The organism is Methylobacterium sp. NEAU K (genome assembly GCF_030700285.1).
In the GTDB taxonomy this organism is placed as follows: domain Bacteria; phylum Pseudomonadota; class Alphaproteobacteria; order Rhizobiales; family Beijerinckiaceae; genus Methylobacterium.
On record NZ_JAUYZJ010000007.1, the window covers coordinates 1 to 57,426 of the forward strand.

Consider the following 57,426-nt stretch of genomic DNA (forward strand, 5'->3'; position numbering starts at 1 on the left):
GTCGTCGTGCCTCCCAGCCTGACGCGCCAGGCGCCGCCACGTGAACAGTTGCGAGGCGCTCAGTCCGTGTCGGCGTGCCACCGCGCTGATCGAGGTGCCCGGCCCATCACTCTCGACGACGATGGCGGCCTTTTCCTCATCCGACCACGTCCGCCGCCGGCCGGCCCCGGTGAACAGCTCCAGGCGCCGGATCGGCTCCGACATAGCCATACGCCCTGACATCGACATGTGACGGAGCTCCCATTCCGCTCCGTATGTCGCCTTCACACCGCCTGCCGGAAGGTGCCGCCCAGACAGCGCTTACGATATCCGTTCCTCAGGCTACGTCATCCACACGCTCGAAGCAGCACTGTGGGCGGTGAGCGAAACGACCAGCTTCCGGGATGCGGTCCTCCTGGCGGTCAATCTCGCGGACGATGCTGATACTGTAGGCGCAGTGACCGGGCAGATTGCAGGAGCGGCTTATGGCGTATCGGCTATCCCTGAAGAATGGTTCAAGCGGTTAGCCTGGAACGCACGCTTGGCCGAAGTTGCAGAACAGCTATTCGGAGCAAGCATCAAGCCGTGACGATTTCGAAATCTATGCCCGAGTGATCGTAAGTTGCCTCCCATTCACCGCCATCTTCGAAGCGGAAGCCGAAGCAGAGGGCCCAATCAAGCCAGTCTGTCTGATCCTGCCATTCATAGAACTCGGCCGTAGATGCGAACACCCGGTCGAACGTCATTTCAAACTGCGCATAGGCCGAGATGATGGGGATCGGACCATTCTCGAAGCTCACGGACGACAACTCGATAACTTGAGCCTGGATCGCGCCTCTCGAGTTCAGCAAGCCGCTCTCGTAATGCTCAGGCTCCGGTTCGATCCAGGCGTAGAGCAAGGGTTCGATAGCACGCCTGACGAAGGCCCACTGATCCTGAAGCCACGATGTTCGCATTCCCCGATCTTTCCATAGTTCCTCGCACTGGATGAGAGCGGGAGGGAGGACAGACAAGGGATCCCCAGAAAGGTCCGGTGAACCGTTCTTAAGGCTGACCATGACAGTGTGAGCATGCATTCAAAAATGTAGCACAGAATCGTCGTGTCGGCGATTGAAAAAATGAACCGACGCTGTTCCCCAATGACTTTCACTATCACCGAAGGAAAAGCCTAGGGTCTGAACCCAATCAAGCTGACCACATAAAGAGCGTTTGGGGTGGAAAGCTGCCGCTCGAACGTTCAAGATGATAGGGTTCAGACCCTAGTGCTCCGTGCCCGAGAAGCTGCCGAGGCAATGGAAGCCGAGCCAGACTTCAAAGGATTGGCCCGCTGCCAGGATCTTGGAGGCGGCCAAAGCTTCGGCGTCGTCGACGGCGTAGATTGATCCAATATCGATCCACTCGCCGTGCTCGTTGAGCAGGACGATCGTATACCGCAGGGGTATGAACGACGGCGGCGGGGTGGGTAGATCGCCCTTGTCGTCTGACATGCTGCTGGCCTCGGCAGTTGACGCTACCGCCGGCCCCCCGGGGGAGGAAAGTCGACCGAGACGCCAGCGGTAGCGGCTGTCACCCCGAATGACAGCGTGGCGACGCTGGGCCAAAGATACGAAAGGGTCTTTGCGTTGGATCAATCAGCCGGGAACGATGAAGGGGACGCGAGCCGCTCCATTTCTTATTGGCAGACCTCCATGCACCAGGGTCGTATACGAGCCTTCTCAGGATCAAGCAGACTAGATTTTGACCCTAGAATGGCAGGGCGGCCAATATTCTACCACCCTGCCCTTTAAGCTTAACGTCCTGAGGGGGCGCCGGAGGTATCTTTCTTGAAACCTGCCGCGTTCGGAGGACCTTTCATCTTCCCGTCTTGGCTTGCTGTGTTGTCGGGCGTCTGAGAACCGGCAGTGCCTGTGGTCTCAGCCTTCCCGAAGCCTGCGGCGTTAGGCGACCCCTGCATACGAGGCGTGTTCCCAGATCCGCCAGCAGTTCCAGAGTTTTCGGCTGCCCAACTGCCCGTTCCCATCGACAACAAGCCGACAGCCGCGATCAAAGCGATCTTCCTCATGACAGACTCCCTAAGGCGTTCCACGATCACTTCTGGTGAGTGACCCTCGGATCAACGCCCATCGCTTGACGCCTGTTCACTGCTGCCGGACAGAGCGTTTGAATCATCCCCGTCATCTGCGAGGGGCCGGCTTATCGGACATCAGGCAGGCCCTCGCTCGCCCATGGGGATGGCTATCGGACGGTGATTGAGTTCCTGATGGCATCATAATCGGCACGCTTGAGGACACGTCGCGTTAGAGTTCATCAGGCGACGTGTAGGGGCGCAACTCGATAATCCTCTTACCGATCATACCAGCACCCAAGGCGTCTAGCTGTTCCACGGTAGCTGAGTTCAAGGCGACGCTCCCACCGGCCGTTGTGGATGCGTCACTGGCGTTTCCGCATCGTTCGTGACCGTTCGTCGTTGCTACCGACGATCCTGCGGTCCAGGGCCGAAACCCTCAGAACAAGCCGAGCAGTAAGCATCCTAGAACTGTCAAGATTACTGCGCTAGCGATCAGAGTCCCTTTGGTGTCATTGAAAAATGGATTGCGTCCCGGAGTTATCAAACTCATGGCAACCTCCCGTTTTGGTGCTGAGAGTGCGCCTAACCCCGATAGGAGTCACTGAAAAAACCAAGGCTCGCTGCTGCAAAAACTACATCGCAACGTGGGTTTAGGGCGAATGAGGCTCACCGCGATTGAAGCGTGACCATTTCCAAAAAGTCGCCGAGACTGACGGTTTCCATAACTGTTGTGAGGCTGAGGAGACGATGGCATACCAGGGAAAGGAAAAGGGCACCCCATAAGAGGTGCCCTCCCCGATGGTTTAGGCCGCTTTAAGTTCTTCTCGGCACTTCTCGCAAAGATCATCAGTCAGATATACTTCCAAGTTATTATAGTCCGCATTGGTCTCGGTTTGATAAATAGCTAGGAGACATTGACAGGACTTGATCGCGCGCATCATAGTCATACGGTGTTCTGTGAGGACTCTACCATCGCCGCCAATCATGCTGCTAAGTCTATTCAAGAGGTCTTCAAGTTCGAATGACAAGATCTTATAAAAATGGGCCTTGTCACCTTCACTAATCAGAGCCTGGTAGTGTGCTTCATCTATACCCCGAAGCAACATCTTACGCAGAACATAGCTATTATCGCTACTTGTCCCACCGTGCGCAGAAAGAAAATCCTTGAAGATATAATCGTTGTCATCATTAAACATTTTCTTCGTGCCTTTATTTGGATTTAAAAAAATATAGGCGGACCAAAATAGTCCTATGTATGATCTGAAATATTTGTCCGCCCACTTGTTATCTGATGTTAAATGTAAAACATTTCTAGCGGCGTTTCATGTATCTGTCCTTGTCTCTGAGTCGGTCTTGTGGGGAGCGACTTTCATTTGCCGCTTGTGTAAGTGTTATCTCTCGCTCCCATAGGTCTACATTCGCCCTTTTGAGGGTTTGGTCGAGAACGAAGAGGGCATCGTTACTCCCACCGAGCTTCCCTGTTTCGATATTATAAGAGTTGATGACTTGGCGATATCGGTTCATCGCGGCATCGATAATCTGGTTGTGATCCCGAAGCTGTGCTGCTACTTCATTTACTGTTATTGCACCTGGTCCTGTGTCGACGTCAAATCTGGTCGGAATGGCGTTTTCGATCCAGGTTTGAACGTTTAAAGGCTTTCTATTCTTGATATAATGATAATAGAATCCCTTTCCCTCTTTTGGTTGGCAAGGTAGGTAAAAGGCATTGACGATATTAGGCTTGTTGTCGATACCGTGAAGCTTGCGCTCGCCCTTCGGTCGGTTACTCTTTGCGTCATAGAATCCAGAGTTCTCGATTCTTTGGACGATCTGATGCCATAGGAACTTATAAACTGTTGGCCTCATCACGTCGTCGGTCAGAAATACAACCCTATATCTTGGTAAATCGGGCGTATGGTTGTATGAACTATAGACGATCATTTCTTGATTGGGGAATATGCGGCTGAGTTTGAGATGAGTCAGTTTTCCATTCTCGATATCAAGATAGACGTGACGTCCATATAATGCGTTCTCTTCAGCCCTCTGTGTGTCGATTTCTTGGACCGGAACACATAGAGCAGGCATAATGAGGTTGTTACTGTCTTTGCCTGCAATGGACATTCTGTGCAATCCGTTCAGATATTTGCCGAAATCCTCGTTGTTCATAGTTAGTGGAAATGACATACCTTCGAACTTGTTATTGACTATAGACCCTTGATATGTTGTCACGTTTTCCCTTATATATGAATAAGAGATTTCGTGACAAGACATGTGGTATCCGGCTTCCAAGATGCGTTGACTGCCCAAATCATACTTCTCAACCAGTTGTTCCTGTTCATGTTGTAACTTCTCTCTACTGGCTCTTTTCCGTTCGTTTGCGTTGGCATGTTTCTGTTTCGGTCCTGGCTTGTTTTTCGTTCTATAGTCTACATTTAACGAATGAACCCGAGACCCTGGAAAGAGCCGTGACTGCCACTCGGCATTCTGCCGGTCAGGCAGAACCACGATCTTTCTATTACTGTTATTTGGATCGCGGATCGATATGCGGCCGATCGTCTGATACGTGTTGTGGTAATCATGTGCTATCTTCTGTTCATTCCAGCTTATTCCAGTAAAATCTTCAAAAAATCGCGCATCATGTGGGTTTGGATTGAATGCTGTTAATACAACGACATTGTCATGATGCTGAAAATCGTTTCGTCCATGAGATGCGTGTGGAAGTTTGTGAGTTCCCGCCACGCTCCCAAATGGACTATCATCTTCGAAATCTTTGTTATCGAGCCAACAGAAACTTTTCCCAGATAAAAGTTCGATCGCAGCATTAGTTATGACATCCCGTATGTTTTGGTCTTGTTCTTGTGCATAGAGGGACCAGTTTGTCTCCGATCCATAGTAAAAATCGATTAGGTCCCCGTTTGTATGTTCTCGATACCGGAGCTGCGACAAGATTTCCTCATCGTCTTCAAATCGAACTCCGCATCGTTTAAACCATCGGAATAGCAGTGTTTCATGCGCCCGTGCTCCCAACATCCTAACTGTTTGGAAGCCTGCGAACGTTTCAGGCCGTAAGAGAGAGAACATTCGGAGGAAAGGTTCATCAACGTCGCCCCTCCGCAATGCTTCGTATTGTTCTAGATTGACGAATGTGCGGTAGTTCTTGTTCAATATGCTCCTGGCGAACGGTTGAAGGATGGCATCGATCGCATCACCTCTCCTGTTCTCGGCAATAGTTCTCAGCGTAGATCGATCGCGAACATGAATCTCGCCGTATGATGAGCCTTGTGGATCTACCGTGATGGCATCCGTCAGGCGATTATGGTTACACGGGATCTGTTCGCTGTGAGACTTGAAACCTTTAGGTATCTCGTCGCAAACCAGATGGTATCGCTCGGGTTTGACAAGGAATGGAAGGTTTTCAAAAGCTGATGCGGTAGTAAGAATGAGATGTGGTCTGTCTAGAGGCTGTTTTAAATGCTCAGAGAGACGATAAACGACCTTTCCGGGCCAAGTATCGCTGTTTATTATCTCGATATTTATATTCGGGTCTAGCAAGCGAACTTGAGCGGCTGTTTGGCTTATGACTTCTCTTGTAGGCTGGATGACGATGAATGTTGCTCCATCATCAATCTCTCTTATTACTGTTTTGGCAATAGTTCTCGTTTTGCCGGACCCTATTGGAGCCTCGCTAGTCAATATATTCTGCATGTGAAAGTTAGTTACCTATAAAAACGCGTGAAAATACCGCCCGTTTGAAGGCGGTCATATCTAACGGGAATGTGGGTTGATCGGAACTGGCGCAACAGAAATCACTGTCACACCACAGATTACATAGTCTCTTAGATCAGAAACTATGATACGATTTATACACGACTTTTCACCGAGTTGCAATAGTCAGATTATAAAGCAATAAATGACAAACACACAATATTTCTTTCGTCACACTGTGATTATACAGTGGAAACCGTTTTTGTCAATACGCTGTTGTTAACATATTACCGTTGTTGCATATTTGTAATCCGTTTTTGTTTTCATTTTCAGTGTCAGACGGAAACTAGACCTGTTCTGACCTCGCCTCTCAACAACTGTTATACGCTCTTAGCCTTGATCCAACCGTAGATTGCGGCGAGACAACCCAAATGCGCCATCTCACCGCATATCACAGTTATTTAAATGGAGCAGACAGTCGCGCAAGTTTTCCTGCAGCTTCCGTGCCGGTGTGAGATACGTTGGTTGTATTGTATCAAATGTTACATTTCGATCATTCTTCATTGCGTGCGTGATATCGGTTATTATTACTTGAAATCATTGGTTTCGATACTAAAGTCCATTGATGGATTACTTTAAAAGAAATGGCATTTGCGTCGCATTTTTTTCAGCAAACGATACCCCTAGGTCCCGTTGACGATTGCACAGGACTCTTACACAATACGGTGCCATTGTTGTCCTTTGATATCTCGTATAAGTGGAAATGCCAGAGTTCAATCCTCTCTCGCAGCACCATCTTTATCCTAAAAGAGCAAAGACTTAGCGCTGGGCTAGCGAAAGCCGGCGGTAACGTATTGCGGCCGTGGAACCACTGCGGGAACACGCGACGGGAATGCCGCGCTACGCCGCGCCAGCTGCCAAGAAGCGCTGACGCCCCTCGGCAGCCGCCGCTTCGATCTCCTCTTCCGGCGTAGCCCCTGCGGGACGGCCCGGCCGATCCACGCGGCGTCGGTTCCGCCACGCGTCCGGTATGCCTCGCCGGCTTGGAGCATCCGGGGGATGTCCCTGTGACGCGTGCCTCGTGACCGTTCCTTTCGCAGGATCGAGGGCTCTGCCGAGCCGCTAACGATCCGGAGGCCTGGCTACTCCGCCGCTTCGCGGTAGGCGGGACGTTCGGAGGCATCGGTCGCCGGCACCGCGCTGGCTGGCGGCAGTCCCCACCCCTTCACGAGCCCGTAGACGGCGGGGATGACGACGAGGGTCAGCACGGTCGAGGACACCATCCCGCCGATCATCGGCACCGCGATGCGCTGCATGACCTCGGAGCCCGCCCCCGTGCTCCAGAGGATCGGGACGAGGCCGGCCATGATGGCGGTGACGGTCATCATCTTCGGGCGCACCCGCTCGACCGCCCCGACCATGATGGCCCCGCCGAGGTCCGCGCGGGTCAGAGAACGCCCTTCGCGGGCGCACGCGACCCGCACCTCGTCGAGGGCGTGGTCGAGATAGACCAGCATGATCACGCCCGTCTCGGCGGCAACGCCGGCCAGCGCGATGAAGCCGACCGCCACCGCGACCGACAGGTTGAAGTCCATCCACCAGAGCAGCCAGACGCCCCCCACGAGGGCGAACGGCAGCGACAGCATGACGATGAGAGTCTCGGTCAGCCGCCGGAAGTTGAGGTAGAGGAGCAGGAACACGACGAGCAACGTCAGCGGCACCACGACCTGCAGGCGCGCCTCGGCCCGCTCCAGGTACTCGTACTGCCCACTCCACTGCAGGGTCGTGCCCTGCGGCAGCTTCACCGCGTCGGTGACGGCCCTGCGCGCCTCGGCCACGTAGCCGCCGAGATCCCGCCCCGAAATGTCGACGAAGATGTAGACCGCGAGCTGGCCGTTCTCGGTGCGGATCGAGGTCGGGCCTCGGGTCAGGTCGACCTTGGCGACCTCGCGCAGCGGCACCGTGCCGCCGCCCGGCAGCGGCACCTGGACCTCGTCCGCGATGGCCCGCGGATTCGAGCGATATGCCCGCGGGTAGCGGATGTTCACGGTATATCGCTCCCGGCCCTCGACGGTGTTGGTGACGGCCTGGCCGCCGAGCGCCGAGGCGACGACGTCCTGCACGTCGCCGACGGTCAGCCCGTAGCGTCCGAGCGCCTCCCGGTCCGGCGTGATATCGAGGAAATAGCCGCCGATGACCCGCTCGGCGTAGGCGCTGGACGTGCCGGCCACGTTCCGGAGCACCGCCTCGACCTGGCGGGCGACCCCTTCCATCTCCTTGAGGTCGGTGCCGAGCACCTTCACGCCGACCGGGGTGCGGATGCCGGTCGAGAGCATGTCGATGCGGGCGCGGATCGGCTGCGTCCAGGCGTTCGACACGCCCGGGAATTGCAGCGCCTTGTCCATCTCCGCCTTGAGGCTCGCCAGCGTCACGTCCGGGCGCCACTCCGCCTGCGGCTTCAGGGCGATCACAGTCTCGAACATCTCGATTGGCGCCGGATCGGTCGCCGTGTTGGCGCGGCCCGCCTTGCCGTAGACCGAGGCCACCTCCGGGAAGGACTTGATGATCCGGTCCTGGGTCGCCAGCAGCTCGCCCGCCTTGGTCACCGAGATGCCCGGCAGCGTCGTCGGCATGTAGAGGAGCGTCCCCTCGTTCAGGTCCGGCATGAACTCCGATCCGAGTTGGCGGGCCGGCCACGCGGTCGCCGCCAGCACGCCCAGAGCGAGCAGGACGGTGAGGATCCGGGCGCGCAGCACGCCGGCGATGAGCGGCCGGTAGACCCAGATGAGGAGCCGGTTCAGCGGGTTGCGGTGCTCGGGGATGATCCGCCCGCGCACGAACAGCACCATCAGGGCGGGCACCAGCGTCACCGACAGGAGCGCCGCCGCCGCCATGGCGAAGGTCTTGGTGTAGGCCAGCGGCCCGAACAGCCGGCCCTCCTGGCTTTCCAGGGTGAAGATCGGCAGGAACGAGACCGTGATGACCAGGAGCGAGAAGAACAGCGAGGGGCCGACCTCGGCCGCCGCCTCGACCAGGACCTCGACCCGCGGCTTGCCCGACGGCGCCCGCTCCAGGTGCTTGTGGGCGTTCTCGATCATTACGATGGCGGCGTCCACCATGGCGCCGACCGCGATGGCGATGCCGCCGAGCGACATGATGTTGGCCCCGAGCCCGAGGCCGCGCATGGCGGCCAGCGCCATGAGGATGCCGACCGGCAGCATCAGGATGGCCACGAGGGCGCTGCGCACGTGCAGCAGGAACACGACGCAGACCAGGGAGACCACGACGCTCTCCTCGGCCAGCGTGTGCCGTAAGGTCTCGATCGCCGCGTCGATGAGCTGCGAACGGTCGTAGACCGGCAGGATCTCGGTACCGGCCGGCAGGCTCTTCGCTACCTCGGCGAGCTTCGCCTTCACGCCCTCGATCACGGTCAGCGCATTGGCGCCGAAGCGCTGCAGGACGATGCCGCCGGCGACCTCGCCCTCGCCGTTCATCTCTGTGATGCCGCGGCGCTCGTCTGGCCCAAGCTCGACCCGAGCCACATCGCGGACCCGCAGCGGCGTGCCGCCGGAGGTCTTCAGGACGATGTTCTCGATGTCGGCCACGCTCCGCAGGTAGCCGCGGCCACGGACCATGAACTCGAATTCAGACAGCTCGACGGTGCGGCCGCCGACGTCGGCGTTGCTCGCTCGGATGGCGTCGCGCAGCTTGTTGAGGGAGATGCCCTGCGCCCGCAGCCGGTTCGGTTCGACCACCACGTTGTACTGCTTCACGAAGCCGCCGACGCCCGCGACCTCGGCCACCCCCTCGGCGCGCGAGGCGCCGAAGCGAACAACCCAGTCCTGGATCGAGCGGAGCTCGGCCAGCGTCCGTTCCTTGGCGACGACGACGTACTGGTAGACCCAGCCCACGCCCGTCGCGTCCGGTCCGAGGGTCGGCGTCACCCCGGCCGGTAGGCGGTTCGCCGCGCCGTTGAGATACTCCAGCACCCGGGAGCGCCCCCAGTACGGGTCGGTGCCGTCCTCGAAGATGACGTAGACGAAAGAGACCCCGAAGAAGGAGTAGCCCCGCACCACCTTGGCCTTCGGCACCGTCAGCATGGCGGTGGTGAGCGGGTAGGTGACCTGGTCCTCGACGACCTGTGGCGCCTGGCCCGGATACTCGGTGTAGACGATGGCCTGTACGTCCGAGAGGTCGGGGATGGCGTCGAGGGGCAGCGTGCGCAGCGCCAAGCCTCCGGCAGCCACGGCGAGCGCGGTCCCGACGAACACCAGGACGAGGTTCCGGGCGGACCAGCCGATGAGGCGCGCGATCATGGCGTCGCCCCCGCGCTGAAGGCCTGTCGCTCGTCGGCCTTCGGGGCGGCCATGCCCTGGAGCGCCGCCTTCAGGTTACTCTCGGCGTCGATGAGGAAATTCGCCGCCGTCACCACCGTGTCGCCGGCGGTCACGCCTTCGCGGATCTCGGTGTAGCCCTCGCCCTGGACGCCGACCCTGACGGTGCGCGGCTCGAAGCGGCCTCCGCCGCGGTCGAGCAGCACCACCTGGCGCTCGCCGGTGTCGATGACCGCGTCGTCCGGCACGGCGACCACGGGAGTCGGCTGCGCCGTCGCGATCTCGACGTCGGCGTACATGTCCGGCAGCAGGGCGCCGTCCGGGTTCGCCACCTCGATGCGCACCCGCGTGGCACGGGTCTCCGGGTTCACCTGCGGGTAGATGACCGCGACCTTGGCCGAGAAGGTCCGACGAGGCAGGGAGCGCACCCGCAGGACCGCGGGCTGCCCGACCCCCACGCTGCCGAGGTCGCGCTCGGGCACGTCGGCCAGCACCCATAGGGTCGAGATGTCGCCGATCCGGAACAGGGTGTCGCCGGCCGCGGCCTTCATGCCCTCGACGACCGCGCGCTGCAGGACCACACCGTCCCGCGGCGAGGACCAGGTGATGGCCATCGGGACCTTCCGGGTGCGCTCCATCTCGTCGATGACCGCCTCGGAGACGTTCAGGTTCTGCAGCCGGCGCCGCGCGCCGTCGAAGCCGGGGTTGGCGATGAGCTGGGCGGCGGCGGCGTTGATCTCGGGCGAGTAGACGTAGACCAGCGGCTGACCCTTGCGGACGCGGTCGCCGGTCGTGACGTTCTCGACGTGGTCGACGTAGGCGTCCGAGCGGGTCGCCACCACGGTGACGCGCCGCTCGTCGAGGGTGACGGTGCCAGGCACCCGCACGGTGCGTCCGACGACGCGACGCTCGACCTTCTCGGTGCGTACCCCGGTGCGCTGGACCTTGCCGGGCGAGATGGTGACGGTGTTCCCATCCTCGCCCTCACCTTCGTAGACGGGGATGTAGTCCATCCCCATGGAGTCCTTCTTGGGCGCCGGCGCCGTGTCCGGCAGACCCATGGGATTGCGGTAGTACAGGATGCGCCGCTCGCCGGAGGCGGGCTCGGGCAACCGGGCAGCCGTGCCGTCGCCTCCCCTGCCAACGCCCCCCCGGCCGCCCTCGCTCAGGCCGTTTCCGGCCATGTCATGACCGGCCATCTCGTGACCCGGCCTGTCTGCGGGCATGGCCTCGCCCTCGGCGGCCTCGCCGTCGAAGCGGACGTCCTCGCCGGCATGGACGGCCTGGAATTCCCATCCATCCTCCGTGACCATCGGCGAGAGCGAGTAGACCGGCTTCCCGCTCGGGTCCCGGTAGTAGACGACCGGGCCTGACGGAGCGGCGACTCTCGCCGGCACCGGCCCATCAGCGGAGGGCAGCAGGTGCGCGAACCCGTCACGCGCCCGCTCCACGAGCGCGGCCGGCAGGCCGGAGGCCACCCGGCCGGCGAGAACCGACACCGCGGGGCCGTCGTGCCCGACCCAATACCCGGCTCCCCCGGCCGTGAGCGCGGCGAGGGCTCCGGCGAGCCATGCGGACCGGCTCATTTCGCGGCCTGGACGATCAGCTTGTCCTCGACCGTGCCGGTCTCGCCCTGGACCTTCGCGGCCAGCGACAGGCGCCAGCGGCCCTGCATCCCGAGATGGGCCTTGAAGCGGTAGATGCCAGGTTCGGTCGAAGGGACCTGCTCGACCTTGGTGGCCATCTCCTCCATGGCGTCGGGGGCCATGTCGAGGCGCTTGGCGAAGATCACGGCGTCGGTCACCGCCTTGCCGGTGCGTTTGTCGACGAGGCGGACAGCGAGGACCGCATCTCCGACCTTCGCCTCCTGCTGGACGAGCTGGAACTGGTAGTCCTTGACGTCGGCGTGGGCCGGCAGGACCGGATTCGACAAGGCAGCGCCGAGCATCGCGGCCGCGGAGGCGCGCGCAAGTGGATTGCTGGTCACGGGTTTCGTCTCCTGAACTCGATGGGAAGGACAGCGCTGGCGCGCTTCACCGTGCCGGCGCTTGGGGCGCCGGCGTCATCGATTCAGGCTCGGGGAGGCTCGGGTAGCGGGGGGCTGCGCAGACTGCCGAGGGCCGCTGCGGTGGGCCAAGTCGGCGATGTCCGGGTCGCGCCCGGCACTGGAACGGTCACCGACGCAGGCAGGAGCGAGGCGACGGAGGCGAGGCAAAGCGCCATCAGCGGGCAACCCTTGCCGCAATCTGGCTTGGAGACCCTCTCGTGCGGGCAGCAGGGCATGTCATCCATGGCCATGCTGCTTCCATCGACGCTCATGGTCATGTCCATGTCGGACATGGCGTGGTGATGGGCGTGCACCGACGGCGCCGCGGAGGCATGCATGCCCGCGGTCGCCGCGGGAGCGGCGACCGGTGTCAGGGCGAAGCTGAGGACCGCCAGGAGCGGTAACAGTCGCCGTAGGGCGAGCCAGAGGGTCACGAATTCAGGATGCCAAATTCCGGGAGGGGACGAAAGTCCATCCCGCCCCATTTCGAATTGCTGGATTGCGAGGTTGGTTGCACGCCCCCGTCAGGCTTGTTCGGCCGGGTAGCCGGCGTCGCGGATGGCCTGAGCGATCCGGTCGGCAGGCTCCGCGCTGCCGGACACCGTCACGAGCTTGGTCTCCAGGTCAACACCGACCCGAGCGTTTGGCTCGACGCCCTGGACGGCGCGGGTCACCGACTTGGCGCAGCCGCCGCAGCTCATCTTCGACACCGTGAAGCGGTACATGATGCTCTCCCTTGATGGTGTCCCCCGCAGATGGGGCTTCCCATCATGGTAAGGTCAAGGGTGCAGGGGTGCGTCATCCCTGCCATGTCGATACGGCCCCAGCAGGACTCGGCCGCCCTTCGGTCCAGCGTTCGGGCCGGAGGCACCAACAGTGTCGAGACGCGGCTCGAGTCTGAGGAGACCACCGCGAAGCTGCGGTCGCGCACCCAGCGTAAGGTTTGGTGACGGCGGCCCGCGTGGGGCAAACCCGCGTGAGATTCGGGGCAGAGTCTCCCGGGCGCTTGATCGACATCAAGGTGGGATCATCCGGGCCGGGTCAGATTAAGGTCTGCTGCGCCACCGGCCGACCGCATCGCCGACGGCAGCGGTCGTGATGAAGTACTCCACCTATAGCTCAGGAGGCCCCCATGACGCTGGCAACACTGATGCACGTGACGGCACTCACCACCCTCCTCGCTGCCGGTTCGCTGTCCAGCGCGCGCGCCCAGACATCGACGGGCCCGATGAGCCCGCCGGACCAGAGCGCCCAGCCCAATCAGTCAGGGATGATGGGGCGAGGCATGATGAGCGGCATGGGAGGGATGGGCCAGGGCGGCAGGCATGGAATGATGGGCCACATGATGGACGGGATGAACAGGGGCATGACGGATGGCGGGCTGAGAATGCGGATGATGTTCGCTATTGCCGACACGGATGGAGACGGGTCCCTCTCTTTCGAGGAGGTGACGGCCATTCATAAGCGTATCTTCAATGCGGTCGACGCCAACAAGGATGGAAAAGTAACCCCTGACGAGATTCGGAAATTCTTTGAAGAACCATAATGAAGCCTCGCATCGACCCTGCAAAGGATGCGCGGGAGCAGGACGAGCCGGAGGCGCGTCGTCTTCAGCCCGGCTCGGCCGTGGGCCAGCGCTGATGCAGGTCGTCGCTGACATTGGCTTTGGGCGTGCCCGCCCGGACCGGCGCCTTCCGGGGACGGAGGTTCGGGATCGAAGCGGAGGGTACGCGTCCTCGAAGTCGTCCGGGTCGGAGGCCCGCCGGAGATTGGTCGCCGCCGCGATGGACACTCGGCCCAGTGAGCCGAGCACCACGAGCGTGACCGGCATACCTGTCTTCGCGCCGCGCCGCTCGGCTAGATGGTAGGGTAGCAGTTCCTCGCCTACTATCCTCGAAACACCGGCACCGGGACCACGCTCGCGCGTGAGCCGCCGCCCATGGCACCGACATGCTCAAGCGTCTCCTCCCCGTGCTGCTGGCTGTCGCCGGCGGCTTTCTCGTCGCGACATGGTGGCCTGCCGCACCCGACGCGTTGCGGACCTTACTGGCAGGCTCCCGGCACGAGCCCGCGACCGCTCGCCCGGACGTGACGCCGGCGGCCGTTCCGGAGCCGGAAAAGTCCGGGCTGGTTCGCCTCACTGACGATCAGATCGCGAAGGCCAGGATCCGCGTGTCCCCCGCCAGCGAGGGGCGCCTCTCGCGCCACCTGCACGTGCCGGGCACCATCATCCCGAGCGCCAACGGCACCGCCCGGATTGCGGTGAAGACGACCGGCACTGTGGTCGAGCTGCGCAAGGGGCTCGGTGACAAGGTCGCCAAGGGCGAGGTGGTCGCCCTGCTCGACAGCCGCGAGATCGCCGATGCCAAGGGCGAGTACCTGGCGGCGCGGGTGTCGGCCGCGTTGCAGAAGACCCTCTACGAGCGCGACAAGGAGCTCTGGGATAAGCGCGTCTCGTCCGAGCAGCAGTACCTACGCTCGCAGGCGAGCTACCAGGACCTGAAGGTCAAGGAAGACGCGTCCCGCCGCAAGCTATCCTTCCTCGGCCTTGGCCAGGCCGAGATCCAGGCGTTGCCGAACCAGCCGGAGGCTCAGTTCGAGCGCCAGGAGATCCGCTCGCCGCTCAGTGGGAAGGTGGTGGAGCGGCGCGTCGACCTCGGGGCGGCGGTCGGCCGGGACAACCTGGAGACCGAACTCTACAGCGTCGTCGATCTGTCGACGGTCTGGGTCGATCTCGCGGTGAGCCCCAGCGACATGCCGCTGGTCCGCGAGGGCCAGACGGTGGCCGTGCGGGCGGAGGCGACCGGCGAGGCGGCCCGCGGTCGCATCGTCTTCATCGTCCCCGTCCTCGACCAGAATACGCGCGCGGCGCGGGTCGTCGCGGAACTGGCCAATCCGGACGAGACCTGGCGGCCTGGCTCGTTCGTGGCCGCCGAGATCGAGATTTCCGACAAGCCCGTTCGGGTCCTCGTCCCCGCGACAGCCATCCAGACCCTGGAGGGCAAGCCGAGCGTCTTCGTGCGGGTGGCGAACGGTTTTGAGACGCGCCCGGTCAAGCTCGGGCGATCGGACGACGACGGCGTCGAGGTGACGGCAGGGCTGGAGCCAGGGGAAACCATCGCGGTGGCCAACACCTTCACGCTCAAGTCCGAGCTCGGCAAGGCCGCGGCGGAGGATTGAGCCATGATCCGCTCGATCCTCGCCTTCTCGGTCACCAACCGCTACGCGGTCATTCTGGTGACGCTCATCGCGGCCGCTTTCGGCGCCTGGTCGCTCGCACGGCTGCCCATCGACGCGGTCCCGGACGTCACGAACAACCAGGTCCAGATCAACGTCATCGCGCCGGCTCTGACGCCGGTCGAGATCGAGAAGCAGGTCACGGTCCTGATCGAGCGGGCGCTCGCCGGCACGCCGAGCCTGGAGAGCATGCGCAGCTTCTCGCGCAACGGGTTCGCCCAGCTCACCGCCGTCTTCAGCGACAAGGTCGATGTCTACTTCGCCCGGAGCCAAGTGAACGAGCGGCTTGTCGAGGTGCGTGGCACCCTGCCCCCCGGGGTCGAGGTCCGGCTCGGGCCGATCTCGACCGGCCTCGGCGAGATCTACTGGTGGGCGGTCGAGTACCAGCCGCCCGGTGAGGGCACGCCCGTCCGGGAGGGCCGGCCCGGCTGGCAGCCAGACGGCAGCTACCTGACCCCGGAAGGCGAGCGGCTGAATTCGGACTTCGAACGAGCGGTGTACCTGCGCACGGTCCAGGATTGGATCATCCGGCCGCAGATGAAGAGCGTGCCGGGTGTCGCAGGTGCCGACGCCATCGGCGGCTTCGTGAAGGAGTACCAAGTCCAGCCCGACCCGATGAAGCTCGTCGGCTACGGCCTGTCCTTCGCCGACCTGACGCGGGCCATCGAGGTCAACAACGTGACCCGCGGGGCAAACTACGTCGAGCGTAACGGCGAAGGCTATGTCGTCCGGGCCGGCGGCCTGATCGAGAACGTCGACCAGATCCGCGATATCGTGGTGGCGACCCGCAACGGCGTTCCGATCCTGGTAAGGGATGTCGCCGAGGTCGGAATCGGGCGGGAACTCCGCACCGGATCGGCCAGCGAGAACGGCCACGAGGTGGTGCTGGGCACCGCGCTGATGCTGATCGGCGAGAACAGCCGCACGGTCGCGGCGGCCGCCTCCGCCAAGATCCAGGAGATCAACCGGCTGCTGCCGCCAGGCATCCAGGCGCGGACGCTGCTCAGCCGCACGGACCTCGTCGATGCCACGGTCAAGACGGTGGCCAAGAACCTCGCGGAAGGGGCGCTGCTGGTCATCGCGGTGCTGTTCCTGGCCCTCGGCAACATCCGGGCCGCGATCATCACGGCGCTGGTCATCCCGGTGACCATGATGCTGACGGCCACCGGCATGCTGGCCGGACACATCAGCGCCAACCTGATGTCGCTCGGCGCCCTCGACTTCGGGCTCATTGTCGACGGCGCGGTCATCATCTCCGAGAATAGCTTGCGGCACCTCGCCGAGCGCCAGCACGCGCTCGGAAGGAAGCTGGCACTGGACGAGCGGCTGGTGACCGTCCGAGTCTCGGCCGAGGAGATGATCAAGCCGAGTGTCTACGGACAGGCCATCATCATCCTGGTCTACGTGCCGCTGCTGACCTTCACCGGTGTCGAGGGCAAGACGTTCGCGCCGATGGCACTGACGGTGCTGATCGCGCTGGCGGCGGCTTTCGTCCTGTCGCTGACCTTCGTGCCCGCGATGATCGCGACCGTGATCACCGGCCGCGTCAGCGAGGGCGACAATGCTCTCATCCGGGTCCTCAAGGGTGCCTACCGGCCGCTGCTGGCCGGCGCGATCTCGGCGCCGATGGCCTACCTCGCCTGCGCGTTCGCGATCATCTGCTTGGCAGGGGTCCTCGCGACGCGGCTGGGCCAGGAGTTCACGCCGACGCTCGACGAGAAGAACATCGTCATGGAGGCGCGGCGCATCCCCTCGACCGCCATCTCGCAGTCGCAGGCCATGCAACTCGGCGTTGAGGAGGCGATGAACAAGTTCCCGGAGGTGGCCTTCGTGTACTCGCGCTGCGGCACGCCCGACATCGCGGCGGACCCGATGCCGCCGAACGCCTGCGATGCCTACCTCATCCTGAAGCCGCAGAGCGCGTGGCCCGATCCGGAGGAAACCAAGGAGGCCCTCATCGGCCGGATGGAGGTGGAGGCGAAGCTGATCCCAGGCACGCTGCTGGGCTTCTCCCAGCCGATCCAGATGCGCTTCAACGAGCTCATCGCCGGCGTGCGCGACGACCTCGCGGTGAAGGTATTCGGCGAGGAGTTCGGGCCGATGGTCGAGGGCGCCCGCAAGATCGCCGGCATCCTGCGGAGTCTGGACGGAGCCGCCGACGTGAAGGTCGAGGAGGTGGTCGGGCTACCGTTCCTGGAGATCAAGATCGACCGGCGCGAGATTGCCCGGCGCGGGTTGAGCATGGCCGATGTCCAGGATGTGATCGGTACCGCGGTCGGCGGCAAGGATGCCGGGTTGGTCTACGAAGGCGACCGTCGGTTCAGCATCGTGGTGCGCCTTGCCGACAACGTCCGGGGCGACGTCGAGGCGCTGAAGAACCTGCCGGTGCCGCTACCAGCCGCGCAGGCCGCGCAGGTACGGATGGGCACGGGCGTTTCGGCTGCACCCGGGCCGGCCGGAGCTTTGAGCGTGCCGTTGCGGCAGTTGGCGAGCTTCACCTTCACGGAGGGACCAAATCAGGTCAGCCGCGAGAACGGCAGACGTCGGGTGGTGGTGACCGCGAACGTGCGCGGCCGCGACATAGGCTCGCTGGTGGCCGAGGCGCAGGAGCGGATCGCCGCCGAGGTGAAGCTGCCGGCCGGCTACGAGGTGCGCTGGGGAGGGCAGTTCGAGAACCTGACGGCGGCCCGCCAGCGCCTGATGATCGTCGTGCCCGCCTGCTTCGCGCTGATCCTGATCCTGCTGCTCGGTGCCCTGGGCTCGGCCCGGGATGCATCCATCGTGTTCAGTGCGGTGCCGATGGCCCTGACCGGCGGCGTTGCTGCCCTGTGGCTGCGGGACATGCCCTTCTCGGTCTCGGCGGCGGTCGGCTTCATCGCGCTTTCGGGCGTGGCGGTCCTGAACGGCCTGGTGCTCCTCAACCACATCCGCACGCTGGTGGCGAACGGCATGGGTATTCCGGAAGCCGTGCGAGAGGGCGCCCTGACGCGCCTCCGACCCGTCGTCATGACCGCCCTGGTCGCCGCCCTGGGCTTCGTTCCGATGGCCCTGGCGACGGGCACGGGCGCGGAGGTGCAGCGTCCGCTGGCGACCGTCGTCATCGGCGGCCTGGTCAGCGCGACCCTGCTGACCCTGCTGGTGTTGCCGGCCTTGTACGTGCGGTTCGGTACGGTGACGGCCCGGCCAGCCGAGGCAGCACCGGCCGCGGCGTCCGGACACCTGCAAGCGGCGGAGTAAGGGAAGGCCGGCCACTCTCGGGCCCGGTCGGCGACCGCGCGCGGGGCGATTGTGTAAAGCGCCGCATGGGGCGGTCTGCCTGCCCTTCATGGCATGCGCGGGTGCCATGAGGTAGCACGACGCCTGCATCGCTGCCGGCTGGTCCAATCGTAAGCCGGGAAGGTACGCGAGCAGCATTCGCACGCTGCCGGAAATCCGGGTCGATGGGGCTCGACCATCGGGAAACGTGCGGCGGCGGGTTGGGGGAGCATCGTGACGACCTTGGACAAAACGCCTCTCCCGGTCGGTAGGCGCATCCCGGCCGGGATCTGGGCACTCGGCTTCGTGAGCATGCTGATGGATATCTCCTCGGAGATGATCCACGCGCTCCTGCCCATCTACATGGTCACCGTGCTCGGCACCTCGACGCTGGCGGTCGGCATCATCGAGGGCCTCGCCGAGGCGACCGCCTCCATCGTAAAGGTGTTCTCGGGGGCGCTCAGCGATTGGCTCGGCCGGCGCAAGCTCCTGGCGGCCGTCGGCTACGGGATCGCGGCATGCACCAAGCCGATCTTCCCCCTGGCGAACTCCCTGGAATGGCTGGTCGCTGCACGCTTCATCGACCGGGTCGGCAAGGGCATCCGGGGCGCGCCGCGCGATGCCCTCGTGGCCGACCTCGCGCCGCCGGAACTGCGCGGAGCCAGCTTCGGCCTGCGCCAGACGCTCGACACGGTCGGCGCCTTCACCGGCCCTCTGCTCGCCATCGTCCTGATGTGGCACTTCGCGAACGACTTCCGGGCCGTGTTCTGGGTCGCCGTTCTGCCGGGCGTGCTGTCCTTCGCAGTGCTCGTGCTCGCCGTGAAGGATCCCGGTGCGACGGCCGTACGGCACCCCGTCCGGTTTCCACTCAGGTCCGAGGCCCTGGCTCGGCTCGGAGCGCGTTACTGGCAGGTGGTCGCGGTTTCCGTGGTGCTGACCCTGGCCCGCTTCAGCGAGGCGTTCCTGCTGCTGCGCGTGCAGGAATTCGGGGTCGCACCCTACCTGCTGCCGTTCGTCCTGGTGGTCATGAGCGTCGTCTATGCCCTGTCCTCCTACCCGGTCGGCGCGCTCTCCGACCGGATGGACCGGATGACACTCCTGCAGGTCGGCCTCGTCCTCCTCGTGCTGGCCGATCTGGTGCTCGCCTGGTCCCCCAGCCTCGCCGTGGCGTGGCTGGGTGTCGCCCTGTGGGGGCTGCATATGGGTTTCAGCCAAGGCCTTCTCGCGGCGATGGTCGCCGACACGGCCGCCCCGGATCTGCGCGGCACCGCCTTCGGCGTGTTCAATCTCCTGACGGGGGTGTCCCTGCTCGTCGCGAGCGTCGTCGCCGGCTGGCTGTGGGACGCCTTCGGGGCGCCGGCCACCTTCCTGGCGGGGGCAGCGTTCAGCGCCTTCGCACTGGGTGGCCTCCGGATCATCAAGGTCAGAGCGCCCGACAGAACGGCCTGATCCGGGCCGGGCGATCCGAGGCTCTAGATGCCCGCTGCGCCGTCGCCCGCCACAGCGCACGGGTGGGATGGCATCGAAGGTTGGGGCCATCATCACCCGGTGGCGGCGGTGGGCTCGCGTGAGGCTCAGGCCGAGCGGCGTAATGCTGGCATCGACGCCGAAAATTGCTGCTCTCTCTGATCACCGATGGCACGGCGCGTGTCATGGCGTGGGCAGCGTCGGCGTGATCTCGGGTGGTGTCTCCCGGATCAGGCGCAACTCGTACCAGAGCGCGTTCAGCACCCCCACCGTCGCGGCCAGTCCGAGGCCGAGGACCCAGGCGAAGTACCACATCGTCACATTTCCTTGCGTTCGGGGGGAGCCCCGTCCGCGCCGGGGGCTCCGGACGGATTCAGTAGGCCGGCGAGCCAGGGGCGGTGATGTCGCGCTCGGAGACCTTGCCCCACAGCACCCGGTAGACCCAGGCCGTGTAGGCGAGGACCAGCGGAAGGAAGATCACGGTGGCGATCAGCATGTTGCGCAGGGTCGCCCGGCTGGAGGATGCGTCGAACACGGTCAGCGCGTGGCCCGGATGCGTGCTCGACGGCAGGATGATCGGGAACATCGAGAGGCCGACGGTGGCGATGATGCAGGCGATGCCGAGGTTCGAAGCGAGGAACGTCAGCCCCTCGCGGCGCGCTCGGAAACCCGCAGCAGCGAGCAACGGACCGGCGATCCCGAGGAGCGGCACGAGGGCGAGGGCTGGTGTCGCCCGGAAATTCGCCAGCCACGCGCCCGGATCCGTGATCACGTCCTTGGTCAGCGGGTTCGAGGGGCCATCCCCGGCGAGCGGGGTGACGACGTGGTAGCCGCCGAAGGCGCCGGCCCAGACGAGGAGCCCGCCGCCCGCGAACAGGGCTGCGGTCGCGAGGGCCGCCTTGAGCCCGATGGCACGGGCGCGCTCGGCCACCGGCCCCTCGGCCTTGAAGGCGAGCCAGGCAGCGCCGTGGGCGACCAGCATCGCCACCGAGACCAGGCCGCAATAGAGCGCGAGCGGGTTGAGCAGGCCGAAGAGCGTGCCCTCGTAGATCGGGCGCAGGTCGCCGGTGAAGTGGAAGGGCACGCCCTGAAGCACGTTGCCGACCGCGACGCCGAAAATCAGCGCCGGCACCGCGCCGCCGACGAACAGCGCCCAGTCCCAGGCCGAGCGCCAAGCCGTCCCCTCGCGCTTCGACCGGTACTTGAAGGCCACCGGCCGCAGGATCAGGGCGAACAGCACCAGAAACATGGCGAGGTAGAAGCCGGAGAAGCTCAGCGCATAGAGCGCCGGCCAGGCGGCGAAGATCGCGCCGCCGCCGAGCACCAGCCAGACCTGGTTGCCTTCCCAGGTCGCCGCGACGGTATGGATTGCCACGCGCCGCTCGAGGTCGGTGCGGCCCACGAAGGGCAGCAGGGCGCCGACGCCGAGATCGAAGCCGTCCGTGACGGCGAAGCCGATCAGGAGAACGCCGAGCAGCACCCACCAGATCAGGCGGAGCGATTCGTAGTCGGACAGGTATGCGAGCATCGCGGAAAATCCTCGGTTCGGGCCGGACGGACCGGCGTCTGAGGGAACGGCAGCCGGCCTACTCGGCCGCGGCGAGGCGGGGACCGGTCCGGTTCGCGCCAGTGTCCGGGAACAGCGAGGCCGGATCGTCGGCGAGTGTCTCGGGGCCCTTGGCGATGGCCCGCAGCATCAGCCGCACCTCGATCACCGCGAGCACGCCGTAGACCAGGGTGAAGCCCGCGAGGGTGATCAGCAGGGAGGGGATGCCGAGTTCGGAGGTGGCGAGCGCGGTCGGCAGCACGCCCTCGATGATCCAGGGCTGGCGGCCGAACTCGGCGACGAACCAGCCGAACTCGATCGCGATCCAGGGCAGCGGCAGGGCCAGCAGCGCCGCCCAGAACAACCAGCGCGGAGCCTCCGCCTCGCGCGCCGTGTACCAGAGGGCGGCCCCGAACAGGGCGATCAGCAGGAAGCCGCAGGCCGCCATCGCGCGGAAGGTGAAGAAGATCGAAGGCACGTGCGGCACGGTCGACCAGGCGGCGCGCGCGATATCGGCCTCGCTCGCCGTCAGCGGATCGCCGATGAGAGGCTTCAGGAGCTGGGCGTAGCCGAGGTCGACCTGGGTCCGGGCGAAGGTGGTGCGGGCCTCGGTATCCTGGCGGTCGTTCTTGATCCGCTCCAGCGCCGCATAGGCCACGAGTCCGTTGCGGATGCGGCCCTTGGCGATCTCGACCAGTTCGGCGATGCCGGGGATCTCGGTGGCGAGCGAGCGGGTGCCGATCAGGCCCATCGCCCACGGGATATGGATCGCGTAGCGGGTCGTGCGGTTTTCCAGGTCGGGGATGCCGATGGCCGTGAAGGCGGCAGGGGCCTCCTCGGTGTGCCACATCGCCTCCATGGCGGCGAGCTTCATCTTCTGATGGTCGGTGACGGCGTAGCCGCTCTCGTCGCCGAGTACGACGACGCTGAGCGCCGAGGCGAGGCCGAAGGCCGCCGCGATCGCGAAGGAGCGCTTGGCGAGTTCCAGGTGCCGGCCGCGCAGGATGTAGAAGGCCGAGACGCCCAGCACGAAGACCGCGCCGCAAACGTAGCCGGCCGAGACCGTGTGGACGAACTTCGCCTGCGCCACCGGGTTCAGCAGCACGGCGGCGAAGTCGGTCACCTCCATGCGCATCGTGTCGGGGTTGAACAGCGAGCCGACTGGGTTCTGCATCCAGCCATTGGCGATCAGGATCCAGAGCGCGGAGAAGTTCGTGCCGAGCGCCATCAGCCACGTCACCGCGCAGTGGGTGAGCGGCTTGAGCTTGTCCCAGCCGAAGAAGAACAGGCCGACGAAGGTCGCCTCCAGGAAGAAGGCCATCAGGCCCTCGATGGCGAGCGGGGCCCCGAAAACGTCGCCGACGTAGTGCGAATAATAGGCCCAGTTCATTCCGAACTGGAACTCCATGGTCAGGCCGGTGGCGACGCCGAGCGCGAAGTTGATGCCGAACAGGAGGCCCCAGAACTTCGTCATGTCGCGCCAGATCCGGCGGCGCGTCATGACGTAGACCGTCTCCATCATGGCGACGAGGATCGAGAGCCCCAGCGTCAGGGGCACGAAGAGGAAATGGTACATCGCCGTCAGCGCGAATTGCAGGCGCGACAGATCGACGAGCAGCGGATCGGTCATGGGGCCCTCCTGGTCCGCTAGCGCCTGTCGCTCCAAGAGGGCCGGAAGGCATTGACGCAGATCAAAGCTCGGCCGTGCCGCGCCCCGCACAAGGCGGCATGATCCTGAGACGAACGACGCGCGCCCGTCCGCATGGTGCCTTGCCCGGGGCTGCCGCCCTGGGCCTCGCCCGCCGGTCCGCACGAACCGGCTTGCGCCGCATTCACGCGCTCCAGGCCCTGCGCTGCGTCCTGGCCCTCACGGGCGCCGTGGCGCTCGCCCGGCTCGCCGGTCCGCTTGTCGAGACGGGACGCCTCGACGGCGCGGCGCTCGGCCTCGCTGCGTCCTGCATCCTCGCGGGTGCCGGGCTCGGCGCCGCGATCGAGGCGCTCAGTGCCGACCTGGAGGCGGAGGTTGGCGCCGCGCTCATCGACGCCGCGGAGGCGCGGCTGGTCGCGATGCCGGCCCGGGCCGTCGCGGAGCTCCCGCGCGGCGCGGCGATCAGCGGGTTGCAACGGCATCCCGGGGCGATCGCCCGTCTGGTCGTCGGCCACGCTGCGGCCCGCCGGATGATGGCGCTCGGGCCTATGCTGGCGGCCGGTGCGGCCGCGGTGGTGTCCTGGCAGGCGGCGCTCGCCCTCCTTCTCGCGACCCCCGCGATGATCGTGTTCTTCGCCCTGGTCGGCGGGATGATCCGCGATCGGGCCGCTGCCCAGGAAGCGGCGCTCGGGCGGCTCGCCACCCAGTTCGCCGACCGGCTGCGCACGCTGCCGACGATCCTCGCCGCGCACGGTCTCGACCGCGAGGCGGCCAAGCTCGACCGGCGGCTCAAAGCCTACGCGGACGGCACCATGAATGTGCTCGCCGTGGCCTTCCTCAACGCCGGCGTGCTCGACTTCTTCTCCGCTCTGGCCATCGCGATCCTGGCGGTGTTCCTCGGTCTCGGCCATCTCGGCCTCGCCGAGGTGCCGGGCTTCGCGCATCTCGCGCTCTGGCAGAGCCTGCTGATCCTGCTGCTCGCACCCGAATATTTTGCCCCCTTCCGCCGCTACGCCGAGCTGTACCACGCCAAGGCTGAGGGCGAGGCCGCCGCGACGGCCCTCACCTGGGCGTTCACCGACGCGGCAGGACCGAAGGCGGTCGGGACGCGGCCGCTTCCGGAGATGCCGGGCGCCCGGGGCCTTGTCCTGCCCCATGCCGGACCGGTTGCCGATTTCGACCTGCCCGAGACCGGCTTGGTCGCGTTCACTGGCCCGAGCGGGGCGGGCAAGTCGACCCTGCTGCGGGTGCTGGCCGGAGTCGAGGCGCCGCTGGCCGGCGCGGTCCGGTTGCCGGCAGCGGGCCCGTCGACGTGGGTCGCGCTCGACACGCCCGTCCCGGGCGGCTCCCTGAGCCGCGCGATCGCGGACGGGACGGTTGCGACGCCCGAGGCGGTGACGGTTGCCGCCGGGCTTCTCGGTCTCGCGGACGATCCGCACTGGCCGGGCGGCGTCGAGGCGACGGTCCGGGCTGGCGGCGAGAACCTCTCCGGAGGCCAGCGCGTGCGGATCGCGGTGGCGCGCCTGCTGTTGCGGCCCGGCACGGCCTTCTGCGACGAGCCGACTGCCAAGCTCGATGCGGTCAACGCCGCGCGGGTCCGGCAGGCCCTGCGGCTCGCCGCCCGCACCCGTCTCGTGATCGTGGCGACGCACGATCCCGCCCTCGCGGCCCTGGCCGACCGGTGCATTGCGCTCGGTGCCTCGATTCCCGAAAGGCAGGCGGCATGATCCCCTCCACCGAGGCCGAATCCCGCGGGTCCGGCCCCGCTTGGCGGATCGCCTTCGGGCTCGCGGCCCTCGCCCTGGCGGCGAACCTGCTGCTCGCCGGGACCGCCATGACCTTCCTGGCTGCCGTGGCGCTGGCGGGCGCCGGCCCGATGGCGCTCGCCTTCAATTTCCACAATCCGGCCGCGCTGGTGCGTCTGTTCGCGTTGTTGCGCACCGGCGCGCGTTACGGCGAGCGGATGGCCGGTCACCGCGCGGCCCTGACGGATCAAGTCCGCCGCCGTGCCGCCCTCTTCGCCGCGCTGGCCCGCGCGCCGGAGAGCCGCAGCGCGGGCTGGCAGCTCGGACGCCCGGAGCGCCTCGCCGACTTCATCGACGATGTCGCGGATGTGGACTACGCCCGGCTGCGCGTCGGCTTTCCGGTGGCGATTACGAGCGCCGCGGTCCTGGCGCTCCTCCTCCTCACGGCCTTCGCCGCGCCGCTCGCCCTCGTGCCCGTCGCCGGGCTCGCCCTGGCCAGCTTGCCGGTCGCGCGCCTCACGGCAGCGCGGCTCGCCGCGATCGAGACGCGCGTGCGGGCCTCGCGTCGGGACGCGGCCGCGGATCTCGGAGCCGCCCTCGCCGGCGCCGTGGCGCTCGACGCCGAAGGCCGCCGCTGGGAGGCCGTGCGGGCAGCCCTCGATCCGATCCGGGCCGCCGAGCGGGAGGCGGCCGCAGGGCGGCGCGCGCTCGCTGGATTGGAGGCCCTCCTGGCGCTCGCCGGCCCCACCGCTGCCGTGGCCGTCCTGCTCGCCGCGTGGAACGCTGGCGCGCGCGGCACCGAATTCCTGCCGGCGGCATTCCTGGCCTTCGCGTGGCTGGGACTTGCCGAGCCGATGCTCGCCCTCGGGCGTGCCCTTCTCGGGGCGGCCCGTGCCCGTCTCGCCCGAGCGAGCCTCGCCCAGACGCACCGCGCCGCCCGAGGGGGCGCCGACGAGGTGGAAATCGGACGACGGGATGGGATCCGCTGTCCCGGCGCCCTCGCCGTGCAGGGTTTGCGGCTGCAGGCCCCCGACGGCCGCGACCTCGGGCCCGTGCCGGAACTCGCGGTCGCGCCGGGCGCGGCCCTGACCCTCGTGGGGGCCAGCGGCTGCGGCAAGACCTCGCTGCTCAAGGCGCTCGCAGGCTGGAGCAACGACCGGTCCGGAGAGACAATCCGGCTCGGCGGTACCCCACGCTCGGCGGCCGAGCGACGCCTGCTGACGTATCTCGGCCTGCACGACGCGGCGATCCTCGCCGACACCGTCCGGGAGAACCTGTTCGCACCCGGCGCCTCGGAGGCGGAGCTGTGGGCGGCGCTGGAACTGGTCGAGCTCGATGCCCGCATCCGCTCGCAGGGAGGCCTCGATGCCTGGATCACGGAAGGCAGCCTCTCGCTGGGCGAGGCCCGGCGGCTCGACCTCGCCCGCGCCGCCCTGAGCCCGGCTCCGGTGATCCTGCTCGATGAGCCCGGCGAGCACCTCGGCGACCGTCAGGCTGCGCGCATCCTCGGCCGCCTGCTGGCCTGCTGGAGCGACCGCGTCGTCGTATTGACGAGCCATCGCCCGGAACCCGGCGTCCCGTCACGCCGATGCGCGCTGGACAGCCTCCGGACCTGAACCGGGGGCCACGCCGAGCTTGCACCCCATGAACGCCGATCCGCTCGGGCCGCATCGACGCCCTGCGCGGCGACGGCCCGGCGCGCCCTGTCGGCAGCCGGAACACGGTGCCCGAGGCGGCCCGCGCCGGATGGCCGCCCACAGGGTCCAGGTGCCGGTGTCCAGGTGCCGTTTCTCCGCCCATGGCCCTTGAGGTGGATCAACGCTCAAGGTCCGAGGGCTGTCAGGATGACCGGGGCGGCCCGGGCCGGGCGATGCTCGCCTCATGGAAGCCCCTGCGCATCCGGAGCCGATTCTCGGCCAGGGCTGACCTCCGAGGCTCGCGATGATCGCTGCACCGGCGGGGACGAAGGCTTCGATGTCGAGAATGACCCGTATCCGGCGAACGCTCGGCGCAGAGCATCCCCGCGAAGGCCGGGTCCCGCCGCCCGTCCCGTATTTCTGGACCGAGACCCCGGAGGCGCTGTCGACGGCGCTTCGGTGCGATCTCGGCGGCCTCCCGTCCGACGAAGCCGCCCGCCGGCTGACCCGCTACGGGGCGAACGTCGATGCCCCGCCCTCGATCGAGGGCAGCCTCAACGCCGTCCTGCGGCGGCTCCTCGAGCCGCTCTCGCTGATCCTTCTGGTCGCCGCGCTGGTCTCCGCCACATCCGGCGACTGGATCGGCGGCGCGATCATCGCGGTCATCCTCGCACTGTCCATCGGCCTCGACACCGTTCAGGAGGGGCATGCGGTCAGGACCGCGGAGGCGCTGCGCCGCTCGGTGGCGCTCAAGGCAGAGGTCAGGCGCGACGGCGCCTTCGTCACGATCCCCGTCGACGGGGTGGTGCCGGGGGATGTGATCCGCGTGCGCGCCGGAGACATCGTTCCGGCCGACGCCCTGATCATCGAGGCCGGTGCCTTCACAGCCGCCGAGGCGGCGCTCACCGGCGAGCCCTACCCGGTCGAGAAGCGGCCCGGCAGCGTGAACGCGGCGAGCCCGGCCGAGGCGTCCAACGCCCTCTTCCGCGGCGCGGTCGCCCAGACCGGGGAGGCGGTTGCGCTGGTCGTTTCCACCGGACGCGCCACGATGTTCGGTGCCGCCGCCGCGGCCCTCGGCGAGACCGCCGCCCCGTCGCCGTTCCAGCGAGATCTGCGCGAATTCGGCCTCGTCGTCGCGCGGTTGACGATCGCACTCGTCGTCGCCGTCCTGGCGCTCCGCGTCGCCTTCGGCCGTCCCGTCCTCGACTCGCTGCTGTTTGCCGTCGCGCTGGCCGTCGGGCTCACCCCCGAGCTTCTGCCGATGATCACCACCGTGACGCTGTCCCGCGGCGCCCTGCGCATGGCGAAGCGGAAGGTGATCGTGAAGCGGCTCGCCGCGATCCACGATCTCGGCGCGATGACGATCCTCTGCACCGACAAGACCGGGACCCTGACCTCCGCGGAGATCGTCCTGAGCGGCAGCCTCGACGGCGCCGGACGCGAAGACCCGCGGGCGGCCAAGCTCGCCGCCATCGCGGCTTCGCTTGGCGGGGACCGTGGCTCCCTCGATGCGGCCCTCGTCCGCGCGGCTCCGGAGTCCGCCGCGGGCTGGCGGCTCGAGGGCCGTCGCGCCTTCGACTTCGCCCGGCGCACCGGCTCGGTCCTGGCCCAGGGTCCCGAGGGGGCGCTCCTGATCGTGAAGGGGGCGCCGGAGGTGGTGGTCCCGCTCTGTCGGTGGCGGCGCGAGGGCGGCCTGGACCGGCCGTTGACGGATACGGAGCGCGCGCAGGCCCTCGACCGCGTCCGCGCCCTCGCCGCGGAAGGCCAGCGCAGCATCGCCGTCGCGTCGCGAACCGGCGCCGGAGCGGCGGCCCTGGACGAGTCGGAGCTGGTCCTCGACGGGTTCTGCGCCTTCGCCGATCCTCCCAAGGCGACCGCCGCCGCGGCGGTGGCGCGTCTCGCGGCGGCCGGCGTGCGCGTAAAAGTCCTGTCCGGAGACGATCCGGTCGTGGTGCGCCGCCTCGCGGGTCTCGTCGGCTTGAACGCCGAGACCACGCTGTCCGGGTCCGAGGTCGCGGCCCTGAGCGACGATGCGCTCGCTGTGCGCGTGCGCGAGGTCGACGCCTACGGGCGTCTCACGCCGGATCAGAAGGTGCGCGTGGTCCGCGCCCTGAAGGGCACTGGCGCGGTGGTGGGCTTCCTCGGCGACGGCATCAACGATGCCCCGGCCCTGCGGCAGGCCGATATCGGCCTGTCGGTCGAGGGCGCCACCGGCGTCGCCCAGGCTGCGGCCGACATGATCCTGCTCGCCCCGGACCTGGAGGTCGTGGCCGACGGCGTGACCGAAGGGCGCCGGACCTTCGCCAACATCCTCAAATACGTCCGCATGGGCGCGAGCTCGAACTTCGGCAATATGCTGTCCATGGCCGCCGCCTCGGTGGCGCTGCCGTTCCTGCCGATGCTTCCGACCCAGATCCTGCTCAACAACCTGCTGTACGATCTGTCCGAGGTCGGCATTCCCTTCGACGGCGTGCCGCCCGCCGCGAGCGCCGAGCCGCAGGTCTGGGACATGGGGAGCCTCATCCGCTTCGCGGCGGTGATGGGCCCGCTCTCCTCGCTGTTCGACCTCGCGACCTTCGCGCTCCTCCTCATTGCCTTCGGCGCCGGGCCGGAGACCTTCCGCACGGCCTGGTTCCTGGAATCGATGGCGACGCAGATCCTCGTCATCTTCGTCATCCGCACGAACGGGCGCTCCTGGCGGGACCGACCGAGCGCTGCGCTCGCGGCCTCTTCGCTCGCCGCCCTCGCGGTCGCCCTCGCGCTGCCGTTCACGCCGGTCGGCCCCTGGTTCGGGTTCGTGGTGCCCCCCCTCCCCGTCATCATGGCCGTCGTCGCGATCACGGTCGCCTATCTGGGATTGGCCGAACTGGTGAAGCCCCTCGCGCTCGCTGGCCGCGCCGCGGCCGGCCCTGGACATGCCCTGTCCCGGCCGCAGGGCCGGCCCAGACCCGCCTGAGCCGCCACCGGGGATCGCCGCGCATGCCGCCCGAGAGCCAGAATGCGGTCACGACGTTCCTGACGGACGCGCTGTCGGACGAGGGCCCGGTCGAGACCGTGTCGACCCACATTTCCAACCTATTCCTGGCGCGGGACCGCGTGTTCAAGGTGAAGCGCGCGGTTCGTTTCCCCTATCTCGACTTCTCCACGCCCCGACGGCGCCTCGCCGCGTGCGCGGAGGAGGTCGCCCTCAACAGCCGCACGGCGCCCGCGCTCTACCTCGGCGCCCGCCGGATCACGCGCGAACCGAACGGCAGCCTGACCTTCGACGGAGCCGGCGACCTCGTCGACGCCGTCGTGGAGATGCGCCGTTTCCCGGAAGCGGACCTGTTCGACGCGATGGCGCGCGACGGGCGTCTCGGCCCCGACCACATCGCGGATCTCGCGCACCGCATCGCGGTGTTTCACGAAGGCGCGGAGGTCAGCCGCGACCACGGAGGCGCAGCCGCGATGGCGGCTCTCCTCGACATGAACGACGCCGCGCTCCGAACTTCGACGCTGGTCTCGGCGGGAGAAGCGGAGGCCCTCGCCGCGCGGTTTCGCGCGGCCCTGGGTCGGCACGGCCGCCTCCTCGACGCCCGCCGTGCCGCCGGAAAGGTCCGCCGCTGCCATGGCGATCTCACCTTGCGCAACATCTGCCTGTTCGAGGGGAAGGCGACCCCCTTCGACTGCATCGAGTTCAGCGAGACCATCGCGACGATCGACGTCTTGTACGACCTCGCCTTCGTGCTGATGGACCTGTGGCACCGCGCGCGCTTCGACCTCGCCAACCTCCTGTTCAACCGGTACCTCGACGTTGCGGACGAGACCGACGGCATCGGCCTGCTGCCGTTCCTGATGGCGGTGCGCGCCGCCATCCGAGCCCACGTGACCGCGACGCAGGCGGCGGATGCGGCCGACGTCACGGCCGCCGCCAGGATCGCGGAGGCGCACGCCTATTTCGATCTCGCGGGGCGTCTGCTCGCCGACCGGCCCGTGCGCCTGCTGGCGGTGGGCGGGTTCAGCGGGTCCGGCAAGTCGAGCGTCGCGGCGGTGGCCGCGCCCTGGATCGGTGCGGCCCCGGGCGCCCGAATCCTGGCGAGCGACCGCATCCGCAAGCGCCTGCACGGGGTCGGCGCCCTGACGCGCCTGCCGGCCTCCGCGTATGACCCGGCGACGTCCGAGCGGGTCTACGCGACCCTGCGGCAGGAGGCCGGACGCGCCCTCTCCGCAGGTCATTGCGCGGTGGCGGACGCGGTCTTCGATCGGCCCGAGGAGCGGACGGCGATAGAGGCCATCGCCCGGGAGCGAGGCATCCCGTTCTGTGGCGTCTGGCTGGAGGCGCCGGCCGCGACGCTGGCAGGTCGGGTCGACAGGCGGGTCGACGATCCCTCGGATGCGACCGCTGCCGTTTCGGCCGCCCAGGTCGCCCGGGGCTGCGGCCCGCTCGCGTGGCACCGCCTCGCGGCCGACAGGCCGCTGGACGCTTTGCGCGCGTCAGTCCTGTCGCTGTGCGGCAGCCTCGGGGCGACGGAGACGTTGGCCGCTCCGAGCATCGGGGCCGGGCCGCCATTCCCGTGATCACGCCCAGTCCGATGCGCCGAGCACCAAGCGATTGACGGCCCGGGCAATCGGTGCCTCCTCGTCGGCCGGAACCACGTACACGCCGACCTCGGATCCGTCCCGGCTGATGCGCGCGTTCCCGGCGGCATTGCGGCTCTCGTCGAGCACGATCCCAGCCCACGACAGTCCCGCGCAGATCGCGGCCCGAATTGCGGGCGCATTCTCCCCGATTCCGGCCGTGAACACGAGCGCGTCGAGGCCGCCCAGCGCAGCCATGAGCGAGCCCGCCTCGCGTACCGCGCGGTACGCAAACAGGTCGAGCGCCTCGGCGGCGCGGGGATCGGCGCTGCCCTGCAGCGCCCGCACGTCGTCGCTCAGGCCCGAGACCCCGAGGAGACCGGATTGCGCGTTCAGGAGATCCGCGACGGCACCCGGGTCCATGCCCCGCTCGCGGATGAGGTGGAGCACCAGTCCGGGATCGACCGCACCGGAGCGGGTGCCCATCATCAGCCCGTCGAGGGCCGTGAAGCCCATCGTCGTCGCGATGCTGCGGCGTGCCTTCATGGCGCAGAGGCTGGCGCCGTGCCCGAGATGCGCCACGATCACGCGGCCCTCGGCCCTGTCGCCGGCGACCTCCGGGAGGACCTCCGCGATGTGCTGGTAGGACAGGCCGTGGAAGCCGTATCGGACGATCCCCGCCTCCGTGAGCGCCCGCGGGATCGGGAACAGCTGCGCCAGCCGCGGCTGGGTGCGGTGGAAGGCCGTATCGAAGCAGGCGACCTGCGGCAGGCCGGGCCACGCCTTCGCGGCGGCCCGGATCGCCGCGAGGTTGTGCGGCTGGTGGGCGGGTGCCAGCGGCGCGAGGCGATCGAGGGCGGTCAGCGTCGCCTCGTCGACGACGATGGGCTCCGCGAAATCCGGTCCGCCATGGACCACCCGGTGCCCGGCGGCGCGCAGGGACAGATCCGGCGCGCGGCCCAGCGCATCGAGCAACCAGGCGACCGTCGCCTCATGATCGGCGTGGGCGATCTCGGGAGAGGCGGCGAGGAAGGACGCCCGCGTCCCGGATGCCTCGACCTTCGCCTCCCGGCCGATGCCGGAGACACCACCCCGACACAGGACCCTCGCGGTTCCGGCCTCAAAAAGCGCGAATTTGAGGCTCGACGAGCCGGCATTCAGCACCAGGATCGTCGGGGTCATGGAGGCGTCCCGGGGCGGTGGGCGAAGAGCTGTGCGAGCGCGCAGGAGGCCAGACGCGCCTCCGGGCTGTCGGACCGGCTGGTCAGGACGATGGGCACACGCGCCCCGAGCAGCAGGCCGGCGGCGTCGGCGCCCGCGAGGTGGATCAGCTGCTTGGCCAGCATGTTGCCCGACACCAGGTCCGGTACGACGAGGATGTCGGCGTCACCCGCCACGGGCGAGATGATCGCCTTCGCGGCGGCGGCCTCCCGCGAGACCGCGTTATCGAAGGCCAGCGGCCCGTCCACGAGGCCGCCTGTGATCTGGCCGCGCTCGGCCATCTTGCACAGGGCCGCCGCGTCCAACGTCGACCCGAGCTTCGTCGAGACCGTCTCGACGGCCGACAGGATCGCCACCTTGGGCTGTGCGAGGCCCAGCGCCCGGCACAGGTCGATGGCATTCTGCACGATGTCGCGCTTCTGCTCCAGGCTTGGGGCGATGTTGACGGCGGCGTCGGTCAGGAACAGCGGCTTGGGGTAGTTCGGCACATCGAGTGCGTAGACGTGGCTCATGCGCCGCTCGGTCCGAAGGCCCGTTTCCTTCGCGATGGCGGCCGTCAGGATCTCGTCGGTGTGGAGGGCGCCCTTCATCAGCGCCGCCACCTGTCCGGCGCGGGCCAGCGCCACCGCCCGCTCCGCCGCCGCGTGGCTGTGGGGGGCGTCGACGATCTCGATGCCGTCGAGTCCAAGGCGGGCCTCGCGCGCGGCGGCCTCGATCTTCGGGCGCGGACCCACCAGAACCGGCACGATCAGCCCGGCGTCGCGGGCTGCGAGCGCGCCGGCGAGCGAGGCCGCGTCGCAGGGATGGACGATCGCCGTCACGGCCGGGGTGAAGGCGCGCGCCGCCTCGATCAGGCGGTTCCACTGCACGCCCCGCTCGTGCAGGTGCACCTCCGGCAGGAGGACCCGCGGCCGGCGCACCTTCTCGGTGGGGGCGATCACCTCGGCCTCGCCCGTAACGACCGGCTCGCCCCGCTCGTTCAGGCACACGCAGTCGAGGCGGATCCGGTGCTGCGCGGCATCCTTCTCGCGCACCGTCACGCGGGCGGTGACCGCGTCGCCGATCCGGACCGGGTGCAGGAACCGCAGGGTCTGGCTGAGATAGATCGTGCCGGGCCCCGGCAGCGCGGTGCCGAGCACGGCCGAGATCAGCGACCCGCCCCACAGCCCGTGGGCGATCACGCCGTGGTAGCGGTCCGTCGCGGCATAATCCCGGTCGAGATGGGCCGGGTTCACGTCGCCGGAGGCCAGTGCGAACAGGCTGATGTCCTGGGCCCGCAGGGTGCGGGTCAGGCAGGCGCTGTCGCCCACCGCGATCTCGTCGAAGGTGCGGTTCTCGATGAAGCGGAGCGGTTCCATCAGGCCACCCGTTCAGGCTTCCAGCACGTAGGTGCCCGGAGCGTCTCCCAGAACCGCGAAGCCGGCGGCCGGCGCGCCCGTCGCGGGCGGCGGCACGGGCGGCCCTGACCGCTCGGCCAGCCAGGCGGCCCAAGCCGGCCACCAAGAGCCCTCGCTGGGCGCCGTCTGGGCGAACCAGGCGTCGGGATCGCGGTAGTGGTCGACCGTTCCGGTGGTTCGGATCCGGTAACGGCAATGCGGGTGGCCCGGCTCAGAGACGATCCCGGCATTGTGGCCGCCGCTGGCGAGGACGAAGGTGACCTCGGTGTCGGCGAGATGGTGGGTCTTGAACACCGAACGCCAGGGCGCGACGTGATCGCGCTCCGTGCCCACCGCGAAGACAGGGACCCGGATGTCGGTCACGGAGACCGGCCTGCCCCCGGCCTGCAGGCGCCCTTCCGCAAGGTCGTTGTCGAGGAACAGACCGCGCAGGTACTCCGCGTGCATCCGGGCCGGCAGGCGGGTGGCGTCCGCGTTCCAGGCCATCAGGTCGGTCATCGGCTCCCGTCGGCCCAGCAGGTAGGCGCGGACGATGCGGGACCAGATCAGGTCGTTCGAGCGCAGGAGCTGGAATGCGCCGGCCATCTGCCTTGCGTCGAGCGTCCCCTGGCTGCGCATCAAGCTCTCCAGGAAGCTGATCTGGCTCTCGCCGATGAACAGTGTCAGCTCCCCGGCCTCGGTGAAGTCGAGCTGCGCGGCGAACAGGCTGAGCGAGGCCAGGCGGGCGTCGCCGTCCCGGCTCATCGCGGCGGCTGCGATGGCGAGCAAAGTACCGCCGAGGCAGTATCCGGTCGCGTGGACCTTGCCGCCGGGGATGATGGCCGAGACCGCGTCGAGGGCCGCCGACACGCCGAGCCGGCGATAATCGTCGAAGGACACGTCCCGGTCCTCCGGGCCGGGGTTGCGCCACGAGACCATGAAGACCGTGTAGCCCTGACCGGTGAGGTACCGGACCAGCGAGTTCTCAGGCGACAGGTCGAGGATGTAGAACTTCATGATCCAGGCCGGCACGATCAGCACCGGCTCGGGCCTGACCTCGGCGGTGGTCGGGGCGTACTGGATCAGTTCGATTAGACGGTTGCGGAACACGACCCTGCCGGGCGAGGCCGCCACCGCCCGCCCGACCGGGAAGGCGTCGGCGCCGACCGGCTTCAATCCCTCGGCTGCGCGGGCGACATCCTCGGCGGCGTTGAGCAGGCCCGTGACGAGGTTCGCGCCGCCGGTCCTGAGTGTCTCACCCAGCACGACGGGATTGGTCCACGGCAGGTTCGAGGGCGAGACGGCGTCGAGCAACTGACGCGCCACGAACGCCACGAGGTTCTCGTGGGCGCGCGAGACGCCCGGTACGCCGGTGGTCGCGTTGTGCCACCATTGCTGGGTCAGCAGGAACGACTGGTAGGCGAGGCTGAAGGGCCATGCCCGCCAGGCCGGGTCGTCGAAGCGGTGGTCCTGGGGCAGCGGGTCGATGCACGGCGCGGCGCGGCCCTGCAGGAGGATATTCCGGGCGGCGAACTGCGCGAGACGCATCTCCTTCCGGACGAACTTCGTCGCCAGAGTCGCCTGCTTGCCCGGCGAGAAGCCCGCATGGACCGCCCAGTCGAACCACGCCTCGGCGAGCGCCGCCGGCGAGAGCCCCCCGGTCATCCGCGCGACGGACGCGTGGACGCTCTGGTCGATCGCGCGCCTGACGGGCGCCAGATCGTCCTCCTCGTCGCGGAGAGCGGGACGGGGCGCCGGGCTGCGGATCTCCTTGACCGCGGTGAGAGGCATCCGGGTCGGCGCCGGCTCGGGGGTCGTCGTGGCCGAGGCTCTCGTGTCCGATTCGAGCATGCGCGACCTCCTGCGACGCCGGGAAGGCTACGCCGTGCGGTGTCGTGGGATCCTGATTCAGATCAAAGCGTCGCCGCGGGCGGATGGGGCCCGGTTGCCGCAGCCGTTGCGATCCGGCCTCAGGAAAGGGCCGTGGCCTTCCGGAAGCGCAGGATCGCCGCGGCGACGAACAGGGCGCCGATCCCACTCACCACCACGATACGGGTCCAGACCGCTTCGAATCCGGCGCCGCGGTACAGGATCGCCTGCGCGAAGGCCACGAAATGCACCGTGGGGGAGGCCTGGAGAAGCGTGGCGAGCCACGGCGGCATGCTCTCCAACGGCGTGTTGCTCCCGGACAGCATGGCCAGCGGCAGATAGATCAGAAGGTAGAGCAGGCCGAGCTGCGGCATCGAGCGCGCGACCGTTCCGAGGAACAGGCCGATCGAGGTGGCGAAAAACAGGTAGGCCGCCGTCCCGGCCAGGAAGAGCGGGATCGAGCCGCTGATCGGGACATGGAGCAGGCCCCGTACCACGAGGGTGAGCGACAGGCCGACCGCCACGAGGATCACGAGGCCGTTCGCCCAGACCTTCGCCATGGCGATCTCGAAGGGCGTGACCGGCATCACGAGCAGGTGCTCCAGGGTCCCGCGCTCGCGCTCGCGCACCACGGCTGCGCCGGCCAGGATGATCGCCAGCATCGTCACGCTGTTCAGGATCCCCATCACGCTCGTGAACCACCCCGTCTCGGCGTTGGGGTTGAAGGCGATGCGCGCGATCAGTTCGACCGGCGTCGGTGTCGGCGCCGCCCCGGCCCGGGAGACAAAGCCCGCGACCTCGTCGGCGACGATCTGCTGCACGTAGCTCGCGCCGAGGCCGGCCTGCACCATCGCGGTCGCGTCGACGTCGAGCTGGAGCCGCGCGGGCCGTCGGCCGAGCAGGTCGGATTCGAAGCGCGGGGGGATATCGAGCACGAACGTGTACCTGCCGGCATTCAGGGCCGGGACGATGTCGCGCTCGGCGATGGGGACGGGCGCCTTGAAGTAGGGCGGCAGGAACGCCTGCGTGATTCGACGCGACAGCGTCGAGCCGTCCTCGTCGACGATGGCGATCGCGGCGTTGCGCAGTTCCTGCGAACTGCTCTGCGCCTGCGCGATGATCGCCAAGGAGAAGCTGTAGACGACCAGACCCAGGAGGACGTAGTCGCGCAGAAAGCTGCGCAGTTCCTTCGTGCCGAGCCAGAAGATGTTCGCGAGGGCCGTCACGGGCGGGGGCGTATCCCTGTCTCAGGATTCCTGCCGGGGCATCATCAGGAGTGCCGCGCCGGTCAGGATCGGGATGAAGGCCGCGAGGATCGCCAAGCTGCCGGCGAGGTCGGCCAACCCGAGACCCTTCGTGAAGGTGCCGAGGCTCACGGGCAGGTAGTAGCTCATGGGGAAGAGCCGCCCCAGCACGCGACCCATCCCGGTCAGCGCGGAGACGGGGACGAGCATGCCCGCGAACATCGTGGCGGGGAGCACCGTCAGGATCGCGGTCCCGAACAGGGCCGCGATCTGTGTCCGGGCGAAGGTCGAGATGAGCATCCCGTAGGCGGTGGTGGCCGTGACGTAGATGAGGGTTCCGAGGATGAGTGCCGCCGCGCTGCCCTTGAGCGGGACTCTGAAGACGACTTGAGCCAGCAGGAACATGAACGCGAAGTTGACCATCGCCAGAGCGATGTAGGGCAGCTGCTTTCCCAGGAGGAATTCCAGGCGGGTCAGGGGCGTCACGTAGAGGTTCGTGATCGAGCCGAGTTCTTTTTCGCGGACGACCGCCAGAGCCATCATGATCGCCGGGATGAGCGCGAGCTGCAGGGCGATCTGCGCGGGAACCATCGCGAAAATGCTGTCGAAATCCTGGTTGTACTTGAAGCGTATGTCGAGCTGCGCCTGCGGATACGGCGCCGCTTGTGTGGAATGCCGCCGTGGATCGGACAGGTAGAGCCGGTGCACGCCCGACAGGTAGCCCCGGATGGTCTGCGCGAAGAACGGCCTGGCCCCGTCGACCCACCCCGCCACCGCTGTCGGCCGCCCCCGGGCCAGATCTCGTCCGAAGCCGGGCGGGATCTCGATCGCGGCCGCGATGTCCCCGCGTGCGAGCCGGCGTTCGAGATCGCCGAAGCTCGACAGCGGCGCCTTCTCCACGAAGTAGCGCGAACCGCGGAGGCCTTCGAGATAGGCACGGCTCTCGTGGCTGCGGTCGTGATCGAGCGCCGCGAAGGCGACGCTGTTCACGTCGGTCGAGATCCCGAACCCGAAGACGAGCATCAGGAAGGTGGAGCCCAGGACCGCGAAGGCGAGGCGTATCCGGTCGCGCGCGAGTTCCAGTGCCTCGCGGACCGTGCAGGCGAGGAGCCGGCGCAGGCTGAACCATGCGGAGATGCGCGCCTGTCGAGTCTCGCGCGGCGGATCGCCCGCGGCCTCCACCGGAGCCGGGCCGGCACCGGACGCGGCGGCCTTTTCGAGATGGGTGACGAAGGCGTCCTCCAGGGTGGCGGCACCGCAGCTCCTGACGAGTCCGTCGGGGGTGTCGATGGCCAGGACACGCCCCGAATCCATCAGCGCGAGCCGGTCGCAGCGTTCGGCTTCGCCCATGAAGTGGGTCGACACGAAGATCGTCACGCCCTGCCGGCGCGCGAGATCGAGCAGAAGCTCCCAGAAGCGGTCGCGGGCCCGGGGATCGACGCCGGAGGTCGGCTCGTCGAGGATCAGGAGTTCGGGGGCGTGGACGACGGCGACCGCGAGGGCGAGGCGCTGGCGGATGCCGAGCGGCAGATCCTCGGCGCGCTGGTCGACGTGGCGGGCGAGGTCGAACTGCGCGATGCATTCGGCCACGCGTGCCCGCCGGACATCCGCCGGGAGGTGGAACAGGCGCGCGTGCAAGGCGAGGTTCTGGCGGACGGTGAGCTCGCCGTAGAGCGAGAAGCTCTGCGACATGTAGCCGACCCGCCGACGCGCCTCGATGCCGCCGGCCGCGACCGGCTTGCCGAACAGGAGCGCCTCGCCCTCGCTCGGCGGCAGCAGGCCGGTGAGGACCTTCATGGTCGTCGTCTTGCCGCAGCCGTTCGAGCCGACGAAGCCGAAGATTTCCCCGGGCATGATCTCGAAGCTGACGCGATCGACCGCGGTGAAATCGCCGAACCGCCGGGTCAGGCCGCGCGCGGTGATGATCGGCCTTCCACCGGCCGGCGCTGGCGCGGGGTCCGCCGGTCCCTGAGAGAAGGGGCGCGCCACCGGCGGCAGCATCGCCGCGAAGGCTGCCTCGACGCTGGCGGCGCGGTTCCTCCGTCGCAGCGAGTCCGGCGAGCCGGTCGCGACCACGCGACCGTCGTTCATCGCGACGAGCCAGTCGAACCTCTCCGCCTCCTGCATGTAGGCCGTTGCGACCAGCACGGACATCGCCCGGCGCCGATCCCGGATCCGGCCGATCAGCTCCCAGAACTGCCGCCGCGAGAGCGGATCGACCCCGGTCGTCGGTTCATCGAGGATCAGCAGGTCGGGGTCGTGGATCAGGGAGCAGCACAGGCCCAGCTTCTGCCGCATGCCGCCGGACAGCTTCCCGGCCGGGCGATCGGCGAAGGGCGCGAGGCCCGTGCCGGCCAGGAGTTCGGCGATCCGCGCGTCCCGCTCCGGCCTTTCCTGCCCGAACAGGCGTCCGAAGACGTCGATGTTCTCGCGAACGCTGAGACTGGAATACAGATTCCGCCCGAGGCCCTGCGGCATGTAGGCGATCTGCGGACATACGGCGGCCCGGTGCCGGGCATCCGTGATGTCGCCGTCGAGGACGCGGACGCGACCGGCCTGAACCCGTCGGGCCCCGGCCAGGATGGCGAGCAGCGTCGATTTCCCGACGCCGTCGGGACCGATCAGACCGACGAGGCGGCCGCCGGGAATGGCGAGCGTCACATCGCCGAGCGCGACGGTCCGGCCGTACCGGTGCGAGAGCCGCTCGACCCGGGCGACGGCGAGGTCCTGCGGCTCCATGGCGGATCTCAGGGCTTCGCCGGGGGCGGAGCCGACGGCGGTGCGCTGGGGCGAAGTTGCTCGGGCCACGCGGCCGCCGCGTCGGTCCGGACGTAGGCCACCCCCGGCAATCCGCTGCGGACGAGGGTCTCGCGTCCCTGAAGGCGCTCCGGATCGATCCGAACCCGGATCCGGAACATCAACTTGTCCCGCTCGTCGTGCGTCTCGACAGTCTTCGGCGTGAACTGCGCCTGGCTGGAGACGAGGACGACCTTGGCCGGGATCACGTGCGTGGGATAGGCGTCGAGGACGATCCGCGCCTCCGATCCGATCCGGACCCGGCCTGCCTCCGGCGTGGGCAGATAGACATCCATGCGGACGTCGGCGGTATCGAGCATCGTGAAGACCTTGCCGCCGGCACCCAGGACCTCGCCGACGTTGGCGACGCGGTACTCGATCGGCCCTGTGCGCGGCGCGACCAGCGAATTGTCGGCGATGTTGACCCGATAATACGCGACGCTCTGCATCACGGCCTCGAGCGCGTGTTCGGCCGCGCCGATGCGTGAGGCCGCCGCCTCCCGCGCCGCCAGGGCCGCCTCGGCGTTCTGCCGGGCGACCAACAGGGCTTGGTCCGCACCGCCGAGCCGCGCCTCGGCCGCACTCAGCGCCGCGACAGCGGCATCCGCCTCCTGCTGGCGCTGGTCGAGCCGTTCGGCGGTCGCGTAGCCCCTGGACGTGAGGTAGCTGGATCGGCTCAGCTCCTGCTTGGTGAGCTTCACGTGGCTCTGCTGCTGCTGAACGTTGGCCCGGGCTTCCTCGACGGCGCGCTGGGCCTGGCTGATCGCCGCTTGCGTGCCGATGACTTGCGCCTGCTGCTGCGCGAAGTTGCGCTCGGCCTCCTCGACGCCCTTCTGCGATTGCCGGACCTGCGCTTCGGCCTGGCCCAGCTGTGCCTCCAGGTCACGGGTATCCATGACGGCGACGACCTGCCCCGCGCGGACCATGTCGCCCTCGTTAGCGAGCAGTCGCGCGACGCGGCCGGCGAACTTGGTGTCGATGTCGACCACCCCCGCCTCGAGGCGGCCGTTTCCGGAGGCGAAGCCCGGCGGCAGCAGCGGCCGGTGAGCCCGCCACCACCCGTAGCCGCCGCCGGCGAGCGCCAGGAGCGCCAGGGCGGCAGCCAGCCACGAGATCACCGTGCGCCGCCGGTTTGGGATGGACGGAGTGCGCGCCGGAGATGGAACGAGGGCGCCGCGAGACGGGACGGCCACGCCCCGGACGACCCCCGGCGTCTCGTCGCGGGTGCCCACCGCGGGCAGGATCGCGTCCGTGGTCACGGACGGCCGCCCTCGACCGGCGCCCCATTCTCTGCAGCCGGCTGCGCATCAACTCCGGCGCCCCGGTCCTTCTCGTCGTCCGGTGACAGCAGCACCGTGCCGGAGAGCGGCTCGACCCAGGTCAGGTGGTCGCGCAAGCCCGTGACACCCGGCACGTTCTCGACGGCGGCATGCACGGCGCCGCGCTCCCGCTCGTCGGTGATGCAGCCGCGCAGCTCGACCGCGCCGCCGCGGACGTTGACGTCGATCGCGGCCTTCGGGATGCAGACGGCCCGGTCGAACTCGGCGAGGATGTCCCGACGGATCTCGGCGTCGCTCCGCGACCGGTGGGGCACCTCAGCGGCCAATGCCGTTCCGAGGGCCCGAACGATATCCGCCCGGCTGACCATCCCGACGACGGCGCTCGCGCGTACGATCGGCACGCGCCGGATCCGATTGCGCGTCATCACCTCGATGATCTCGCGCACGGACGCGTCCTCCGCGACCGTCGTCACCGGGCTCGACATCACCTCCTCGACCATCCGTCCGCGGGAATGTGCGTATTCCTCCGCGAGCGTGCCGGGGCTGCGGAGATACTGGATCCAACGGGGTCGCCGGACCTCGCTGTTCAGCTCGACCCTACGGAGCAGATCGCCTTCGGTGAGGATGCCCACGAGGGCGCCCTGCGCATCGATGACCGGCAAGCCGCTGACCCCGGTCTCGAGCATGAGTTCGATCGCCCGCAGGAGGGTCGTCTTGGGGCAAGCGCTGACGACAGGCGCAGACATGATCTGACGAGCGAGCATCGGGTGCGCCTTCCTGTCTCGACGTGAATGATCGGCCGGCGTTTGGCGGACAGGGCTCGATCGCGATCACGGTTGGACCCCGCCCCGCGGCCTCGCCTTGCGCTGGATCAAGGCCTACCTGCGCACGCACGGCATCATGCGGCCCGGGGCGGGACCGGGAGGCGGACATGCGGATGGCGGCGCGGGCGGGCTGCGTGACGACGGTGCGGACGGCCCGGATGCCGAGAGGATCGGCGGTGACGGCCTGCCGGGAAGAGCCTGATCTCGAGGCCCGGATCGCGGACCGCGACCGGCGCGGTGCCGTCGGCCGCCCGGCGTTCGCCTGGGCGGTCGTCTCGGCGATCGTGACGAGACTCATGCAGCTTACCCGCTGAGGCGCACCGCCGGGATGCGACGAGGAATGACGGTCTGGTGCGGGCGGGTCGGGCGCGGGTTCGCGTTGCCGCCGGACCTGCCGGTCCGCGTCAGGGCTGCGCAGACTCGCGCAGCGTGTCCGTGCTGACCGGCGTCAGATCGCCACTCGATGCCTGCCGGTTCGTCACGGTCCGGTCGAGCTCTCTGGCGGCGTTCGCGTAAAGCTCGAACCTGCGCTGCATGATCACGCGCTTGGCGAAGGTGCGGCTTCTGATCATTTCCGCCTTGGCCTTTTCGGCCCGCTTTCGCAGCTTGGCCGCCAGTTTGTCGTAGGCCTTGTCGATCTTGGCGCGGACCGCGTCGGCTTCCGCGCTCAGGCGCGTGGCGAGATCGCGCTTCATGACATAACCTCATCGCGTTTCGGCCATTTACCTCCACACTTGCTTTCGCGTCATTGATCTCCGTCAAAGCATTGGTTCCTGTACTGATTCATGCATTCGCTCAACTGTGGTCAAGTGGAACTTGAGACCTGCGTCGAGCGGGGCGGCTTCGAGGGCCGTGTCCCGGAGGTGGCCGCCGTAGCGGCCCAGTCCGCGTCACCGTCCCGGAAGGATCTCCGTCCATGACATCCGAGGCGAACGCCATCCGCGAGCATCACGGGGCCGCGTTTCGGCGCGCTGCAGGCCAGCTCGCGGCAGGCGCCGGCAAGGACCACTTTCACAGCGAGGCGGCGCTTCGCCTTCGGGGATGTTCGCAGAGACGGAAGCGGCCGGAAGGATGACCACTGAAGCGGCTTTCCTGGGCCCGATCAAATCCGAGCCGCCGGAGACTGCCGGACTGGCGTCACGGCTGCGAGGCTGGCTCGCGCTCCTGCCCCTGGTCGGTCTCTGCGCCGGCCTGGCGGCGCAGGCGCTGGGACGGCTGGACATCGCGGCGTGGGCCTGGACGCTCCCCACGCTGGCGGTCCTCGCCGTACTGCTGACCCAGGTCGCGACCAGCCTGGCGCGGGGGGATGTCGGCCTCGACCTCGTCGCCGTGCTCTCGATGGGAGGGGCGCTCGCCCTCTCTCAGTCCCTGGCCGGCGTCATCATCGCCCTGATGTACGCGGGCGGCCAGTCGCTGGAGGCCTACGCTGCCGGACGGGCCGGACGCGCGATGACGGAGCTGATCAGCCGCCAGCCGCGCACGGCCCTGCGCCAGGAGGGCGAGGCTGTGAGCGAGGTGCCCGTCGAGGTGCTCGCCCCAGGCGACCACATCTTCGTCCGCGTCGGCGACATCCTTCCGGTGGACGGTCGGGTGGCCGCAGGCCGCGCGGTTCTCGATCAGGCGAGCCTCACCGGCGAAGCGCTGCCGGTCACGTTCGAGGCGAACGCGCCGGTGCTCAGCGGCACGCTGAACGTGGGCGCCCCCTTCACGCTCGTGGCCGAGCGCCGCGCGGCCGAGAGCACGTATGCGGGCATCGTCCGGCTCGTCGAGGCGGCGCGATCCCAGAAGGCCCCGATGGCGCGCATGGCCGATCGGTACGGCCTGGCCTTCCTTGCCGTCACGGTCCTGCTCGCCGGGGCCGCCTGGGCCGTCTCGGCCGATCCCCTGCGGGCGCTCGCCGTTCTGGTCGTCGCCACACCCTGTCCGCTGATCCTGGCCGTGCCCGTCGCCCTCGTCTCCGGCCTTTCGCGCGCGGCGGGCATCGGCGTCATCGTCAAGGGCGGGGGGGCGCTCGAGACGCTGGCCAAGGTGCGTGTCCTGGTGGTCGACAAGACCGGTACGCTGACGCACGGCAGGGCGCGCCTGCAGTCGGTCCAGGTCCTCGCTCCCTTCGATGAGACGGACATCCTGAGACTTGCGGCCTCCCTTGACCAAGCCTCCGGCCACCCGACGGCTCGGGCGCTGGTCGATGAGGCGCATGATCGCGGCCTGACGCTCGTGCAGCCGTCGGACGTGACCGACATGCCCGGCGAGGGGATCGCGGGCCTCGTGGGGGGGCGGCGCGTCGCGGTCGGCGGTCCGCGCCTGATGCGGACGTACGGCATCGCCTTCCCGCAGACGCAGCTCATCCTCAGGGAGAACGCCGCAACGGCGACGGTTCTGGTGGCCGTGGACGGCGCCCCCGGGGCCATTCTGGCCTTCGCGGACCCGCTGCGCAGGGATGGCGCGCGGACGCTGGCGGAACTCCGTGCCTGCGGCATCGAGCGGGTCGTGCTCGCGACCGGCGACCGGCGCGCAGTGGCGGAGAGTCTCGTCGCCGGCCTGCCCATCGATGCCGTGGCCGCCGACCTGGACCCGTCCGGCAAGACGGCGATCGTGGCGGCGGAGCGGTCCTTCGGCCCCGTGATGATGGTGGGCGACGGGGTGAACGACGCCCCTGCCCTGGCGGCCGCCGACCTCGGGGTGGCGCTCGGCGCACGCGGAGCGGCGGCCGCAGCCGAAGCGGCGGACCTCGTCCTGCTGGTCGACAGCCTCGACCCGCTGCCGCGCGCGATCCGCATCGCCAAGCGGGCTCGCGGGATCGCCCTCCAGAGCGTGCTGGCCGGTCTTGGACTGTCCCTGGCCGGAATGGTCGCCGCGGCGCTGGGGTATCTGCCGCCGCTCCAGGGCGCGCTCTTCCAGGAAGCCATCGACGTCGCCGTCATCCTGAACGCCATGCGGGTGCTTCGAACCTCCGGCACCAGTGGGCGCGGATCGGAAGCGCCCGCGCCCCCTGCGGCTGTCGTGACGAGCGGGCAAGCCGGCGCCTTCGGAGACCCTTGCGATGGATCAAGGTGAAGGGAGCCGCGCAGGCTCAGTCTCCGGCTCCGCGGCATCGATGGGCCGGGGAGGCGCTCATGGGTTACGCGAACATCCTCGTCTCCGCAGACCTCGGTGAGGCTGCCCCGGGCCGGATACGCCTCGCAGCCGATCTGGCCCGGCGCTTCCAGGCGACCCTCACGGGGGGCGCCGCGCACAAGGTGCCCATCCCCATCCTGGTCAGCGACGTCTACGAGGCCGTCGAGCACATGGAGCGAAACGCGGGTCGGATACGCGGGCTCCTTGAACGGGCGCGCAAGCTGTTCGCCGGCTGTGCAGGGCACGAGATCCGCACCGACTGGCATTCGGACTTCGCAGATTCGATCACGCATCTCGTCGAGCAGGCGCGCGCCGCCGACCTCATCGTCGTGAGCCGCCGGGGACCGGACGACGAGGATCCGGGACCGCTCGGCGTGCCGCCCGGGCCCGTCGTGATGGAGGCCGGCCGGGCCGTCCTGGTCGTGCCGCCGCGGGTCGTGCGCCTGAAGGGCGCGCGCATCGTCGTCGCCTGGAGGGACGGCGCCGAGGTGCGGCGGGCGGTTTCGGCCGCATTGCCCCTCATCCGCGACGCGGACCAAGTCTACGTGGCCACCGTCGGCGAGAACGCCCAGGCCGAGGGCGTTGAGGATGCGGCCGGGCATCTCACCCGGCATGGCGCCAGCGTCACCACCCACCTGCTGCGGGCATCCGGGCGTAAGGCCGACGAGATCGTGAGCTTCACCGCGCGTCAGGATGCCGACCTGATCGTCATGGGCGCCTATGGCCATTCCCGGCTGCGAGAATGGATGTTCGGCGGTGTCACGCGCGACCTCCTGGACCGCTCGCCCGTCTGCTGCCTGGTGTCCCACTGATGGGCGCGCACAACCGCTCCCTCGGCGCGGCGCTCGGGTTCTGCCTGCTGGCCGGTCCCGCGATGGCCCAGGACGCCTCGGGCGCACGCGGCGGGGCGTTCGCGCGGGCGATCTGCGCGCGGTGCCATGCGATCCGCGCACGCGGAGCGAGCCCGATGCGTGAGGCGCCGCCGTTCCGCAGCCTCGCCGAGCGCTTCCCCATCGACGACTTGGCGGACGTCCTGGTCGAGGGCGTCGAGCGGCGCCACCCGGCCATGCCCGACTTCCGGCTCGCTCCCGCCGAGGCAGCCGATCTTACGGCCTATCTCCGGACGCTGAGGCGTTGAGAGTTGCATTTGGGATTCGGCGGTTGAACCCTGCCATCAAAAGAATCAACAGCATGGCGACGCCGGCGGTAAGGGCCGTACATGGAGGGTTCGCTACTCTACGTCAGCCGCCGGCTCGCGAGCCCCGCGGACGTCCAGGACATCGTCTCGGCCTCGCGGGTCAGGAACGCGCGGTTGCAGGTGACGGGTGCGCTCGTCGCTTGCGAGGATCGGTTCGCCCAGATCCTCGAGGGGCCGCGGCCCGGCGTGGACGCGCTGATGGACAGCATCTCCCGCGACAGGCGCCACGCGGATGTCGACGTGCTCCTGTACGACGACATCGAGCGGCGTCGTTTCCCGGGCTGGTCGCTCGCCTATTCCGGCGCCTCGGTCTTCGTCGACGGCCTGATCAGGGCCCTGGCGGACCGGCCCTCATCCGAACCGGACCCGCACCATCTGCGACGTCTGATCAACATCATGCAGGAGTTTGCGCGGGCCGTCGATTGAAGTCGCGGCCACCTCCCAGCGCCGAGCCGTGTGCCTGTTGGGCCCGCCTCCCGACGAACCCGCGCCGGCGCGTCACTCCATGAACCCCCAGCCGGCCTTCAGGGCCCGCAGCTCGTCCTCGTCGAGCGGTGCCGCCCACTCCATCCTGTCCGCCGGCAAGGGCGGTTGCGGCTCAGCCTCGTGGGTTTCGGGTTGGGCCTTTCGATCCTCTCGTCGAACACGCCGGGCTTGCGTGTTCCTCCGCGCCTTCGGGATGGCGGCGGTAGGGGGCAGTTTTGGCGTGACCGTGACCATGATCGGGCCTCCCGCCTTCAATGTGCGACGAACAGCGGGGTGGGACTGCTCTTCAGGAGCGAGCGGGTCACGCCGCCGAACAGGAATTCCCGCGCTTGGGAATGCCGGTAGGCCCCCATCACGATCATGTCGGCCCGGAACAGCCCGGCCTGGGTGCGGAGGAGGTTCGCGACGCCGTCCGTCGCAGGCAGGTCGTTGACGGTGACGGTCACGCCGTGACGCGCCAGGTGAGGCGCGAACTCGGCCCCGGGAACGAAGACGTCGATCTCCCCCTCGTCGGCCACCGAGACGATCTCCACGGCCTCGGCGGCACGCAGGAACGGCATCGCGTCGTTCGCGGCGCGGGCGGCCTGGGCGCTGCCGTCCCACGCCACGATGATCCGCCGCGCAGCGAACGCCCCCTGTCCGGGCGGTACGGCGATGACCGGGCGCCCGCTCAGGAACAGCGCCTTCTCGATCATCTCGCGGTCGAGATCGTAGGTCCGCGGCCCCGAATCCAGGACGGTCAGGTCGTGCAGGCGCGCCCGTGCCGCCAGCCGGCTCACGACCTCCGGATAGGGCAGGCTCGGGGACTCGGTCGTGCAGATCACCCCGGCCTGCGCCGCATCCCCGGCGGTGCGGTCTGCGATGGAGCGGGCCAGCGTGTCGAGGCGACGGTCGATGACCCCCATGCCCTCATAGGCGAAGTCGCCGATCCAGGCATCGTCGCCCGAGAGGCGCCAGGATGCCGACTGGACCGTCAGGTGTGCGCCCGCGGCCTTGGCGAGCGTCAGGCCGTAGCCGATGGCCGAGGACGGTTCCTCGCGCTCGCCCTCCACGGCCGTTCCGACCAGGATATCGCGTATCAACGCGAGCGGGGATGTGGCGTTTCTGGACATGGCGCGTCTCCGGGCTGAACCGGCTTCGACGGTGAACCTGGCGCGGCCGGGCAACCTTGATCCAGCTCAAGCGCGGCCCGTGACCGGGCGGGGGCATCGATAACGGGGCGGGATTCCGTTCAACGGCTGTTCTCGGCGCGGCACACGGAGTAGCGTCGACAAATGAAGTCGTTGGTCGGTTCCGGGAGTAGTAAATCTACTACTCAGGAACGGATGCCGGTCATAAAACGGTGTCGCTTTCAGCCGATTGCGGCGATGACTGCCGCTGCCTCGGCGCGCGGGCGATCACGAGTGTGAACGATGATGAATCCCGTCGTGCCGCCAAGCGCTGACCCAGGCGACGGCACGCTGACCGTCGACGAATTGCGACAGACCCTCGACGAGGTCGGCGTCTGCATCTGGTCGCTCGACATCCGGACCGGCCGCATCGAAATCCTGCCGACCTGCTCCCGGCTCTTCGGCGTCCCGCCCGAGCAGCTGACCACCTTCGCGGCGTCCCAGGCCCTGGTGCATCCGGACGACCGCCCGGGCCGGGCAGACGTCATCCAGCGCGCCCTGCGCGAGGGCGAGAGTTATGAGATCGACTACCGCGTCGTGCGGCCGGACGGTCACATCAGCTGGCTTCGCTCGCGCGGGCAGGTGCTGATGGACTCGAACGGGCGACCTTATCGGCACCGCGGAGCCATCTTCAGCATCGACGAGCAGAAGCGGGCGGAGGCGGAGCTGCTCGCCCGCGAGGCGCACCTGCAATCCATCCTCGACACCGTGCCGGAGGCCATGGTGGCGATCGACGAGGCGGGTCTCATCCACCTGTTCAGCACGGCAGCCGAGCGCCTCTTCGGCTACGCGGCCGCCGAGGCGGTCGGGCAGAATGTCCGCATCCTGATGCCGGAACCGATGCGCGGCGAGCACGACGCCTATCTCGACCGCTACCGGCGGACCCGCGAGCGCCGCATCATCGGCACCAACCGGGTGGTGACGGGCCTGCGGCGGGACGGCACGACCTTCCCGATGGAACTCTCCATCGGCGAGATGCGCTCGGGCGATCAGGTCTACTACACCGGCTTCATCAACGACCTCACCGAGCACCAGCGGACCCAGGCCCGGCTCCAGGAACTCCAGTCCGAACTCGTCCACGTCTCCCGTCTGAGCGCGATGGGCGAGATGGCCTCTACCCTGGCGCACGAGCTCAACCAGCCGCTGGGCGCCATCTCCAACTACACCAAGGGCTGCCGCCGGCTGCTGGAGCGGCCCGACCCCGAGGCCATCGCAAAGACCGTGGCGGTCCTCGACAAGACCGCCGAGCAGGCCCTGCGGGCCGGGCAGATCATCCGCCGCCTGCGCGAGTTCGTCACCCGCGGCGAGACCGAGCGGCGGACCGAGCCCGTCGCCCGGCTGATCGAGGAGGCCAGCGCCCTCGCGCTGGTCGGCGCCCACGAGCATGGCGTCACGGCGCGCGTCGCGCTGGACCCGCGCGCGGGTGCGGTCCTGGCCGACCGGGTGCAGGTGCAGCAGGTCCTGATCAACCTGATGCGCAATGCCCGCGAGGCCATGCAGCAGAGCGACCGACGCGAGTTGACCGTGGAGGCCCGGCCGCTGGGGTCCGAGACCGTCGAGATCGCCGTGGCGGACACGGGGCCCGGCATCGCCGACGAGATCGCCACCCGGCTGTTCCAGCCCTTCGTGACCACCAAGGCGAGCGGGATGGGCGTCGGTCTCTCGATCTGCCGGACCATCATCGAGGCTCATGGCGGCCGCCTCACCGCCGAGCGCAACCGCGACGGTGGGGCGACCTTCCGGCTCACCCTGCCGGCCGCAAATCTGGGAGACATCGCCCATGGCTAGGCTCGTGCACGTGGTGGACGACGACCCCGCCATGCGGGATTCGGTCGGCTTCCTGCTCGACACCGCCGGCTTCACGGTGGCGCTCTACGAGGATGCGGCGAGCCTGCTCGACCGCATCGCGAAGTGCGCGCAAGGTTGCATCCTCACCGACATCCGGATGCCCGGCATCGACGGGCTCGAACTGCTCCGCCGCTTGCGGGCGGCCGGGCACAGGCTCCCCGTGGTCATGATGACGGGGCACGGGGACGTTCCGCTGGCGGTGGAGGCGATGAAGCTCGGGGCCTGCGACTTCATCGAGAAGCCGTTCGAAGAGGAGGCGCTGCTCCAGGCGCTGCGCTCTGCCCTGGAGCGAGGCGGTCCGGTCGTGGCGGTCGATCCCTCCCTGCAGGAGTTCGTCCGGCGGGTCGGCACCTTGAGCGAGCGCGAGCGGCAGGTCCTCGACCATCTGGTCGCGGGCGGCACCAGCAAGGAGATCGGCCGCGTGCTCGACATCAGCCCGCGCACGGTCGAGATCTACCGCGCGAAGCTCATGGCCAAGACGCAGGCAGAAACCCTGCAGGAATTGGTGCGTTGGGCCGTTCTGGCCGGCTTCGCGTGACGCCGGCTTGAGGCAGGTCAAGGCGGAGGGCTATTGCTCCGTCCAGGGTCGAATCTTTCGAGCCTCCGAGTTCCTAGTCTACGACGAACATCATGTCGGCGAACCCACCAACCATCTATGTCGTGGACGACGACCCGGCCGTTCTGCACTCGACCCGCTTCCTGCTGGAGAGCGAGGGACACGCGGTCGAGACCTTCGCTGGCGGCCAGGAACTGCTGGCCGCCTTCCCCGGGCCGAGCCCGTGGTGCGTTCTCCTCGACCACGTCATGCCGGGGATGGACGGCCTCGAGGTATTCAAGCGGCTGAGGGATCTCGATGACCGCGTGCCCGTCGTCCTCATCACCGGGCACCCCGACCCGACCATCTGCAGGCGGGCCCGCGCGGCCGGTGTGCCTTTGGTCGAGAAGCCCCTCGTGTTCGAGGCGCTTCTCAATCTGCTCGGCGCCGGCACGACCTCGTTCCTCCAGGCCTGAGAGGCGCACCTTCCCGGACAGCCCGCCGCAGGATTTCGCGGGCGCGGCGGCTCGCGCGGATCGGCCCAATGCGCAGCGTGCGGGGCACGACATGCGCTTTCCCCGTTCCGACTGTATCCGCACCGTGCGGGGCTCGGTGCGCCGGAACCTTGATCTGCCGCAAAGGGCTTGGGCGCGGCCGCGGCGACCCGGCATCGGCGGTGCCCGGCTGCTTGATTCACATCAAGGCCCGGCTCCGGCAGGGGCCTGAGGATCTGCGTGCGGTCAGCGACATGGATCCCGATTCGATGTTGCGCCCGCGCGACCTCCGGTCCGGAGGACAGGGCGCAAACGGGTTTATCGAGAGGGGTTTATCGAGACGGCACGTCCGTATCCGTCCCGTCGGCTGCGCCATCCAGAGCGTTCGGTCCCTGCCCTCATGAGGAGGATCCACCGGTGCCCATCCCCAGCCCCCTCTCAGCGCCTGCGCCGGACGGTCGCCGGCTCGATCGCGGCCTCGCAATCCGCTGGCATGTGCGCCAGATGCTGCGCCGATTGAGCGAGGCCGGCATCGGGACGCACTGGGACCTGCACGGCGCGCCAAACCGGATCGCGCCTGACGCGGATCTCCGTCGGCGGATCCTCGACGCGATGGTCTTCGTACCGATCTTTGATCCCGCCAGGATCGGCGTCACGGTCACGGATGGCGTCGTGACGCTCACCGGCGCTGTGGATCGGTCCGATGCCAGGACGGCGGTGGAACATCGGGTGCGTGGCGTATCCTGGGTGCGCGCCGTCGTGAACGACATCCAGGTCCATGGCGCGCCCAGTCCGGCTGGGTCGCCCTGATCAGGTCCGAGGCGGACGAAGCGATGCGCCTTCTCCCGAGCGACGAGTCCACAGGTCGCCGCTCCCCGATCCGGCAGGCTTCTACGTCCAGCGCCGCGAACACGTCGGCGACAGGGTCTCGCAGGGATGATGGAACAGGTAGTAGCCGAACGCGGCGGTCGCCTCGCGGGCCGGTGCCGGCTGGAAGCCGAATGGCAGGCTCCCGTTCTCGTGCACGGTCGCGCCGAAATCCCATTCGCCGGGGCGGAGGAAGTCCGGGATCAGCATGCCCTGGCGCACGGCGCAGCACATCCCCGGCCCGTGCCGGCGCTGGAACACCCGATAGAAGGAAGACGAAGGTCGTCTGTTCGGCATCGGAACCTCCTGTGGCGCCAAGCCGGGTTCGGTTGCGAATGGGCGCGCCGAAGTCGATGACGGCCCCCGCGGAGCCGTGTCACGCCGCCTTCGGGAAGGCCGACCGGGTCATGTCGCGCGACAGGGTCGTCGCCTCCTCGCGATAATCGGACACGCCGTCGGCCACGAACGTCGTCTGGAGTTCGACCGCCTTCTGGATGGAGCCGCACCGGGCCAGGGCCGCGAGGTGATCCGCCTGGGCCTGAAGACGTCGGCCCGTGAAGCGCAGCGTCTCCGCCGCAAGGCGCATCGGGAGGCCGAAAGCGACGGTCTGCCACGCATTCAGGCCCGCACCGACGGCCTCGGCCGGGTCGGTCGAGATCTGGGCGTCCGAGTATGCCGTGTGTTTGGATTGCATGGGGAACTCCGTGTCAGGCGATGTCCGGCATCGATGGTTCTCCCCTGGGTAAAAAGCTTTGATTCAAATCAATTCGGCAAAAATTCTGTCTTGGTTCTGGCGAACCTTGAGCGAATTCAAATGAAGCTCAAGCTTATAGAGCATGTGCCAACACCGTCCAGCCTTGAGCCAGATCAATGCTTCGCGTTCAATGCGCGGGATCCTCTGCCCATCGAAGGCGGCTGGCTGTCTGCCGCTCGGCCCCGGAACCACCCTGCCGGCCGCCAGGGCCTCCTTGCGTGAGGAGAAGCACATGCGAACCATCGAGAATCGAACCGAGGACGTCGTCCTGAACGTGCTCAACGTCTTCCTCGGCGTCGCCCTGTTCTTGGCGCCCTGGTATCTGGGGCTGGCGACCGAAAGCGCTGCGGCGCGCAACGCCTGGATCTGCGGGGGCGCCATCGCCGTCATCGCGGTGCTCGCCCTCAACAAGGCCTACGAATGGGAGGAGTACCTCAACGTCGCCCTCGGCCTCTGGGTGGCTGTCTCCCCTTGGGCGCTTGGCTTCGCAGATGTTCAGTATGCCATGGGCATCCACGTCGTCGTCGGCTTGGCGGTCGCTGCCATAGCGGGGATCGAGCTAAGGCAGATCCACATCCCCCGGGCGCGCTCCATCTGACCGGGTCCCATCCGCCGGGAGCGCGGTCGCGCCGGTGCGCTCTGCCCGGCGCGGCCGAACCGCGGAGCGGCCCCTCCCCCGTCGTGGAGCAACGCCATGCCTCTCGACCCTTTTGCCCTCGTCGTTGCCGCATCGTTCACGGCAGGCTGCGCGTCGATCCATGCGCTGCGGCACCATGCCGACGTGGTCACCCTTGTCCTGGCCGCGCTGGCTTACGGGCTCGTCGCCACGGTCGGTTCCGTCTTGGTCGCCCGCGACGGCATGATCATGCTTCCGGACCACACGGGCGGGCATCTGGTCCTGCCGCTCGCGGGGGGGGCGAGCCCAGGCGCCGTGCCTACGTAACTGCCCTTAAGCGGGCCTTCGTAAGAGACCGCCCGGAATTTCAGCGGCGTCTCGGCTCGGTCATTCTCGCCGTCATCCAAAGGGATGAGGAGCGAGCTGATGTCGAGCGAGATGACCCTGCCTGCCTCTGGTGACGTGGCCGCCCGCCTTCCGATGCAGCGCCCCGCCCGCCTCGGGAGCGGCCTCTTCGCGGATTGCCCCGAACTCATCGGCACGCCCTTCTCCTACACCCGCGAGGAGGAGATCTACGGCGAGGGCGAGGACGCCGAGTTCGTCTACAAGGTGATCGTTGGAGCGGTGCGCACGCACAAGGTACTGGGCGACGGTCGCCGCCTGATCACCGGCTTCCATCTACCCGGCGGCCTGTTTGGCTTCGAGCAGGGCGAGCACCATCGGGACACGGCCGAGGCCCTCTCCGACACCCGGGTCCTGATCTTCAGGCGCCGGCAGATCGAGCGCGCCGCGGCCCAGAGAGCCGAGGTCGCCTGCCAGCTCTGGGGCATGGCGGCGAACGGCCTTCGCCACGCCCAGGACCATATGCTGCTGCTCGGGCGTCGCTCGGCCCTGGAGCGCGTCGCCGCCTTCCTTCTGGACGTCGATGCGCGCCTGGGCGGCACCGGCACCTTCGACCTGCCGATGACCCGCCGCGACATCGCCGACTATCTCGGGCTGACCATCGAGACCGTGTCGCGCACCGTCTCGCAGCTGGAAGGCGAGCGGGCCCTGCAGCGGTCCGGAACCCGGACGGTCGCGCTCCAGCGCGCACGCCTGCAGCGGATGGTTGAGGATTGAGCCGGCGGCCACGCTCTCGCCGCTCCAAGGGCGACGCCGCGCGGGTCCCGAGGCTCGTGAGGCGGCTCAACCCCGGCGACGTGCGGTCCGCATCAGCATGTGGCGCCATCGCGCCTGCGGTCGAATCCGCAGGCACTCGCAACGCTCCCGCCGCTCGGGGCGGATCGTGACCGGATGATCGACCGCAGAAGACGCCTGCGTCGGTGATGTCATGGGAGGGGTGGAGGGACATGCCGCCCGCTCTCACGATCACGGCCCCGGATGTGCACGGCACAGCGTGGACGCGGAGCACCGTCGTCCCGCCCCCGACCCTTTCGGGGTTCATCCGGACGGTGAGCGCCCCCCACCAGTTTGCTCTGGTGATGCTGTCGATCGCCCTCTTCGTGGCCGACCTGGCGCCCCTCGAGCTGCAACGGCGCATCGTCAACGAGACCTTAGCCCGCGGAAGCGCCCGGACCATCGTCCTGCTCGCGTCCCTCTATCTGGCGACCGCCTTCGCCATGGGCGCGCTCAAGCTCGGCCTGAACGTGTACCGGAGCTACGTCAGCGAGAACGCGGTTCGCTGGCTCCGCCGGACCTTGCTCCAGGACTTTCGCGATTTCGCGCCCGATGCCCGTCCCGAGGAAGAAGGCGTGCAGGTCTCGCTCGTCCTGGCGGAGGTGGAGCCCGTCGGTGCCTTCGTCGGACCGAGCGTATCGGAACCCGTTCTGCAGGGCGGCATCGTGGCGGGGACCTACGCCTACATGCTGTTCCTCAACCCCCTGATGGCGGTCATGGCCCTGGCCGTCTTCTCGCCTCAGATGATCTTCGTGCCGGTGATGCAGCAGGCCATCAACCGTCGCGTCGTGCTGCGGACGTACGTCTTGCGCCGGATCAGCGGCGGCATCATAGGCCAGCCCGGATCCAGGCTTCCGCGACGGCAGGAGACTCGCGTCGATAGAATATTTTCCATCAATATGGCTATATTTAAGCTCAAGTTTTCAATGAACTTCCTGATGAACCTGATGCATCATCTCGGCGTCGCGATCACGTTGGGGCTCGGGGGCTATCTCGTGATCAGGGGCGAGACCGAACTCGGTACCGTCGTCGCGGTCATCGCGGGTCTGAAGCAGCTCAACGACCCTTGGGGTGGTCTGGTCGACTGGTTTCGCGAACTCAAGGTCACGCAGGCGAAGTACGGCCTGCTCCGAAGTGCCCTGGAAGCCCTCTCCCGCCCGACGGCGTGACGCTCCGGGCTCGTTCGCGCGAGGCTCCTTGATCCAACGCAAGGATGGGCGAACCGCCATGCCGCATCTCTTCATCGATGGCGGCGTCCGTCCCGCCGGACCCGCGAGGAGCGGATGATGCGCACGATCGAGAACCAACTCGAAGACCTCTTTCTCAACGGCTGGAACCTGCTGCTTGGGGCGAGCCTGATCGCGGCGCCCTGGTACTTCAATTTCACGTCCGAGGCCGTCGCCAGCTGGAACGCCTGGACGTTCGGAGCGACGGTGATCGCCCTCGCGGTTCTCGCGCTGATGCAGACCTATGACTGGGAGGAGTACGCCATCGCGGCCGCCGGGCTCTGGGCCTGCGTGGCGCCGTGGGTGCTGGGCTTCCAGGAGGCGACAGCCGCGACCTGGGCGCATGTGGGTTTCGGCGTCGCGCTGATCGTCTCGGCCGGCTCCGAACTCTGGCGCCTGCGCGACTCGTCGGCCGCCCACGAGGTCTGACCGGGCGGCGAGCGCCGTGGTCGCGTGGGACGATGACCCGCCGTTGCGCGAGCGCCCCGCTCGAATGCGCCGCCGGCCCTTCCCCCGTGCCGCCGGCCTTGACGCATCTCAAGGCGCTGCCGGACGCGGGAAGCGACCGTTGCACGGGTGTGCATTCCCCAGGCCAGGCCGATGCCCGATCCAACCCCAGAGCAGCCGGCGGCGCGCGGCAGGCCCGGACCCGGCCGCATCGGATCCTGGTGGCTCGCCGGGGTTGGCGGGCTCGTCGGGGCTGTTGCCGCAATCCTGGCGACCTCGGCCTCACAGGACATCGCCACGCGGCCGGACTGGCCCTCGGGACCTCCCTATCGGGACCTCGCCCTCTTCGGTTCCGCGTTCCACGCCATCCGGACACTGGCCATCGACGCGCGCAGCGATGGCCAGCTGGTCGACGCGGCGATCGCCGCGATGGTCGCCTCGCTGGATCCGCACTCGCGGTACCTGACCGCAATCCAGTTCCGCCGGCTCGATGAGCAGGATACCGGGAGCTATGCCGGCATCGGCGTCGAGATCGAGTCGGGCGGAAGGGTTCAGAATACGCTTCCGGATACCCCCGCGGCCCGGGCCGGCCTGATGCCCGGCACCGTCATCGAGCGGATCGACAGCGTCGCGGTCGGAGGCCTGGGCCGGGACCGGGTCGTGGATCGCCTGCGCGGCGAGCCGGGATCCACAGTGCACTTGCGGGTCGTCCGCCCGAGCGAGCGCGCCCCGACAGAAATCGTCCTGACTCGGGAGTGGCTGCCTCTGCATCCGGTGCGTATGCGCGTCCTGGATTCCGTCGCCTATGTCGCGCTGGACCATTTCGACGAATTCACGACCGGGCGGCTCCTCCGGGCGGTGGCGAACCTGAAGGCCGGCATCGGCCGCGACCGGCTCACCGGCTTCATCCTGGATCTCCGCGGGAACCCGGGCGGCCTCGTCGTGCAGGGCGTCGCCGTTGCGGGCGCATTCCTCGGGCATGGCGAGATCGTGCGCCTGGTCGGCCGGGGTCCGGGCAACGTCGAGCGGTTCGCGCTGGACAGGACGGGGGCGGACCTGATCGACGGCCTGCCGCTGGTGGTGCTGGTCGACGGCGGCACCGCGTCCGCGGCCGAGATCGTCGCCGGCGCCCTCCAGGACCATCGCCGCGCGACCGTCATCGGCACGCGGACCTACGGCAAGGGGGCGGTCCAGACGACCTACGCCCATCGCGACGGGCGCGGCCTGCGCCTCACCACGGCCTGGGTCGTCACGCCGTCGGGCCGGCGGGTGGAAGGGAACGGCATCGAGCCCGACCAGGTGGTGACGCAGGCCGGCGAGACCGGAAGCCGCGACGGTCCATCCCCCCCGCCGAGCCGGTCGATGCCCGGCGGCGGATCCCTGCAGGGCGGCACGCTCGACGACGCCCGCGTCGCGCCCGCGCACGACCCGCAGCTGCGGGCCGCGCTGCAGCACCTACGAACCGCCCCTGCGGGCCAGTGACGGCGCGGCGGGCATTGATCTGCCGCAAGGTTCGCCGCGGCGGCCGACCCGAGAATGCCGGATCCGCTGCCGGTTCGGTCCGGCCCCCCCGACACGGAGGCGTCCCATGACCACGCTATTCGACGAACGCGAACAGGCCTTCGAGCGCCGCTTCGCGCATGAGGAGGAACTGCGCT

49 protein-coding genes (1 of these 49 only partly in view) are annotated in these 57,426 nt (G+C 68.0%); 25 read left to right on the plus strand and 24 right to left on the minus strand.

Annotation, left to right across the window (positions count from 1 at the left end; translation table 11 throughout):
- Positions 1–210: transposase (locus Q8W67_RS07380; protein ID WP_305543018.1), on the minus strand; the 210-nt coding region annotated here is incomplete at its 3' end.
- Between the two features lie 97 nt (positions 211–307).
- Here Q8W67_RS07380 and Q8W67_RS07385 point away from each other — a divergent pair.
- Positions 308–568 carry an ADP-ribosylglycohydrolase family protein gene (locus Q8W67_RS07385; protein ID WP_305543553.1) on the plus strand — a complete coding sequence of 87 codons (261 nt, stop codon included), beginning with the start codon at positions 308–310 and terminating at the stop codon, positions 566–568.
- On the opposite strand, the gene Q8W67_RS07390 is transcribed toward Q8W67_RS07385, so the two are convergent.
- The 8 genes from Q8W67_RS07390 to Q8W67_RS07425 form a co-directional block, all read right to left on the minus strand.
- Complete coding sequence (locus Q8W67_RS07390; RefSeq protein WP_305543021.1) at positions 558–935, minus strand: hypothetical protein; 378 nt, start codon at positions 933–935, stop codon at positions 558–560. The two genes, Q8W67_RS07385 and Q8W67_RS07390, sit on opposite strands and share 11 nt — an antisense overlap.
- A 303-nt stretch (positions 936–1,238) precedes the next feature.
- Positions 1,239–1,466 (minus strand): hypothetical protein, encoded by a 228-nt coding sequence (locus Q8W67_RS07395; RefSeq protein ID WP_305543024.1) that lies wholly within the window; start codon positions 1,464–1,466, stop codon positions 1,239–1,241.
- Positions 1,467–3,358: 1,892 nt separating this feature from the next.
- Positions 3,359–5,752, minus strand: a complete 2,394-nt coding sequence (locus tag Q8W67_RS07400; RefSeq protein ID WP_305543025.1) for a DEAD/DEAH box helicase — start codon at positions 5,750–5,752, stop codon at positions 3,359–3,361.
- Between the two features lie 1,142 nt (positions 5,753–6,894).
- Entirely contained in the window at positions 6,895–10,068 is a 3,174-nt protein-coding gene (locus Q8W67_RS07405) for an efflux RND transporter permease subunit (RefSeq protein ID WP_305543026.1), read from the minus strand.
- Entirely contained in the window at positions 10,065–11,672 is a 1,608-nt protein-coding gene (locus Q8W67_RS07410) for an efflux RND transporter periplasmic adaptor subunit (protein WP_305543028.1), read from the minus strand. Before Q8W67_RS07410 ends, Q8W67_RS07405 begins: the two co-directional genes overlap by 4 nt.
- The gene (locus Q8W67_RS07415) at positions 11,669–12,073 is read right to left on the minus strand and encodes a FixH family protein (RefSeq protein ID WP_305543029.1); all 405 of its coding nucleotides are present in this window, start codon (positions 12,071–12,073) and stop codon (positions 11,669–11,671) included. Before Q8W67_RS07415 ends, Q8W67_RS07410 begins: the two co-directional genes overlap by 4 nt.
- 83 nt (positions 12,074–12,156) lie before the next feature.
- Entirely contained in the window at positions 12,157–12,567 is a 411-nt protein-coding gene (locus Q8W67_RS07420) for a hypothetical protein (protein WP_305543030.1), read from the minus strand.
- A gap of 90 nt (positions 12,568–12,657) precedes the next feature.
- Complete coding sequence (locus Q8W67_RS07425; RefSeq protein WP_305543031.1) at positions 12,658–12,858, minus strand: heavy-metal-associated domain-containing protein; 201 nt, start codon at positions 12,856–12,858, stop codon at positions 12,658–12,660.
- 407 nt (positions 12,859–13,265) lie between these two features.
- On the opposite strand from Q8W67_RS07425, the gene Q8W67_RS07430 reads away from it, so the two are divergent.
- The 4 genes from Q8W67_RS07430 (at position 13,266) to Q8W67_RS07445 (ending at position 20,074) form a co-directional block, all read left to right on the plus strand.
- Positions 13,266–13,679 (plus strand): EF-hand domain-containing protein, encoded by a 414-nt coding sequence (locus Q8W67_RS07430; protein ID WP_305543033.1) that lies wholly within the window; start codon positions 13,266–13,268, stop codon positions 13,677–13,679.
- A gap of 404 nt (positions 13,680–14,083) precedes the next feature.
- Positions 14,084–15,313, plus strand: coding sequence for an efflux RND transporter periplasmic adaptor subunit (locus Q8W67_RS07435; protein WP_305543036.1), 1,230 nt, complete (start codon positions 14,084–14,086; stop codon positions 15,311–15,313).
- A gap of 3 nt (positions 15,314–15,316) precedes the next feature.
- Entirely contained in the window at positions 15,317–18,607 is a 3,291-nt protein-coding gene (locus Q8W67_RS07440; protein ID WP_305543039.1) for an efflux RND transporter permease subunit, read from the plus strand.
- Between the two features lie 330 nt (positions 18,608–18,937).
- Positions 18,938–20,074: an MFS transporter gene (locus Q8W67_RS07445; protein WP_305543556.1), complete on the plus strand. Its 1,137-nt coding sequence runs from the start codon at positions 18,938–18,940 to the stop codon at positions 20,072–20,074.
- Positions 20,075–20,275: 201 nt separating this feature from the next.
- Here the strand turns inward: Q8W67_RS07445 and cydX are convergent, their stop codons facing one another.
- Genes cydX through Q8W67_RS07465 form a run of 3 tightly spaced genes read right to left on the minus strand, consistent with a single transcriptional unit; the run spans position 20,276 to position 23,268 of the window.
- Positions 20,276–20,407, minus strand: a complete 132-nt coding sequence (gene cydX, locus Q8W67_RS07455) for a cytochrome bd-I oxidase subunit CydX (RefSeq protein WP_305543042.1) — start codon at positions 20,405–20,407, stop codon at positions 20,276–20,278.
- A 58-nt stretch (positions 20,408–20,465) separates the two neighbouring features.
- Positions 20,466–21,620, minus strand: a complete 1,155-nt coding sequence (cydB, locus tag Q8W67_RS07460) for a cytochrome d ubiquinol oxidase subunit II (protein WP_305543045.1) — start codon at positions 21,618–21,620, stop codon at positions 20,466–20,468.
- A 58-nt stretch (positions 21,621–21,678) separates the two neighbouring features.
- On the minus strand, positions 21,679–23,268 hold the full coding sequence (locus Q8W67_RS07465) for a cytochrome ubiquinol oxidase subunit I (RefSeq protein ID WP_305543048.1): 1,590 nt from the start codon (positions 23,266–23,268) through the stop codon (positions 21,679–21,681).
- Between the two features lie 191 nt (positions 23,269–23,459).
- Here Q8W67_RS07465 and Q8W67_RS07470 point away from each other — a divergent pair, with 191 nt between their 5' ends.
- The 4 genes from Q8W67_RS07470 (at position 23,460) to Q8W67_RS07485 (ending at position 31,225) form a co-directional block, all read left to right on the plus strand.
- Positions 23,460–25,013, plus strand: a complete 1,554-nt coding sequence (locus tag Q8W67_RS07470) for an ATP-binding cassette domain-containing protein (protein WP_370693835.1) — start codon at positions 23,460–23,462, stop codon at positions 25,011–25,013.
- On the plus strand, positions 25,010–26,647 hold the full coding sequence (locus Q8W67_RS07475; protein WP_305543054.1) for an ATP-binding cassette domain-containing protein: 1,638 nt from the start codon (positions 25,010–25,012) through the stop codon (positions 26,645–26,647). The genes Q8W67_RS07470 and Q8W67_RS07475 overlap by 4 nt, the downstream gene beginning before the upstream one ends.
- Positions 26,648–27,014: 367 nt before the next feature.
- Positions 27,015–29,624, plus strand: a complete 2,610-nt coding sequence (gene mgtA, locus Q8W67_RS07480; protein ID WP_305543057.1) for a magnesium-translocating P-type ATPase — start codon at positions 27,015–27,017, stop codon at positions 29,622–29,624.
- A gap of 23 nt (positions 29,625–29,647) precedes the next feature.
- A complete protein-coding gene (locus tag Q8W67_RS07485) occupies positions 29,648–31,225 on the plus strand; it encodes a bifunctional aminoglycoside phosphotransferase/ATP-binding protein (protein WP_305543060.1) in 1,578 nt (525 codons plus the stop codon).
- On the opposite strand, the gene Q8W67_RS07490 is transcribed toward Q8W67_RS07485, so the two are convergent.
- The 7 genes from Q8W67_RS07490 to Q8W67_RS07520 form a co-directional block, all read right to left on the minus strand.
- Positions 31,226–32,407, minus strand: a complete 1,182-nt coding sequence (locus tag Q8W67_RS07490; RefSeq protein ID WP_305543065.1) for an acetate/propionate family kinase — start codon at positions 32,405–32,407, stop codon at positions 31,226–31,228. It abuts the gene before it with no gap.
- On the minus strand, positions 32,404–33,804 hold the full coding sequence (locus Q8W67_RS07495) for a bifunctional enoyl-CoA hydratase/phosphate acetyltransferase (protein ID WP_305543068.1): 1,401 nt from the start codon (positions 33,802–33,804) through the stop codon (positions 32,404–32,406). The genes Q8W67_RS07490 and Q8W67_RS07495 overlap by 4 nt, the downstream gene beginning before the upstream one ends.
- Before the next feature lie 12 nt (positions 33,805–33,816).
- Positions 33,817–35,673 carry an alpha/beta hydrolase gene (locus tag Q8W67_RS07500; RefSeq protein ID WP_305543070.1) on the minus strand — a complete coding sequence of 619 codons (1,857 nt, stop codon included), beginning with the start codon at positions 35,671–35,673 and terminating at the stop codon, positions 33,817–33,819.
- 119 nt (positions 35,674–35,792) lie between these two features.
- Entirely contained in the window at positions 35,793–36,917 is a 1,125-nt protein-coding gene (locus Q8W67_RS07505; protein ID WP_305543072.1) for an ABC transporter permease, read from the minus strand.
- 21 nt (positions 36,918–36,938) lie between these two features.
- Positions 36,939–39,674, minus strand: a complete 2,736-nt coding sequence (gene rbbA, locus Q8W67_RS07510; RefSeq protein WP_305543075.1) for a ribosome-associated ATPase/putative transporter RbbA — start codon at positions 39,672–39,674, stop codon at positions 36,939–36,941.
- An 8-nt stretch (positions 39,675–39,682) separates the two neighbouring features.
- A complete protein-coding gene (locus tag Q8W67_RS07515) occupies positions 39,683–40,990 on the minus strand; it encodes an HlyD family secretion protein (RefSeq protein ID WP_370693836.1) in 1,308 nt (435 codons plus the stop codon).
- A complete protein-coding gene (locus tag Q8W67_RS07520; RefSeq protein WP_305543078.1) occupies positions 40,987–41,775 on the minus strand; it encodes a CBS domain-containing protein in 789 nt (262 codons plus the stop codon). The genes Q8W67_RS07515 and Q8W67_RS07520 overlap by 4 nt, the downstream gene beginning before the upstream one ends.
- Positions 41,776–41,942: 167 nt before the next feature.
- On the opposite strand from Q8W67_RS07520, the gene Q8W67_RS07525 reads away from it, so the two are divergent.
- Entirely contained in the window at positions 41,943–42,149 is a 207-nt protein-coding gene (locus tag Q8W67_RS07525) for a hypothetical protein (RefSeq protein ID WP_305543080.1), read from the plus strand.
- Positions 42,150–42,239: 90 nt separating this feature from the next.
- On the opposite strand, the gene Q8W67_RS07530 is transcribed toward Q8W67_RS07525, so the two are convergent.
- The gene (locus Q8W67_RS07530; protein WP_305543083.1) at positions 42,240–42,530 is read right to left on the minus strand and encodes a hypothetical protein; all 291 of its coding nucleotides are present in this window, start codon (positions 42,528–42,530) and stop codon (positions 42,240–42,242) included.
- Positions 42,531–42,906: 376 nt separating this feature from the next.
- Here Q8W67_RS07530 and Q8W67_RS07535 point away from each other — a divergent pair, with 376 nt between their 5' ends.
- The 4 genes from Q8W67_RS07535 (at position 42,907) to Q8W67_RS07550 (ending at position 46,576) form a co-directional block, all read left to right on the plus strand.
- Positions 42,907–44,892 (plus strand): heavy metal translocating P-type ATPase, encoded by a 1,986-nt coding sequence (locus Q8W67_RS07535; RefSeq protein WP_305543086.1) that lies wholly within the window; start codon positions 42,907–42,909, stop codon positions 44,890–44,892.
- A 59-nt stretch (positions 44,893–44,951) separates the two neighbouring features.
- Positions 44,952–45,764 carry a universal stress protein gene (locus tag Q8W67_RS07540; RefSeq protein WP_305543095.1) on the plus strand — a complete coding sequence of 271 codons (813 nt, stop codon included), beginning with the start codon at positions 44,952–44,954 and terminating at the stop codon, positions 45,762–45,764.
- Positions 45,764–46,090, plus strand: a complete 327-nt coding sequence (locus tag Q8W67_RS07545) for a c-type cytochrome (RefSeq protein WP_305543099.1) — start codon at positions 45,764–45,766, stop codon at positions 46,088–46,090. The genes Q8W67_RS07540 and Q8W67_RS07545 overlap by 1 nt, the downstream gene beginning before the upstream one ends.
- Positions 46,091–46,171: 81 nt before the next feature.
- Entirely contained in the window at positions 46,172–46,576 is a 405-nt protein-coding gene (locus tag Q8W67_RS07550; protein ID WP_305543102.1) for a BLUF domain-containing protein, read from the plus strand.
- Positions 46,577–46,648: 72 nt separating this feature from the next.
- Here Q8W67_RS07550 and Q8W67_RS07555 read toward each other — a convergent pair whose 3' ends face one another.
- Both Q8W67_RS07555 and Q8W67_RS07560 read right to left on the minus strand, forming a co-directional pair.
- The gene (locus tag Q8W67_RS07555) at positions 46,649–46,870 is read right to left on the minus strand and encodes a hypothetical protein (protein WP_305543105.1); all 222 of its coding nucleotides are present in this window, start codon (positions 46,868–46,870) and stop codon (positions 46,649–46,651) included.
- Positions 46,871–46,887: 17 nt separating this feature from the next.
- Positions 46,888–47,748 (minus strand): universal stress protein, encoded by an 861-nt coding sequence (locus Q8W67_RS07560; RefSeq protein ID WP_305543106.1) that lies wholly within the window; start codon positions 47,746–47,748, stop codon positions 46,888–46,890.
- Positions 47,749–48,048: 300 nt separating this feature from the next.
- On the opposite strand from Q8W67_RS07560, the gene Q8W67_RS07565 reads away from it, so the two are divergent.
- The 4 genes from Q8W67_RS07565 (at position 48,049) to Q8W67_RS07580 (ending at position 51,492) form a co-directional block, all read left to right on the plus strand.
- Positions 48,049–49,593 (plus strand): sensor histidine kinase, encoded by a 1,545-nt coding sequence (locus Q8W67_RS07565; protein ID WP_305543107.1) that lies wholly within the window; start codon positions 48,049–48,051, stop codon positions 49,591–49,593.
- Positions 49,586–50,191 carry a response regulator FixJ gene (gene fixJ, locus Q8W67_RS07570; RefSeq protein WP_305543109.1) on the plus strand — a complete coding sequence of 202 codons (606 nt, stop codon included), beginning with the start codon at positions 49,586–49,588 and terminating at the stop codon, positions 50,189–50,191. The genes Q8W67_RS07565 and fixJ overlap by 8 nt, the downstream gene beginning before the upstream one ends.
- A 92-nt stretch (positions 50,192–50,283) precedes the next feature.
- Entirely contained in the window at positions 50,284–50,664 is a 381-nt protein-coding gene (locus Q8W67_RS07575) for a response regulator transcription factor (RefSeq protein ID WP_305543111.1), read from the plus strand.
- A gap of 435 nt (positions 50,665–51,099) precedes the next feature.
- Entirely contained in the window at positions 51,100–51,492 is a 393-nt protein-coding gene (locus tag Q8W67_RS07580; RefSeq protein WP_305543112.1) for a BON domain-containing protein, read from the plus strand.
- Positions 51,493–51,573: 81 nt separating this feature from the next.
- Here Q8W67_RS07580 and Q8W67_RS07585 read toward each other — a convergent pair whose 3' ends face one another.
- Together Q8W67_RS07585 and Q8W67_RS07590 are read right to left on the minus strand one after the other, a co-directional pair.
- Entirely contained in the window at positions 51,574–51,846 is a 273-nt protein-coding gene (locus Q8W67_RS07585; RefSeq protein WP_305543114.1) for a hypothetical protein, read from the minus strand.
- A 79-nt stretch (positions 51,847–51,925) separates the two neighbouring features.
- Positions 51,926–52,243: a phasin family protein gene (locus tag Q8W67_RS07590; protein ID WP_305543117.1), complete on the minus strand. Its 318-nt coding sequence runs from the start codon at positions 52,241–52,243 to the stop codon at positions 51,926–51,928.
- 292 nt (positions 52,244–52,535) lie between these two features.
- Between Q8W67_RS07590 and Q8W67_RS07595 the strand changes: the two genes are divergently transcribed.
- The 7 genes from Q8W67_RS07595 to Q8W67_RS07625 all read left to right on the plus strand — a co-directional run.
- Positions 52,536–52,901, plus strand: a complete 366-nt coding sequence (locus Q8W67_RS07595) for an SPW repeat protein (protein WP_305543120.1) — start codon at positions 52,536–52,538, stop codon at positions 52,899–52,901.
- Positions 52,902–52,997: 96 nt separating this feature from the next.
- Complete coding sequence (locus Q8W67_RS07600) at positions 52,998–53,246, plus strand: hypothetical protein (RefSeq protein ID WP_305543122.1); 249 nt, start codon at positions 52,998–53,000, stop codon at positions 53,244–53,246.
- Between the two features lie 153 nt (positions 53,247–53,399).
- Positions 53,400–54,038 carry a helix-turn-helix domain-containing protein gene (locus Q8W67_RS07605; RefSeq protein WP_370693839.1) on the plus strand — a complete coding sequence of 213 codons (639 nt, stop codon included), beginning with the start codon at positions 53,400–53,402 and terminating at the stop codon, positions 54,036–54,038.
- 230 nt (positions 54,039–54,268) lie between these two features.
- Entirely contained in the window at positions 54,269–55,264 is a 996-nt protein-coding gene (locus Q8W67_RS07610; RefSeq protein ID WP_305543126.1) for an ABC transporter ATP-binding protein, read from the plus strand.
- Between the two features lie 114 nt (positions 55,265–55,378).
- On the plus strand, positions 55,379–55,750 hold the full coding sequence (locus Q8W67_RS07615; RefSeq protein ID WP_305543127.1) for an SPW repeat protein: 372 nt from the start codon (positions 55,379–55,381) through the stop codon (positions 55,748–55,750).
- 171 nt (positions 55,751–55,921) lie between these two features.
- Positions 55,922–57,250: a S41 family peptidase gene (locus tag Q8W67_RS07620; protein WP_305543130.1), complete on the plus strand. Its 1,329-nt coding sequence runs from the start codon at positions 55,922–55,924 to the stop codon at positions 57,248–57,250.
- Positions 57,251–57,356: 106 nt separating this feature from the next.
- Positions 57,357–57,426 carry the 5' end (the start) of a DUF1476 domain-containing protein gene (locus Q8W67_RS07625; RefSeq protein ID WP_305543133.1) on the plus strand. The gene runs 278 nt beyond the window's last position, so the window shows 70 of its 348 coding nt (coding positions 1–70); it begins with the start codon at positions 57,357–57,359; its stop codon lies beyond the right edge, outside the window.

Bases quoted from the DNA above. Each gene is read 5' to 3' on its own strand.
- Q8W67_RS07485 (WP_305543060.1), top strand. From the start codon at position 29,648: ATGCCGCCCGAGAGCCAGAATGCGGTCACGACGTTCCTGACGGACGCG.
- Q8W67_RS07500 (WP_305543070.1), bottom strand. From the start codon at position 35,673: ATGCTCGAATCGGACACGAGAGCCTCGGCCACGACGACCCCCGAGCCG.
- Q8W67_RS07565 (WP_305543107.1), top strand. From the start codon at position 48,049: ATGATGAATCCCGTCGTGCCGCCAAGCGCTGACCCAGGCGACGGCACG.
- Q8W67_RS07545 (WP_305543099.1), top strand. From the start codon at position 45,764: ATGGGCGCGCACAACCGCTCCCTCGGCGCGGCGCTCGGGTTCTGCCTG.
- Q8W67_RS07605 (WP_370693839.1), top strand. From the start codon at position 53,400: ATGCAGCGCCCCGCCCGCCTCGGGAGCGGCCTCTTCGCGGATTGCCCC.
- Q8W67_RS07600 (WP_305543122.1), top strand. From the start codon at position 52,998: ATGCCTCTCGACCCTTTTGCCCTCGTCGTTGCCGCATCGTTCACGGCA.
- fixJ (WP_305543109.1), top strand. From the start codon at position 49,586: ATGGCTAGGCTCGTGCACGTGGTGGACGACGACCCCGCCATGCGGGAT.
- Q8W67_RS07445 (WP_305543556.1), top strand. From the start codon at position 18,938: ATGCTGATGGATATCTCCTCGGAGATGATCCACGCGCTCCTGCCCATC.
- Q8W67_RS07540 (WP_305543095.1), top strand. From the start codon at position 44,952: ATGGGTTACGCGAACATCCTCGTCTCCGCAGACCTCGGTGAGGCTGCC.
- Q8W67_RS07475 (WP_305543054.1), top strand. From the start codon at position 25,010: ATGATCCCCTCCACCGAGGCCGAATCCCGCGGGTCCGGCCCCGCTTGG.
- Q8W67_RS07595 (WP_305543120.1), top strand. From the start codon at position 52,536: ATGCGAACCATCGAGAATCGAACCGAGGACGTCGTCCTGAACGTGCTC.
- Q8W67_RS07390 (WP_305543021.1), bottom strand. From the start codon at position 935: ATGCGAACATCGTGGCTTCAGGATCAGTGGGCCTTCGTCAGGCGTGCT.
- Q8W67_RS07620 (WP_305543130.1), top strand. From the start codon at position 55,922: ATGCCCGATCCAACCCCAGAGCAGCCGGCGGCGCGCGGCAGGCCCGGA.
- Q8W67_RS07530 (WP_305543083.1), bottom strand. From the start codon at position 42,530: ATGAAGCGCGATCTCGCCACGCGCCTGAGCGCGGAAGCCGACGCGGTC.
- Q8W67_RS07430 (WP_305543033.1), top strand. From the start codon at position 13,266: ATGACGCTGGCAACACTGATGCACGTGACGGCACTCACCACCCTCCTC.
- rbbA (WP_305543075.1), bottom strand. From the start codon at position 39,674: ATGGAGCCGCAGGACCTCGCCGTCGCCCGGGTCGAGCGGCTCTCGCAC.
- Q8W67_RS07465 (WP_305543048.1), bottom strand. From the start codon at position 23,268: ATGACCGATCCGCTGCTCGTCGATCTGTCGCGCCTGCAATTCGCGCTG.
- Q8W67_RS07410 (WP_305543028.1), bottom strand. From the start codon at position 11,672: ATGAGCCGGTCCGCATGGCTCGCCGGAGCCCTCGCCGCGCTCACGGCC.
- Q8W67_RS07495 (WP_305543068.1), bottom strand. From the start codon at position 33,804: ATGGAACCGCTCCGCTTCATCGAGAACCGCACCTTCGACGAGATCGCG.
- Q8W67_RS07525 (WP_305543080.1), top strand. From the start codon at position 41,943: ATGCGGATGGCGGCGCGGGCGGGCTGCGTGACGACGGTGCGGACGGCC.
- cydB (WP_305543045.1), bottom strand. From the start codon at position 21,620: ATGCTCGCATACCTGTCCGACTACGAATCGCTCCGCCTGATCTGGTGG.
- mgtA (WP_305543057.1), top strand. From the start codon at position 27,015: ATGACCCGTATCCGGCGAACGCTCGGCGCAGAGCATCCCCGCGAAGGC.
- Q8W67_RS07615 (WP_305543127.1), top strand. From the start codon at position 55,379: ATGATGCGCACGATCGAGAACCAACTCGAAGACCTCTTTCTCAACGGC.
- cydX (WP_305543042.1), bottom strand. From the start codon at position 20,407: ATGTGGTACTTCGCCTGGGTCCTCGGCCTCGGACTGGCCGCGACGGTG.
- Q8W67_RS07405 (WP_305543026.1), bottom strand. From the start codon at position 10,068: ATGATCGCGCGCCTCATCGGCTGGTCCGCCCGGAACCTCGTCCTGGTG.
- Q8W67_RS07425 (WP_305543031.1), bottom strand. From the start codon at position 12,858: ATGTACCGCTTCACGGTGTCGAAGATGAGCTGCGGCGGCTGCGCCAAG.
- Q8W67_RS07585 (WP_305543114.1), bottom strand. From the start codon at position 51,846: ATGCCGAACAGACGACCTTCGTCTTCCTTCTATCGGGTGTTCCAGCGC.
- Q8W67_RS07555 (WP_305543105.1), bottom strand. From the start codon at position 46,870: ATGGTCACGGTCACGCCAAAACTGCCCCCTACCGCCGCCATCCCGAAG.
- Q8W67_RS07610 (WP_305543126.1), top strand. From the start codon at position 54,269: ATGCCGCCCGCTCTCACGATCACGGCCCCGGATGTGCACGGCACAGCG.
- Q8W67_RS07550 (WP_305543102.1), top strand. From the start codon at position 46,172: ATGGAGGGTTCGCTACTCTACGTCAGCCGCCGGCTCGCGAGCCCCGCG.
- Q8W67_RS07395 (WP_305543024.1), bottom strand. From the start codon at position 1,466: ATGTCAGACGACAAGGGCGATCTACCCACCCCGCCGCCGTCGTTCATA.
- Q8W67_RS07560 (WP_305543106.1), bottom strand. From the start codon at position 47,748: ATGTCCAGAAACGCCACATCCCCGCTCGCGTTGATACGCGATATCCTG.
- Q8W67_RS07520 (WP_305543078.1), bottom strand. From the start codon at position 41,775: ATGCTCGCTCGTCAGATCATGTCTGCGCCTGTCGTCAGCGCTTGCCCC.
- Q8W67_RS07535 (WP_305543086.1), top strand. From the start codon at position 42,907: ATGACCACTGAAGCGGCTTTCCTGGGCCCGATCAAATCCGAGCCGCCG.
- Q8W67_RS07575 (WP_305543111.1), top strand. From the start codon at position 50,284: ATGTCGGCGAACCCACCAACCATCTATGTCGTGGACGACGACCCGGCC.
- Q8W67_RS07435 (WP_305543036.1), top strand. From the start codon at position 14,084: ATGCTCAAGCGTCTCCTCCCCGTGCTGCTGGCTGTCGCCGGCGGCTTT.
- Q8W67_RS07400 (WP_305543025.1), bottom strand. From the start codon at position 5,752: ATGCAGAATATATTGACTAGCGAGGCTCCAATAGGGTCCGGCAAAACG.
- Q8W67_RS07490 (WP_305543065.1), bottom strand. From the start codon at position 32,407: ATGACCCCGACGATCCTGGTGCTGAATGCCGGCTCGTCGAGCCTCAAA.
- Q8W67_RS07440 (WP_305543039.1), top strand. From the start codon at position 15,317: ATGATCCGCTCGATCCTCGCCTTCTCGGTCACCAACCGCTACGCGGTC.
- Q8W67_RS07590 (WP_305543117.1), bottom strand. From the start codon at position 52,243: ATGCAATCCAAACACACGGCATACTCGGACGCCCAGATCTCGACCGAC.